The 57,671-nt window shown below is 42.8% G+C and carries 55 protein-coding genes; 16 read left to right on the top strand and 39 right to left on the bottom strand.

Features of this window, described 5'->3' with window-relative positions:
- Positions 1–59 precede the first annotated feature (59 nt).
- Entirely contained in the window at positions 60–998 is a 939-nt protein-coding gene (locus EXT47_RS22320) for a DMT family transporter (protein ID WP_095728425.1), read from the top strand.
- 371 nt (positions 999–1,369) lie between these two features.
- Here EXT47_RS22320 and EXT47_RS24260 read toward each other — a convergent pair whose 3' ends face one another.
- Entirely contained in the window at positions 1,370–1,600 is a 231-nt protein-coding gene (locus EXT47_RS24260; RefSeq protein WP_084204322.1) for a hypothetical protein, read from the bottom strand.
- 588 nt (positions 1,601–2,188) lie between these two features.
- On the bottom strand, positions 2,189–2,770 hold the full coding sequence (locus EXT47_RS22305; RefSeq protein ID WP_130127620.1) for a TetR/AcrR family transcriptional regulator: 582 nt from the start codon (positions 2,768–2,770) through the stop codon (positions 2,189–2,191).
- Positions 2,771–3,124: 354 nt separating this feature from the next.
- On the opposite strand from EXT47_RS22305, the gene EXT47_RS22300 reads away from it, so the two are divergent.
- The gene (locus EXT47_RS22300) at positions 3,125–3,541 is read left to right on the top strand and encodes a GFA family protein (protein WP_039496468.1); all 417 of its coding nucleotides are present in this window, start codon (positions 3,125–3,127) and stop codon (positions 3,539–3,541) included.
- 230 nt (positions 3,542–3,771) lie between these two features.
- On the opposite strand, the gene EXT47_RS22295 is transcribed toward EXT47_RS22300, so the two are convergent.
- From EXT47_RS22295 to EXT47_RS22250, 9 genes are all read right to left on the bottom strand, one after another.
- On the bottom strand, positions 3,772–4,938 hold the full coding sequence (locus EXT47_RS22295) for a DUF1624 domain-containing protein (RefSeq protein WP_130127619.1): 1,167 nt from the start codon (positions 4,936–4,938) through the stop codon (positions 3,772–3,774).
- Between the two features lie 117 nt (positions 4,939–5,055).
- Positions 5,056–7,167, bottom strand: coding sequence for a TonB-dependent siderophore receptor (locus EXT47_RS22290; RefSeq protein WP_039496466.1), 2,112 nt, complete (start codon positions 7,165–7,167; stop codon positions 5,056–5,058).
- Between the two features lie 325 nt (positions 7,168–7,492).
- Positions 7,493–7,918, bottom strand: a complete 426-nt coding sequence (locus tag EXT47_RS22285) for a HipA domain-containing protein (RefSeq protein ID WP_319016981.1) — start codon at positions 7,916–7,918, stop codon at positions 7,493–7,495.
- Between the two features lie 511 nt (positions 7,919–8,429).
- Complete coding sequence (locus EXT47_RS22275; protein WP_010370051.1) at positions 8,430–8,891, bottom strand: NUDIX hydrolase; 462 nt, start codon at positions 8,889–8,891, stop codon at positions 8,430–8,432.
- 78 nt (positions 8,892–8,969) lie between these two features.
- Positions 8,970–10,037 (bottom strand): hemin-degrading factor, encoded by a 1,068-nt coding sequence (locus EXT47_RS22270; RefSeq protein WP_039496465.1) that lies wholly within the window; start codon positions 10,035–10,037, stop codon positions 8,970–8,972.
- Between the two features lie 9 nt (positions 10,038–10,046).
- On the bottom strand, positions 10,047–12,164 hold the full coding sequence (locus EXT47_RS22265; protein WP_130127618.1) for a TonB-dependent receptor: 2,118 nt from the start codon (positions 12,162–12,164) through the stop codon (positions 10,047–10,049).
- Between the two features lie 154 nt (positions 12,165–12,318).
- Positions 12,319–12,723 carry a biopolymer transporter ExbD gene (locus tag EXT47_RS22260; RefSeq protein ID WP_130127617.1) on the bottom strand — a complete coding sequence of 135 codons (405 nt, stop codon included), beginning with the start codon at positions 12,721–12,723 and terminating at the stop codon, positions 12,319–12,321.
- Positions 12,716–13,219 (bottom strand): MotA/TolQ/ExbB proton channel family protein, encoded by a 504-nt coding sequence (locus EXT47_RS22255; protein WP_045963679.1) that lies wholly within the window; start codon positions 13,217–13,219, stop codon positions 12,716–12,718. The genes EXT47_RS22260 and EXT47_RS22255 overlap by 8 nt, the downstream gene beginning before the upstream one ends.
- A 14-nt stretch (positions 13,220–13,233) precedes the next feature.
- Complete coding sequence (locus tag EXT47_RS22250; RefSeq protein WP_130127616.1) at positions 13,234–13,974, bottom strand: energy transducer TonB; 741 nt, start codon at positions 13,972–13,974, stop codon at positions 13,234–13,236.
- 63 nt (positions 13,975–14,037) lie between these two features.
- Here EXT47_RS22250 and EXT47_RS22245 point away from each other — a divergent pair, with 63 nt between their 5' ends.
- The 3 genes from EXT47_RS22245 to EXT47_RS22235 are packed head-to-tail and all read left to right on the top strand — an operon-like array spanning position 14,038 to position 16,818.
- Entirely contained in the window at positions 14,038–14,955 is a 918-nt protein-coding gene (locus tag EXT47_RS22245) for a hemin ABC transporter substrate-binding protein (RefSeq protein ID WP_130127615.1), read from the top strand.
- Positions 14,955–16,010 carry an iron ABC transporter permease gene (locus tag EXT47_RS22240; RefSeq protein WP_039496456.1) on the top strand — a complete coding sequence of 352 codons (1,056 nt, stop codon included), beginning with the start codon at positions 14,955–14,957 and terminating at the stop codon, positions 16,008–16,010. Before EXT47_RS22245 ends, EXT47_RS22240 begins: the two co-directional genes overlap by 1 nt.
- Before the next feature lies 1 nt (position 16,011).
- Positions 16,012–16,818: a heme ABC transporter ATP-binding protein gene (locus EXT47_RS22235; RefSeq protein WP_130127614.1), complete on the top strand. Its 807-nt coding sequence runs from the start codon at positions 16,012–16,014 to the stop codon at positions 16,816–16,818.
- 94 nt (positions 16,819–16,912) lie between these two features.
- On the opposite strand, the gene EXT47_RS22230 is transcribed toward EXT47_RS22235, so the two are convergent.
- From EXT47_RS22230 to EXT47_RS22210, 5 genes are all read right to left on the bottom strand, one after another.
- The gene (locus EXT47_RS22230) at positions 16,913–18,055 is read right to left on the bottom strand and encodes an MFS transporter (RefSeq protein ID WP_039496453.1); all 1,143 of its coding nucleotides are present in this window, start codon (positions 18,053–18,055) and stop codon (positions 16,913–16,915) included.
- Positions 18,056–18,574: 519 nt separating this feature from the next.
- On the bottom strand, positions 18,575–19,234 hold the full coding sequence (locus EXT47_RS22225) for a YoaK family protein (RefSeq protein ID WP_039496450.1): 660 nt from the start codon (positions 19,232–19,234) through the stop codon (positions 18,575–18,577).
- Positions 19,231–19,647, bottom strand: coding sequence for a VOC family protein (locus EXT47_RS22220; RefSeq protein WP_039496449.1), 417 nt, complete (start codon positions 19,645–19,647; stop codon positions 19,231–19,233). The genes EXT47_RS22225 and EXT47_RS22220 overlap by 4 nt, the downstream gene beginning before the upstream one ends.
- Entirely contained in the window at positions 19,644–20,084 is a 441-nt protein-coding gene (locus EXT47_RS22215; RefSeq protein ID WP_039496447.1) for a DUF2214 family protein, read from the bottom strand. Before EXT47_RS22215 ends, EXT47_RS22220 begins: the two co-directional genes overlap by 4 nt.
- Positions 20,085–20,104: 20 nt before the next feature.
- Positions 20,105–20,515 carry an NUDIX hydrolase gene (locus tag EXT47_RS22210; protein ID WP_039496445.1) on the bottom strand — a complete coding sequence of 137 codons (411 nt, stop codon included), beginning with the start codon at positions 20,513–20,515 and terminating at the stop codon, positions 20,105–20,107.
- Positions 20,516–20,744: 229 nt separating this feature from the next.
- Between EXT47_RS22210 and EXT47_RS22205 the strand changes: the two genes are divergently transcribed.
- Complete coding sequence (locus tag EXT47_RS22205; RefSeq protein WP_039496443.1) at positions 20,745–20,927, top strand: hypothetical protein; 183 nt, start codon at positions 20,745–20,747, stop codon at positions 20,925–20,927.
- Between the two features lie 116 nt (positions 20,928–21,043).
- On the opposite strand, the gene EXT47_RS22200 is transcribed toward EXT47_RS22205, so the two are convergent.
- Positions 21,044–22,036 (bottom strand): LLM class flavin-dependent oxidoreductase, encoded by a 993-nt coding sequence (locus tag EXT47_RS22200; protein WP_039496441.1) that lies wholly within the window; start codon positions 22,034–22,036, stop codon positions 21,044–21,046.
- 286 nt (positions 22,037–22,322) lie between these two features.
- On the opposite strand from EXT47_RS22200, the gene EXT47_RS22195 reads away from it, so the two are divergent.
- Complete coding sequence (locus tag EXT47_RS22195; protein ID WP_039496440.1) at positions 22,323–22,787, top strand: hypothetical protein; 465 nt, start codon at positions 22,323–22,325, stop codon at positions 22,785–22,787.
- Positions 22,788–22,814: 27 nt separating this feature from the next.
- A complete protein-coding gene (locus EXT47_RS22190) occupies positions 22,815–23,678 on the top strand; it encodes a LysR family transcriptional regulator (RefSeq protein WP_039496439.1) in 864 nt (287 codons plus the stop codon).
- A gap of 32 nt (positions 23,679–23,710) precedes the next feature.
- Here EXT47_RS22190 and EXT47_RS22185 read toward each other — a convergent pair whose 3' ends face one another.
- Entirely contained in the window at positions 23,711–24,196 is a 486-nt protein-coding gene (locus EXT47_RS22185; RefSeq protein ID WP_039496437.1) for a GNAT family N-acetyltransferase, read from the bottom strand.
- A 275-nt stretch (positions 24,197–24,471) separates the two neighbouring features.
- On the opposite strand from EXT47_RS22185, the gene EXT47_RS22180 reads away from it, so the two are divergent.
- Positions 24,472–25,536, top strand: a complete 1,065-nt coding sequence (locus tag EXT47_RS22180) for a linear amide C-N hydrolase (protein WP_130127613.1) — start codon at positions 24,472–24,474, stop codon at positions 25,534–25,536.
- A gap of 55 nt (positions 25,537–25,591) precedes the next feature.
- Here EXT47_RS22180 and EXT47_RS22175 read toward each other — a convergent pair whose 3' ends face one another.
- Positions 25,592–26,401: a sulfite exporter TauE/SafE family protein gene (locus tag EXT47_RS22175; protein ID WP_130127612.1), complete on the bottom strand. Its 810-nt coding sequence runs from the start codon at positions 26,399–26,401 to the stop codon at positions 25,592–25,594.
- 465 nt (positions 26,402–26,866) lie between these two features.
- On the opposite strand from EXT47_RS22175, the gene EXT47_RS22170 reads away from it, so the two are divergent.
- The 5 genes from EXT47_RS22170 to EXT47_RS22150 all read left to right on the top strand — a co-directional run bounded on the left by EXT47_RS22170 (position 26,867) and on the right by EXT47_RS22150 (position 33,722).
- On the top strand, positions 26,867–27,844 hold the full coding sequence (locus EXT47_RS22170; RefSeq protein ID WP_039496432.1) for a DUF1852 domain-containing protein: 978 nt from the start codon (positions 26,867–26,869) through the stop codon (positions 27,842–27,844).
- A 28-nt stretch (positions 27,845–27,872) separates the two neighbouring features.
- A complete protein-coding gene (locus tag EXT47_RS22165; RefSeq protein ID WP_010370114.1) occupies positions 27,873–28,913 on the top strand; it encodes a methionine synthase in 1,041 nt (346 codons plus the stop codon).
- 323 nt (positions 28,914–29,236) lie between these two features.
- Positions 29,237–31,270: a S9 family peptidase gene (locus EXT47_RS22160; RefSeq protein WP_130127611.1), complete on the top strand. Its 2,034-nt coding sequence runs from the start codon at positions 29,237–29,239 to the stop codon at positions 31,268–31,270.
- 348 nt (positions 31,271–31,618) lie between these two features.
- The gene (locus EXT47_RS22155; RefSeq protein WP_039496428.1) at positions 31,619–32,713 is read left to right on the top strand and encodes a 5-methyltetrahydropteroyltriglutamate--homocysteine methyltransferase; all 1,095 of its coding nucleotides are present in this window, start codon (positions 31,619–31,621) and stop codon (positions 32,711–32,713) included.
- Positions 32,714–32,732: 19 nt separating this feature from the next.
- Entirely contained in the window at positions 32,733–33,722 is a 990-nt protein-coding gene (locus EXT47_RS22150; RefSeq protein ID WP_052258326.1) for a GGDEF domain-containing protein, read from the top strand.
- Positions 33,723–33,760: 38 nt separating this feature from the next.
- Here the strand turns inward: EXT47_RS22150 and EXT47_RS22145 are convergent, their stop codons facing one another.
- The 3 genes from EXT47_RS22145 to EXT47_RS22135 all read right to left on the bottom strand — a co-directional run bounded on the left by EXT47_RS22145 (position 33,761) and on the right by EXT47_RS22135 (position 37,193).
- A complete protein-coding gene (locus EXT47_RS22145) occupies positions 33,761–34,183 on the bottom strand; it encodes a hypothetical protein (protein WP_039496426.1) in 423 nt (140 codons plus the stop codon).
- A 314-nt stretch (positions 34,184–34,497) separates the two neighbouring features.
- Positions 34,498–36,534, bottom strand: a complete 2,037-nt coding sequence (locus EXT47_RS22140; protein ID WP_130127610.1) for a serine hydrolase — start codon at positions 36,532–36,534, stop codon at positions 34,498–34,500.
- 113 nt (positions 36,535–36,647) lie between these two features.
- Complete coding sequence (locus EXT47_RS22135; protein WP_130127609.1) at positions 36,648–37,193, bottom strand: DUF4410 domain-containing protein; 546 nt, start codon at positions 37,191–37,193, stop codon at positions 36,648–36,650.
- A 461-nt stretch (positions 37,194–37,654) separates the two neighbouring features.
- Here EXT47_RS22135 and EXT47_RS22130 point away from each other — a divergent pair, with 461 nt between their 5' ends.
- The gene (locus EXT47_RS22130; protein WP_240701660.1) at positions 37,655–38,854 is read left to right on the top strand and encodes an MFS transporter; all 1,200 of its coding nucleotides are present in this window, start codon (positions 37,655–37,657) and stop codon (positions 38,852–38,854) included.
- Positions 38,855–38,977: 123 nt separating this feature from the next.
- Here EXT47_RS22130 and EXT47_RS22125 read toward each other — a convergent pair whose 3' ends face one another.
- The 17 genes from EXT47_RS22125 to EXT47_RS22045 form a co-directional block, all read right to left on the bottom strand.
- Positions 38,978–39,640, bottom strand: coding sequence for a S41 family peptidase (locus EXT47_RS22125; protein ID WP_130127607.1), 663 nt, complete (start codon positions 39,638–39,640; stop codon positions 38,978–38,980).
- Positions 39,641–39,799: 159 nt separating this feature from the next.
- Positions 39,800–40,027: a hypothetical protein gene (locus EXT47_RS22120; RefSeq protein ID WP_130127606.1), complete on the bottom strand. Its 228-nt coding sequence runs from the start codon at positions 40,025–40,027 to the stop codon at positions 39,800–39,802.
- A gap of 115 nt (positions 40,028–40,142) precedes the next feature.
- Complete coding sequence (locus EXT47_RS22115; protein WP_130127605.1) at positions 40,143–41,669, bottom strand: cell surface receptor IPT/TIG domain-containing protein; 1,527 nt, start codon at positions 41,667–41,669, stop codon at positions 40,143–40,145.
- Between the two features lie 155 nt (positions 41,670–41,824).
- Positions 41,825–43,081, bottom strand: a complete 1,257-nt coding sequence (locus EXT47_RS22110; RefSeq protein ID WP_130127604.1) for a PAS domain-containing sensor histidine kinase — start codon at positions 43,079–43,081, stop codon at positions 41,825–41,827.
- A 13-nt stretch (positions 43,082–43,094) separates the two neighbouring features.
- Positions 43,095–44,477, bottom strand: a complete 1,383-nt coding sequence (locus tag EXT47_RS22105) for a sigma-54 dependent transcriptional regulator (RefSeq protein ID WP_039496412.1) — start codon at positions 44,475–44,477, stop codon at positions 43,095–43,097.
- 4 nt (positions 44,478–44,481) lie between these two features.
- The gene (locus EXT47_RS22100; RefSeq protein ID WP_039496411.1) at positions 44,482–46,878 is read right to left on the bottom strand and encodes an ABC transporter permease; all 2,397 of its coding nucleotides are present in this window, start codon (positions 46,876–46,878) and stop codon (positions 44,482–44,484) included.
- Position 46,879: 1 nt separating this feature from the next.
- Positions 46,880–47,596, bottom strand: coding sequence for an ABC transporter ATP-binding protein (locus EXT47_RS22095; protein ID WP_039496409.1), 717 nt, complete (start codon positions 47,594–47,596; stop codon positions 46,880–46,882).
- 12 nt (positions 47,597–47,608) lie between these two features.
- Positions 47,609–48,859, bottom strand: coding sequence for an efflux RND transporter periplasmic adaptor subunit (locus tag EXT47_RS22090; protein ID WP_130127603.1), 1,251 nt, complete (start codon positions 48,857–48,859; stop codon positions 47,609–47,611).
- Between the two features lie 137 nt (positions 48,860–48,996).
- The gene (locus EXT47_RS22085; protein ID WP_039496405.1) at positions 48,997–49,449 is read right to left on the bottom strand and encodes a hypothetical protein; all 453 of its coding nucleotides are present in this window, start codon (positions 49,447–49,449) and stop codon (positions 48,997–48,999) included.
- 26 nt (positions 49,450–49,475) lie between these two features.
- Positions 49,476–50,060, bottom strand: a complete 585-nt coding sequence (locus EXT47_RS22080) for a glutathione S-transferase N-terminal domain-containing protein (RefSeq protein WP_130127602.1) — start codon at positions 50,058–50,060, stop codon at positions 49,476–49,478.
- Positions 50,061–50,264 carry a DUF1289 domain-containing protein gene (locus tag EXT47_RS22075; RefSeq protein ID WP_130127601.1) on the bottom strand — a complete coding sequence of 68 codons (204 nt, stop codon included), beginning with the start codon at positions 50,262–50,264 and terminating at the stop codon, positions 50,061–50,063.
- Positions 50,265–50,284: 20 nt separating this feature from the next.
- Positions 50,285–50,569 carry a hypothetical protein gene (locus EXT47_RS22070; RefSeq protein WP_130127600.1) on the bottom strand — a complete coding sequence of 95 codons (285 nt, stop codon included), beginning with the start codon at positions 50,567–50,569 and terminating at the stop codon, positions 50,285–50,287.
- A gap of 71 nt (positions 50,570–50,640) precedes the next feature.
- A complete protein-coding gene (locus EXT47_RS22065) occupies positions 50,641–50,799 on the bottom strand; it encodes an I78 family peptidase inhibitor (RefSeq protein WP_239359693.1) in 159 nt (52 codons plus the stop codon).
- 27 nt (positions 50,800–50,826) lie between these two features.
- Positions 50,827–51,273, bottom strand: coding sequence for an isoprenylcysteine carboxylmethyltransferase family protein (locus EXT47_RS22060; protein ID WP_130127598.1), 447 nt, complete (start codon positions 51,271–51,273; stop codon positions 50,827–50,829).
- A gap of 70 nt (positions 51,274–51,343) precedes the next feature.
- Positions 51,344–51,943: a Crp/Fnr family transcriptional regulator gene (locus EXT47_RS22055; RefSeq protein ID WP_039496397.1), complete on the bottom strand. Its 600-nt coding sequence runs from the start codon at positions 51,941–51,943 to the stop codon at positions 51,344–51,346.
- Positions 51,943–52,386 (bottom strand): N-acetyltransferase, encoded by a 444-nt coding sequence (locus tag EXT47_RS22050; RefSeq protein ID WP_039496395.1) that lies wholly within the window; start codon positions 52,384–52,386, stop codon positions 51,943–51,945. Before EXT47_RS22050 ends, EXT47_RS22055 begins: the two co-directional genes overlap by 1 nt.
- A gap of 1 nt (position 52,387) precedes the next feature.
- Entirely contained in the window at positions 52,388–53,677 is a 1,290-nt protein-coding gene (locus tag EXT47_RS22045; RefSeq protein WP_039496393.1) for a hypothetical protein, read from the bottom strand.
- 358 nt (positions 53,678–54,035) lie between these two features.
- On the opposite strand from EXT47_RS22045, the gene EXT47_RS22040 reads away from it, so the two are divergent.
- Positions 54,036–57,539, top strand: coding sequence for a S8 family serine peptidase (locus tag EXT47_RS22040; RefSeq protein WP_130127597.1), 3,504 nt, complete (start codon positions 54,036–54,038; stop codon positions 57,537–57,539).
- Positions 57,540–57,671 lie beyond the last annotated feature (132 nt).

Below are 57,671 nucleotides of genomic sequence, written 5' to 3'. Positions count from 1 at the left end.
AAACAGACCCATTTAATAACATATTATCTAACTCTCAAATGATGATCTGTAAGGTAATTATGTTACTTAGTTCTGAAACTATTAAAGGCATTTTAGCTGTTGTTATTGCCAGTTTACTTTGGGGAACAACAGGTACTGCTGCAAGCTTATCAAGCGATGTAAGTCCACTAGCAATAGGCGCATTTTCGATGGGCGTTGGTGGCTTAATGATGGCACTGACCAACATTCGCAGTCTATTCGTAAACTATCGGCTGCTTATCAAACGAAAGAGTCTATTTGCTATTGGCACTTTATCAGTTGCAATATACCCTCTGGCATTTTATTCCTCCATGTATTTGTCTGGCGTTGCAATCGGTACTATTGTATCAATAGCTACTGCGCCTATATTTGCAGCCGTTCTAGAGCGTCTCTTTAATCAAAAACCATTCTCAAAAAAATGGAGCATAAGTTGTACATTTGGTGTGATTGGTGTCATTTTGCTAACGACCGCTAAAGAGCCTACATCTGACGAAACATCTAATTTATTTCTAAATACTTTAGGAATTATATTAGGATGTATCGCTGGATTAACTTACGCGTGCTATTCGTGGGTCGCAAGATCCTTTATAGAAAAAGGCATTGACTCCAAAACCGCCATATCGGGGCTGTTCGGAGGAGCAGCAATTCTGCTGTTACCTTCTCTATTATTTACAGGTGAAAATTTGTTTTTAAACGTCACCAATAGCGCAATTTCACTCTATATGGCAATTGTTCCTATGTTTCTGGGATATTTATTATTTGCATATGGCTTAACATTTATTGAAGCAAGCAATGCAACACTGATAACTTTGCTAGAACCTTTAATGGCAACAGTATTGGCAGTTTTGCTGCTGGGAGAAAGTTTTAAATTAATAGCTTGGGTGGGCGCACTATTAGTTTTACTTTGCTTGATTGTTCAATCCATTAATCTGACAAAAATTAACATTAGCTTCAGCCTTCAAAGCCGCACTGAGCGATAAAATGGTCTTGAAGCTGCTATTTTTATAAATTCGAATGATTACAATCAGCATACCTCATAATATTCTGATAGGCGGCTTCGAGTTTCAAATAGTAAAAGGCACACAAAATGAGAATATTGGTAACAGGCTCTGCTGGGCGAGTCGGGCGTGCTATTTACATCAAATTGAAGAATAACACTGACACCCACTATAATTTCCACCTATGTTATGGTGGGTGTCCGCGATTTAATTTATGCGGTTAATTGGCATATTCAATTTGGATGCAGCAGTGACTATAGCAGAGCAAACGAGTTAGCAGCCAAGACAGCAGCTTAAAATCTGTTAGTTAACCTGCTTAATTTCTCAGGGTAGTAGCTCAGTTCAACAATCGATCATGCTACACAAACTACGTGTCGCATAAATACTAAAATGTTATTTGTAAAATCAGTGAGGGAGCATGGAGCAAATACTAGGGCCTGTTGACCTTTGCTGTTTGATTTTTGTTCTTCTGAGTGTGTTTTGGTCGCGACGCTCGACTTGCCGCCTAGTAATCTAGGCAAAAGTTGAGCAACAATGAACAAAGCGCACTCAGATGAACCCAAAGGGCAGCGCTTGATTAGCATTTCTACTGTGTTATCGCCAGACTTACATAGAATGACTATGCTACGCTGGCTCTGCCTTGTATAAATACCAATCAAACTGCTGCAAAAACAAACTTGAAAGACCAACAGGCCCTAATAATAACCGGTGTATCAATATTCGGTGTGCTGGGCACTATTCACTTGGTGTATACGTTTTCCACTGAAAAATTTAATCCTTATGATATTTCCGCAGCCGAAGCTATGAAGCGTACATCGCCACAGCTTACGAAAGAAACAACAATTTGGCGAGCTTGGATAGGCTTTAATGCTAGTCACAGCCTGGGGCTATGTTGTTGGCAGCTATTTATATTCCTTTGGCAATCAATAATTTTGAAGTTATCGAAAACTCTCTTTGGTTTTCATTGCTACCCGTAGTTGTAAGTGCATCATATTTAATATTGGCAAAAAAATACTGGTTCAAAATTCCGTTTGTTGGCTTTCTTATCTCTTTAGTCTGTTTCTTGTTCTCTGCATGGTTAATCCACACATAACAAACCGCTCAAATACGCTCAGGCAACAAAAATGTGGCCTACACAGACCCGATCCCGCCTGACGTTTACCTAGATGACATTATATTCCGCCCAACTTTAAACCCGCTTCTCGTCGGCATGCGGCCAATAAACTTTCTATCGAATCTTGGCTCTGAAGTGTTCTAGCTATAGCGACTGCGCCAATCATCATTGCGGTTACCGAAAAAATATCTTGTTCGTCACAGTCGCAATAACTACTCGCATAATTCATAATTGCGGTATTCATCCCGTAATAAACATCGGCATAAGCTGCTTTTGTTGCCTTATCCTGCATATTGATATCTGTAGCCAGGAACGCTAACGGACAAGACAAAGTGCGATCTCCCTTTACATGCTCCAAGCTTAAATATGTATTTAGCAACAGAGACAACCACTGTTTGTTGGATATCCCCTCCGGCTTAAGGTTGGCTAGTTTAGTACTGCTCGCTCTAAATTTTAATGCTTCACTGTAAAGCTCAGCTTTACTTTTGAAATGCGCATAAAAAGCACCTCGGGTGAGCCCGCAATTGTTCATCAAACCGTCAATCGTAACACCTTCAAAGCCTTTCATTGCAAATAGCCTGAAAGAACTTTCAAGGATTCTTTCGCGGGTAGAATTTTTGTGTTTCTCTGTATAGGGCATTGGTATTAGTTTTTATACGTTTATATATGTTCTTTATCATATATAAAAAACACCCTAGGATGAAACCTCATCTTTGGCAGAAACTAAATAACCTGAGGTTTAGATAAGAAATGAGCTAACTCTATTTTTAAAGTCACATTAAATTGTTTCTTCATCTAGTCAGAGCGTTTTGGGGATAACTCCGCGCTCGCGTCCTGCTATCGCGCTGGTACCTACACCCTTGTAGGCAAGGCGAATTTACGCAGTTAGCGCTAAAACTGGCTGCTAGAAAGGCTTTAATTATCCGAAGCTCAGGTTAAATATGAATATTTAACTTCTCATACTACGTTAGGCATCAATCAGTTCGGAGGTAACATGGAAAAGCATATTGGAAATTGTAGTTGCGGTGACATTGAGTTTAGCTTTGTTAACAAACCAATAAATTCACTTTTTTGCTATTGCAAAGCGTGCCAAGCCCTTACAGGCTCAGACAAATGGTTTGGTCTTTGGGTGTCTAAAGATAATTTTAAATTTACAAAGGGGGCACCATTAGCCTACACACGTGTTGGTAATTCTGGTAAAGACGTAAATTATCAATTTTGTGGTACTTGCAGCACTGTTTTATGTGCAGAAATAACTGTAGGTAATTTTTATTCGGTATCTGCAACATCACTAAAAGACAACAAGTACACCCCCAAAATGTCAATCTACGTATCTTCAGCTCCAGCATGGGCAATATTCCCGAACGATGTACCAAAATTTGACATTCTTCCACCAGGAATGAGGGTCTAACAGCCTCATAAGGCTATCAAGCTCATGCAACTGCAGCACTGGACGGCCAACAAGTTGGCCGCCGTTTATAGCAGCATTAGTTCCATCAACGGAAAAATAGCTCTATTGAACACAGGCACCCACCACAATTCGCATCTATATTATGATGGGTGTCTGCTATTCGCTTATTGGCTCTGTCTGCCACCCACTTCGTTTATATAAAAACAACAACTTAAACAGTATTTAAATATTTAAAAATACTTTACCCATCGCGCTGATGTTTTTCGTTTATAACCTGCAAACCATTTACATAATGGGTATAAAAGCACGCTTAAAAACATTGCGAATAGCCATATCTGCCAAACATGATAAAAGCCAAAATATGCAGTTTGACTGCTACCATAGTGCTGATTCGTACCAAATAGCCATTGTGCCAATATACTAAGGACAAGTAGCGCGTATAGGTGCGTAATGTAGAAAAACATTGGCGCTGACCCTAACACTCGAACCGGCTCCAATACTCTGAGCGCATTAGTCTCTAAAAACGCTAACACGAATGCACCAACTCCCAAGGTAAGTAAAATAAAATCGAGAGACGGCGGATATTTAGTAAAGTTAAAAAAGTCCATCGTGGTAAGAAGTGTTGTTGCCTGTTGAGACCAATCAAGTGTTTCTCCGTATAGATTTAACCCTCTTAAAATCACTAAACCCGCTAACAGAGCTGTCCCACTTTGCAATAAAATGGTTTTACGTGCTTGCGATGACACTGAGCCTGAAAATAAAGGCCCTACCGCATAGCCACACAAGATAACGCCAATCCAAGGTAAAACCGGATAAGACGCTTTTACGTTAACAACAGCATCTGCGACTAAATAACCTCGGTCATGCAGAATCGTCCAAACGGTATAACCTATTTCATTCGGTGCAAACTCGATGGGCGACAATAAATTATGACCAGCGACAATACTTACACCCAATATTGCTATCACGCTGCGGGGTAAAGCGACCATCAGTGCCAATACCACCATACTCACACCAATCGCCCAAATAACTTGTAAGTACAGTGTTTGATACGCGCCAAACCAAGAAAAATTAACCAGTGTCATTTCAAGTAAAATTAAAAATAGGCCACGCTTTAAAAGAAATGATTGGGCCGACCGCTTCGCACCGTTTGCGGGGTTTTCATACAACCAAGCCGATAAACCTGTCAAAAAGACAAAAATAGGCGCACAAAAATGGGCGCTTAAACGAGTAAAATACAGATCTGGACTCGTGGTATGAATGTCCATTGGATCAAGAACTGGTACATGCAAGAAAAACCGCTCTCTCACATGGTCAACCAACATAAATAACATCACGATGCCACGCAGTATATCGATAGAAGACAACCGTGTTTTACTGTTTTGAAGATTATTCATTACATTCTTTCTCGTGTTAAAAACGAAAAAACAGCCCAAGTAAAATGACTCAGACTGTTACTCTTTCGACAAGCTGATGACTTAGAATATGCTAAGACTTTACGCTCGTATTAGGGATCAAAACTGATACTTCACACTTGCGCTGTATGTTGTAGGTGATCCCGGCATGGTCCATAGTTTGTGATAGGAGTTTTCAAAATAAGTCTTATCAAACAGGTTGTTGATGTCCAGTTTCACACTTACCTTGTCATTTAATTCGACCGAGGCCGATAAATTAACTAGCGTATAGGATGGCAAAATGAAGTTTGCGTCTGTTGTTTCGCCCAGACGATCACCCACATAATTCACGGTTGCCCCAAGATAGGATTCTTTTCCTAAAAAAGTGGTGTAATGCTTTAGTGAAACATGACCAATTTGATCTGCAATATTGATCAAACGTGAGCCCTTGGAAATAGGCACGCCCCAGTCTGCATTAATCACATCATTTGCGGTTTTTGCGTCGGTATAAGTATAAGCAAGCGCGAGTACAGTCTCGTCGGTTAACTCAGTCGTTAATTGAAATTCAATACCTTGGCTTTCTACTTCGCCCAAGGTTGCCGATAGGCCTGTGTCAGGTTCAGCGGTAAGCATATTGGTTTTTTGCGCATCAAAAAGTGCAATGCTACCCGAGAAACGATCCGCAACACCTTGCCATTTAGCGCCAATCTCAAAAGATTTAGTTTCTTCTGGTTCAAACGCATTACGATTAGAATCTAAACCTGGGTTTGGCCTAAACCCTTCTGCGTAACTTGTGTACAGATTAACTTTGTCATTCGCGTTATAAATAAAACCCAAGCGTGGCGTAAACTCGGTTTGCTCTTGGCTTTGCGCTTCATCACTACGAAGGTTAAGAATGTCTTGCTCAAATTTATCAACACGGACACCCACTAATACTTTCGAGTTTTCGGTCAATTCGATCAAGTTTTGGGCATAAATACCTAGACCTTTTTGGCTTTCTTCGGTCAACGTTTTTAATACAGGCTCTGGTTGTGTTTGCGTGTAGTCTGGGTTCTTTGGGTTAATGCTATAGGTGGTATCACCCGACCCCCATGCCGTACGCCATACTTTATAGTCAGTATCAATGTCAAAATTATAGTGATCAACGCCCACTAGAATGTTGTGCTTTACACTGCCAAATTCAATTTCACCACTGAGTTCAATACGCGCAGAAACATCCAAAGCTTCGTAGTCTCGAGCACGTCTTTGACGAGAAAGTAGGCTCGCGTCTGTGTATATCAGCTGTCGACCATCCGATAATTCGGTATCTGAAGATACACCTTTAAATGAAGAATCTCGATAAGCAAACCCAGTGAGTATGTGCCAATCATCGCTTAACCTATGGTTTAACACTAACTGATGACCTAGGGCTTCAACTTGGTGCGCACCATCACGAATATCACCGTAAAAAGCGTCCGTGTTAACGTCATCAAAGTCATTATTTAGAATATACACACCTCTATCCAACGGCTTTTTCTGATCGAGTACTTCCATTTCATAGCTCAGACTCGTGTCATCAGAAATATTCCACAGTATCGACGGCGATAAGTGCACGCTCTTGATTGAAACATGGCTTCTATGTGTGTCTGAATCTTCATATGCGCCATTTAGTCGATAAGCAGTTTCTTTGGTAGCTGAGTTTGTGTAATCAAATTCAAACTGTTTTTTACTGTAATTACCAAACGTTGCTTGAATATAACCTTGCTCTTCGAACTGAGGCTTTTTGGTAATGATATTGATAGTGCCACCGGGCTCCCCTTGCCCATATAACGCAGAGCCTGGACCTTTCATGACTTCAATGCTTTCGATATTGGCTGTACTTCTATTGCCGTTGTAGCCTCGAGAATTAAAGCCATTGACAAGATAGCCTGATGGATTATTTTCATCGCCCGAGAAACCACGGATAGCAAAGCTATCAAACATGCCTCCAGAGTTATTTTGCCTAACAACACTCGGTGTGAGTTCTAACGCTTCCATAAAGCGAGTAATACTTTCGCTTTCAAGCAGTTCTGAACTAATGGTATCGACTGCTTGAGGCGTTTGAACTAAAGGTACATTACCACGATAGGGCTGCCGAACCTGTTTAATCTCTATACGTTCGATTTCCCCACTTGGGCTATGATTTGAAGCTGATTCTTGCGCAGTGGTGCCATTAGCCACCAAAATGAGGGAGAGTAGTAATTTTTTGTTCACTGGTATCTCTATTTTCTGGAATGCAAAATTTGATACAATATAACATACTATGCCGTATTGTTGTTATTTGATAAATTGTCAATCGGCGCTTTTTTTGTGTATTTGGTCGAAAGCTCTCTTGTTTGAGATTGTTTGCTTCTGAAGCTGAGCTGTACTTATCTGAATTAGCTCTGAGCGGTGTGATTAACGAGGGATATTAACGCTATAAGTGCCTAGTAGTTTTGCATATTCATACTCGTACTGAGTATTTATTCTCCAGTACACATGAACTTTATACGTTAATTTAGTCGGATAGGTTAAAAAATTACAGTTTTCTCGGGCCACATTACCCTGTCAAAATAGTAAACTTTTCGACTATATCCTTATCAATCTCCTTGATCAGGGTATGTGACAAACCTAAATTTTTGGCTTGATTGCGAAACGAGCGAGTTATTTCGAAGATTTCTTCAACCATCACCATAATCGCTTTCTTTGAAGATAACCCAGACTGAGCTGCTAACTGGTCTAGCGCGCGCTTTGGCGTTCGGCCATTCCCGCCAAATGCCGTCATATGCTCTTTGTAAGGGCTGGGGCTATAAACAATGTCGTAGAAAGGCGATAGTGTCCAGTTATCGGTGTCACTGGCAAGAAAGCTAAAATTCTTACTGTGATCATCTTGGTTAACCGTTAGGTAATTAAAAATGTAGCGCTTAATAAGCTTTTGAAACTCAGTAACACTGCACATGATACGCGTAACTTTAACTAGGCTGATTTAAGCATGTCGAAGCACATCCTCTATAGTTTTATATTCAGGCTCAGATAACTTTGTCAGCTCTTTCACTTTTTTCAAGTCACCGACAGTCTCATAAAGCATAAGAAACTGCCGCAATGAGATGTTACCAGATGACTCAAACTTTCGGATCGTAGCATAAGGCACACCAGAGAGATCGGCCATCTTCTGAACACTGAGTTTATCTTTTTTTCCGAGCGGATTTGATAAACTCTTTGAGTTCCATCTGCATATCATAAGATGATTTTTTTGCCATTATGATAGCAGAAACTAAAGCAAGACTGACATCCTTCGGATATAGAAAAAGAGGTAGTGAGGCATGTTTCCCAATGTGCCAACTATTGAGAAAAAGACAATAGAACTCTAGAGCATTAACAAAAGTTAACAGTGACCTCCACCGTTATTTGTTCGCGTTAAAACCTATTCACGTAATGACTTAAGCAATACAAATACTTTAACCCACCTCTTGGTTAAAACATTTTAAAAAAGCGAATTAAGATAGTTTTTCAGGTTTTTTATCGGTTAGCTCTCGAAGCAGTTGTGGCAACCACTCAGGCTTAAATTGCGCTGGATTTACCTGCGTCATTGCGTTAAGGCTCCACCACTGCCATTGTTGAATTGTATCTTTTTCTTCTTCAGTCCAACGTGCCGCAAAGACCTCGTCGTTACTTGAGCATCGAATAAGATAGTACTTTTCTTGCCAAACCGCAGGGATGGAGCGAGCAACTGCATAAATAGCTTCACGCTCTTTCACTACGGGGCCTATTTCTTGCTCCAACCCTGTTTCTTCATAGAGCTCTCTAGCAGCGGCATCTAGGTAAGTCTCGTTGCCTTGTAATTCGCCACCAGGCGTTGCCCAGAAAGCTTCATGGTGATGTTCATCCTGATACTGAAATAGCAGTAACTCTTGCTTTTCATTGACGATAATTAGTCTTGCACATTGTCTTTCTTTCATTATGTCTTCCTAGTACCTAGCGAGTAAAAATGAAAAAAGCCCTATGAACAGGGCTTTGCTACTAACAGGGTAAACTTATCACGCCGCAACCTGTCCTTTGTGGATCAATCGCTCACAGAGGGCTTGCCACTCGCTAGTTTGCTTTTTGCCTTCAATGCGGCGGCCAAATAGCGTTAATACCGTTTCGCGATTGGCATCAAAAAACTCAATAGAGGTAACCACCGTATTGCCGTTATCCGTGGGTTTTCTGACCACGAATGCGCGGGTCAAATCGTCTGCTTTTATATGCAGGTTAAACTCAGGATCTAAGACGTTAAACCAAGGGCCAACTTGCTTGAGGTTTTCAACCTTCCCAGAGAAGATCTGTACCGCACCTGGGTTGCCAACGAATACCATAATCTCTTGCTTAAACGTTTTTGCTTGTTGAAATATATCAGCAAGTTCAAAGCTCTGTAGCTCAAAGCTCCATGGTGAGCCGACGAGCTCAAGGGCCTGCAAGCGTTCAAGGTTGTATGTCTCTAAAAGCTTTGGAAAATGGTGCACATCCTCAAGCTCACTCCACTGACTCCTAAAGTTATCTAATTGCTCAGCGCTAGGCGAGGTAATTACAGGCTCCACAAGTTCAAATGGCTTCACGCTAAAAGAGCGCTGTGATGTTAGTTGATAGCGCGCTTTAATATTCACCAGTTCATTAAAGTCCGACTCAGCCGTGGTATAAACCTTATGTACCGCACGGCCATTTTCATCAAAAAACTGCAAGCTCGTATGACTTTCAGTTTCAACTAAAAATACGCTTTGCCAACGATACAAAAATAGCCGTAAGTCGATACCACTAGGATTAATCGCTATACCACTTAGTTTGCCATTATTGTCTGAAACATAGAGCTTTTCGTATAACCCTTTAATTTCATTGACCACGCTGCCGTTACGCGTCAACGCCATCACTTTACCGAGCTTTTTCAGGCTCTTGAGGATATCGGCAAGCTGCGTTTCATCTAAGCGCGTTACTGTGGCAGTCACCGCTTCTTCAAGTTGGGCATTCAATAATTCGGCCTCACTCACGCCCAGTTGCATTGCAGCATCAACGGGCCGTGTCCTTGGTTCACCCGCTAACAAGGTTTTATAGTCTTGAATTAATTGCTTCATGATCTCTCCTTAAAAACGCCAGCTGATCTGGGTTTTAATGTTGCGGCCAAAACCGTAATCGCCTATTCCACCACCGGTACCAGCCATCAGTTTGTATTCTTTGTTAAAAACATTATCGACAGCAACTCTTAGATTAAAGGCAGCATTAATATCCCAACTCGCATATAAATCAGTCAGGGTGTAGCTTTTTTGTGTTTGCGTTGAGTATTGCCTTGTTGCACTGTCCATCACCTGCACATCACGATCGCCACGCCTGACTATTTGCGTACCAACTTGAACGGCTTGATCAAATAACGAGGCACCTAAATCTAAAGCCATTTTGTCTGCAGGCAAATACCATAAAGGCTTGTTATCTTGATCTTTGCCGTCTATGTCACTGTAAGAAAAGTTGCTGTAAAAGCGTGGTGTTGCAAAGTTTACTTCCAGCTCAATGCCATCTCTATCATTGCTAGCGCGATTAGCATAACGTGGTGCAGGTACGGGGTTGGTCACATTACTGGTGACCGACGTGATTTCATCGTCTACCGAGATATCAAAGTAGATAAAACGCGCAGTTAATGTGTCATTGTCAGTGAGTATGTTATTTGCCTGATAGGTCACGCCAACTTCGGTGTTATTGCTATATTCTACGTCTAACGCTAATCCTGGCTGTCTGCCACCGTATTGATCGTACAGCTCGTCAATGAGTGGCGCACGGAAACCTTCTTGGCGGTTTGCAAACACAGCCCACTGTGGTGTCAGTTGGTAATTTACACTCAAAGCACCCGCCCAATCACTGTGTGTCACTTTACTATCTAATGCTGCAAACGCCTGTTGAAATTTAGCTGTTGGTGAGGTGCTATAGCGTTCATAGCGAAGCCCTGCGATCACAGTAAGTTGCTGCCAAGTAAATTCATCTTGGATATACACACCGGAGCGCTTTTGCGTACCACCCGGTTGGGATGTCATCTCAGCGGTGGTTGGAGTCGGACCGTATTGCTCACAAGCATAGGTCTCGTAGTTAAGTTTTAAGCATGGTAATGCTGTCTTTTCACCAATACGCTCTTTGTCGGTATATTGCACACCATAGGTCAAAGTATGTGAGTCCAATACGCTGGTATTCATTACATCCAGAGTGGTGATGTTGTATTCATAGTTTGATTCAATACCGATGTAGTCCTCAAGCATGCCGACACCATCAGATTCAGCCACTTGACTGCTGGTATAACCGGCCTTAGCGCTGAGGTTCAGGTAGGGATTATTTGCAGGGTTTAGTTCATAACTCAGATTAGTAACGGACTGCTCTACCTCACGGTACACCGTCCCCCATGCGCCCGGATCTGTTGTATTAAACTCGGTTCGCTGATTATCTGTGGTCTCGGTGTAACTTGCCCCCACAATGGCATCATCACTTAAGAAATATTCGCCTTTTAACAGAACAGAACTGTTTTCGATTGCCGAGTTATCTAAAGTTTCATCGTTAGAAAGTTCCCAATCATCACTGTCGCGCTTTACCACACCAGCAAGCAAGTCGAGTGAATCATTCGGTCTTGCAAAAGCGATCACTGAGGCATTCTTCTGAGCGTTGTTGCTATCATAACCAAGTTTAATTTTAGCGCCAGCGACTTCACCATCCTGTAAAAAATCAGCGGCGTCTTTTAGCTCAAACTGAACAACACCACCGAGTGCACCACCGCCATGAAGTACGGTACTCGTGCCTCGTTTAATGCTTATCGAGCGATATAATTCAGGATCAGTGAACAGGCTACCCATGCGATATTTTTCAAAAGTTTGCAGCATGCCATCAATCGTCACCATCACGTCTTCCGCGTCACTAAAGCCACGAATATTGAATTTATGTCCTGTCGATCTTGGTCCACCACTGGCAGAAACATTAGGAATGGTATCTAAGGTCTCAAATACACTGCTATCTAATTTGCGCTCTATTTGCTCCGACGAAATAACATTCACTGCTTGTGCCGATTGCAATGCAGTTTTTGCGGTACGTGTTGCCGTTACAGTCACTGCATCTAAGTCTGTTTTTACCACTGTCGACTGATCTACATCCTCATTGGTAGAAGAGGCGGCTTGTACCCAGGTGGCAGAAGTGGCAAGCACGATGAAAAGGGTTAATTTAGATAAACGCATAAGAATACTCCGAGTGTCGTTATTTTTTACACGCACTTCAACTTTGCCCCTGATCTTCCCTAGTCCTGTCTTATCTAAACAGGCTCATCCAAGATGAAATGCGATTGTCGCGGCGCAATATAACACACACCAATCTAAATGGTAATTATTTTTATTAGCCTTTAACAATTAAGTTCGCTACTTGAATCTCGAGTGTACTAAGCTGTGCAAAAAGTGATATCAGTGCTTCACTGGGTACTTGTTTATCCACGGCAATATAAATCACCTCTGACTTGTCTAAATGACCAAGCGCTTGTATCAGCGTGTTTTCCGCGCTAAACGGCTGCTCGTCTAAGGCATAGGCTATTTGATCATGATTGAACATGACACTCACAATCTTAGGTGTTTTCTCCAGCACAACCTCGCCATTTTTTCCCGCTGTTGGTAAGTTGACCTCTAAGACGTTGAGTTTCACGGCCACACTAAGCAGCAGAAATACAAGGACGATAAAAAGTACATCGAGTAACGCGGTTAAATCAGCGCCTAGGTGCTGAGGTTTGGGTGTTGGCAGCTCAAGCATTATCTGCCTCCACCAAGGTAAATTGAGTATTCATATAAAGCACAAGCTCGCTTTGAAACCGCTCAACCATCGCTTGCAAAACGCCATAAATAAGTAGACATGGCATGGCTATCGCCAGTCCCGCCATGGTTGAGTACATGGCTTCCCATAATCCATCCGCTAATAACGCGGGTGTCACCGCTTGCTGAGTTTCGGCAATGGTTTTAAACATTAATACCAGCCCCCAGACAGTGCCAAAGAGTCCCATTAATGGGCTTAGCGTGCCGATAATGCTTAAGATCACTAACCGCTTACGCCACTCAAAAACATACCCTTGTAACCGCAAAGCGCCGACTGCTTTGCTACGAAAAAAATGGGGTTTACGCTTGATTTCAAGAACGGTAAACCAAGCGCGGCTGAGCACCCAAAGCCGCTCTATGATCACCGCAAGCGCAATAACCGACAAACATAAAAATGGCCATTGCATTGGGCCAAGTTGGGAAAACCAAGACTGCATCGTAGTAATACTCTCTAAGAAAGGGAAAATTTAATGGGTACGGTAAACAAGGCTTTTACCGCATTACCGTCACGAAAAACTGGATGAAACTGCCATTGCTCAACGTTCTTGCGAGCCGCAATGTCCAAAGATTGATGACCGCTACTTTTAACCAAAGTTAAATTCACAATCTCACCTTTTTGATCCAGCTCAATTTCAAAAATTGTCACGCCTTCAAGCCCTCTTCGCTTGGCACGCAGTGGGTAGCTAAGCGCAGGTCTTGGTGCTTTGAATAAAGGTAAAGCATCTAATTTAACAGGAGAGTCATCAGTACTATTTGCTTCACTGAGATGCCTCGCTGAGGCCATTTGCGTCACTTCTTGCTGCGACGTATTTTCTCGTGTTGAGGTAGGCTCCGTTGCTTCAATAGTTTTTTTATTCTCAGGCACTATGGCTTTATTAAGCTTTTTAGGTTGTGGCCGTTCATTGGCCTGTTGCTTAGGTTTAGGTACAGGATTGGCTTTCTGTTCTTGCTTCTGTGGTTTTTTAAGTAAGTGCGTGGTGCCATTAAAATCAGATGGCGCTTGCTCTGCTACCACTTTTTGAGGCGGCTCTTGGGAAGGTTGTGCCGCAAACGAAATCATGAGTGGCTTGGTGACTTTACTCACTTCATTTGCAGCAACGCCTGAGTGCCACACCAGCGCAGAGCTTGTAGGAAATAACCACCACAAACCATGCAGCAAAGCGGAGACAGTGATGCAGATAATTAATTTCATATTGATAAAAGCAAATGATAACTGTTACTATTCGCAATAAATACTAACAAGTTTGGATTTGTAATGAAAGCTCAAATTACGACACTGCTAACTTCTAGTTTGCTATTACTCACTTCTGTTCTACAACCTACCTATGCGGATCAAGGTGCCAAAAACATTGTGGTTTCTGGTGGCTCTATCACAGAGATTATTTATGCACTTGGCGAGGAAAATCGTATCGTTGGCGTGGACAGTACTAGCGTATTTCCTGTTGCTGCAACCGATAAACCACAAATCGGTTACGTAAGAAAAATCAACGTTGAAGGGATCCTTTCCCTTAATCCTGATTTATTACTCGGTGAAGCAGATACAGGCCCAGATAAGGTATTAAAACAGCTTCAAGACACCGGATTACCCACTTATATTTTCAGCGATAACGATAATCTTGCTGGCGTCGAAAAAAAAATAACAACAATCGCCGAGTTACTGGCAGTTAAAGATAAAGGCCAAGCACTAGTCGAGTATATTCAAGCCGACAGAAAAGCCTTAACGCATGTCCTAAAACAAGTGAACAACAAACCTAAGGTATTATTTGTTTTGAGCCTGCGTAGTGGCCAACCAATTGTTGCGGGTGCTGGAAATTCTGCAGATGAGGTTATCAACGCAGCTGGCGGCGTTAATGTTGCAGCACAGCATTTTGACGGTTGGAAGCCGCTCGCAACCGAAGCGGCCATCGCCATGGATCCAGATGTCATCATTAGTATGGGCCGCCATGGCGAGCAAAAAGCGATGGATTTAAGCCAAGTTCCCCACTTTAAGTTCTCAAACGCCGTTAAAAACAACAGGGTTTTACTAATTGATGGGACATATTTGCTTGGCATGGGCCCACGCACGCCACAAGCCGTGGTTGAGCTCTCGACCTTACTCCACCCAGACGCCACGCTGCCCAGGGGTTATCGATTTAGAGCAGCCCAGTCTGCATCAAAAAATGAGTCTCTGTAATGCTAGCACTTGAGCAATCTTTAATTCCCGCTGAAGTTGCCAGAAAATGGATGTTGTTGGGACTGATTATTGGCTGTATCGTGGTGAGCTTTATTGGCCTTACCAGCGGCGGAGTGAGCATTAGCTACAGTCGTCTGATGGATATTCTCTTTGCAGGTCAATCAAGCAACTTAGAACACGCGGTGATCTGGCAAATTAGATTTCCAAGATTAGTGCTCGCAATTGTGGTTGGTGCTGGACTTGGTGCATGCGGCGCCGCAATGCAAGCAATCTTTAGAAACCCGCTGGCAGATCCAGGGTTAATTGGGATCTCTAGTGGTGCCGCACTTGGCGCAATTAGTACTATCGTCTTAGGCTCTACGTTACTCAGTGGATTTGCTGATTATTATGGAATTTACGCCGTGCCAATCGGTGCTTTTCTCGGCTGTCTTGGTGTGTGTAGTTTAATCTACCGTTTATCCAGCCAAGGTAATCGTTTCACAATTGTCAGTTTGTTGTTAGCGGGTATTGCAGTAAACGCTATTGTTGGTGCGGTCATTGGAATACTAACGTTGATCAGCTCAGATCAACAGTTACGCGACCTAACCTTTTGGAGCATGGGATCACTTGCAGGCAATAGTTTCACAACTATCATCCCATCGCTGTGTTTAATGTTGGCTTGCTGCTTTGGTTTTAGCCGCTTAGCTCAACCGCTCAACCTCTATTTACTTGGCGAGCAACAAGCTAGACACCTCGGGGTCGATGTCGTGCGCCTAAAAAAGAAAGTGTTTGCCTATACCGCATTGTGCACCGGTGCAGCGGTTGCGCTAACTGGTATTATTGGATTCGTTGGCTTTATTGTTCCTCATATAGTGCGCTTATTAATCGGCCCAGATCACCGCTATTTGTTACCTGCTTCGATGTTGGGTGGGGCAATTTTACTGTGTTTGGCAGACTTACTCGCTCGCACACTCATTCTCCCATCTGAATTACCGATAGGCCTTATCACCAGCGCTTTAGGAGGCCCTTTTTTCCTGATCATGCTGGTAAAAACGTATCGTATAAAGGAGCTTTAGTATGTTAGAAGCGCATAACGTCAGTATCCAAGTGGGGCAAAAATTGTTGCTCAAAGACATTGATTTTTCAATCAACCCGGGGGAGTTTGCCGTTGTTCTTGGCCCCAACGGGGCAGGCAAGTCTACCCTACTCAAGGCGCTGTGCGGCGATATTTCTCTATCACAGGGCGATGTCACCTATCATCAACAACGGGTGCAAGACTTAAATGCCCTAGACCTTTCCCATATCCGCGCCGTACTCACACAGCAATATGATTGTGAGTTCCCATTTTGCGTGCAAGAGATAGTGGATATGTCGCACTATGTACATCAGCACAATTGTACACCAGACTCGCTTCGTGAATATTCACAGCAAGCAATGCAAACTTTATCAGTCGAGCATTTAGCAAAGCGGTGCTTTACTCAGCTATCAGGGGGAGAAAAGCAAAGGGTTCAGTTTGCGCGGGTGCTTTGCCAGTTGCTCCCCACTTTACATGCGCACAAACCCTGCTACCTGATGATTGACGAGCCTACCGCTAGCCTAGATTTATATCATCAGTATCAAGTCATGAAGCTAGCTCAGCAAATAGCTAAGCTGGGAGCGGGCGTAGTCGCAGTGGTACATGACTTAGCCCTCGCTGCAAGCTTTGCCGATAAGGTATATCTGCTGCAACAGGGCGAATTAGTTGCCACCGGATCCCCAGAGGAAGTACTCAGTAACGCTCAATTAATGAGTACCTATGGGATTGATGCAGAGATCACGCTTTCTGATATGTTTTTACCAACCCTGGGTGTTGCAAAGGTATTTGGACTTTCGGCAGAAAAATAACCTGCACTTAAACAGGCTGGCATACACCAGCCTGTTTAATCAGCTCGCTTAACTCAGCTCCCAACTATGAAGCTAAAATTAAGCAAGTTGCTAGTTACCTCCTAAAGTGATGCCCTTTTACGGGGCGCAAACACCAAATGGCAAGACTAAACAAAATAATAGCAAGCAGCGCCATCGCAGCCACACCTAGGCTGTAAGCAAAACCCGCGACGGCAGACCAAATCGCTACACCAATGTGCATCATGCTCATGGCCAGTGAGATAAGTACACCACGATGTGCAGGCGAAAGCTCTGAAATATATGCCTGTAATGCCGGAGCACCAATGCCGCCAGCCAATGCCCAAAGTGTCATCAAAAAGTATAACGGTATAAGAGAGATACCTTGATACCAATAAAGACCGCTACTAGCGATGAGGCAAACAACCAATGACGCACGCATGACCTGCCGTCCACTTTCAAAATGGGTTGCGAGTTTTGGCATCATCAAGTTTCCAGCAACACTCACTAAGCCTAATAAGGCATACAGTACACCAATAAACCACACTGACAGTGCTTGTGTATCTCGTAAATGCTGCCCAACCAAATTGAACAAACCAATACCACCACCTAAACCAATACACATGGTAAGTAACGCGCCAACAACACCGGGGATTTGCCATAGCTTGACTGATATCTTGGTGCCTTCTCCAGCTTTGTCATTTGGGAGCGCACGGCGGTTTACAGTAAGTAATAACGCCACAACCCAAGTAGCGATCCCGAGTGCAACAAAAGCCGCTCGCCACGACATTAAATGCGTTAAAAATGCGCCAAACGCAGGACTTGAGATCATGCCAAGGGTTAAGCCTGCTTGCACCCAACCGATCCGCTTTAGCGCATCTTCACCAGAGCTTGCCGCGATGGCAAATGCAACCGGTAGCATGCCAGCACTGGCAATCCCCGTGATCACACGAGCAACCAACCCCCACTCAAATGAAGTGACAAGCCCTGTCACTATGGAGGCACCACCAAAAACCACGATTGCAGGCAAGATGATAGCGCGGCGCCCTACTTTATCTGAGAGTGCCCCAAATAGCGGAGCCACAATCGCTAGGGCAACGCTGTAAGTGGTAATAAACAGTGTAACCCGCTCAGGCTTTACACCTAATTCGAGTCCAATAGGCTCAAGAATAGGCCCAAGCATCAGCTCATCGGCCCCAACTAAAAATGCAATAAAGGCGAGTAATAAAGTCAATAACATCTCATTACCCCTTTTTTGCGCAGCAAACGTTTACCTTGCAAGTGTTCAGCAAAGCATGAGAAATAAAGCCAATATTAAGTTGGTCTTTGTTTAGGTTACTGCCTGGCATTATCAGGCCTTTTAAAATCAAGTTCATTAAATTACATCCATAAAAACGGGAGATCGGCTGTGATACCGACCTCCCGTTTCAAAAAAATTCGAAAACGTGTGCCACTGAATTTCGGGCACAAAAAAGCCGGCGATGAAGTATCATCGCCGGCTTCGTCTTTCCAATCATCAGATACACTGACGCCGTCCACCTTTATTCAGGTAGTCGCCAATGCCTCTGATGAAGATTTAGAAAGTAAGCTCCGAGCAACACTTCATCGTGTTAATGCGCGGAGCAAAGCCTTCTAACAAAATTCTTAAATAGGATGTAAAACATCGCGGAAAGATCCAAATTAAAATCGCGCGCCAATTTATACGATGTCGATTAAGTAGTCAATAATCCAAACTAAGATACATCAACACAACGGTGTACTATCCCTTATCCCTAAGCGCAAAGCGGTAAACACCTGCGATCAACAAACAAATGGTTATAGGCAACCACAGCGCCTGAAAGTAAAACTTGTTATAAAGCCAAGCGCCTAACACGCCACCTGCCACAAACCCTGAGATTATCAACACAAACAGTTTTGCTTTTCTGGTATCCAGTGGCTCGCCTCTACATAGCGCTCCAATCATTAGCCCTAAGTCAGTGAATATTCCTGTTACATGGGTTGTCCTCACCACGGCTCCACTGTACGTGGTGGCTAATGCGTTTTGTAGTCCACAAGCCGCGGAGGCAAAAAAGTGACCATAAAATGAGCCTTGCATCAGTAACACGAGAGACACGGTAAGCAAAATAGCTTCAAGTATCAGCGCGGTATCGTAATGTTTGCCAAGCCTTAACGTGGTGTCATGCAGCAAAAACCCCGCAAGTGCAGAGCCAAGCAAGAACGCGAGTAACACTCCAAATAAGTGCATGGTTTCTTTAAGATTGTCACCTAAAAAACTGGTTCCGAGCATAGTCGCAGTGCCGGATAAGTGAGAAACGGATTGATGCTCGAAGCTAAGTAGGCCGATTGCATTCACAAATCCTGCGACGAGCGCCAATATAAAGGCGCCGACCTCAACCCATTTTGGTAACTTTGAGATCATCTCTTTGCCATGGGATGATCAGGGTTTAGCTGCAATAAGTCCCAGCGGTTGCCATAGAGATCTTCAAATACAGCAACCGTGCCATAATCTTGCTCTTGTGGCTCGCGAATAAACTGGATACCAATAGACTTCATGCGCTCATAATCACGCCAGAAATCATCGGTATTTAAAAATAAAAATACCCGCCCACCAGCTTGATCACCAATAAACTTCTGCTGCTCTGGCGTAGAAGCTCTGGCAAGTAGTAACGTCGTACCATGAGAATTAGGCGGTGCCACCACCACCCAGCGTTTGTCTTGCTCGGGTTGATAGGTGTCTTCTATTAATTCAAAACTTAGTTTATTGACGTAGAAGTCGATGGCTTCATCGTAGTCTTTAACGACGAGCGCAATATTGACAATATTTTGTTTCATGATGAGGGCAACCCATAGCCTCTTGCCATAAGTGCAGCAAGTAGCGGTAAAACTAAAAGTAACAGCATTTCTAGTCTTTTAATGACGATGATACGCTGGGGCACAGACAAATTAGCTGCTGTTGTCTTACGGTGCTTCAATAAAAACACAGTCGGAATGATAGATAGTAAAGCGATTAACAAAAATAGTCCGACTTTGGCATGGAAAATCGGATTTTTAGTGTAGAACTCACTGGGCTTGCCAACTGCAAACCATAGCGTTAACCCTGCGCCAAGGGTTACAAGCGCACTGACACCATACAAACCATCAACTACCGCTAACCGCTTAATGCTCTGACTACTCATTGATTTGGAGAGTAGCACGTTTTCAATCGCGAGCGTCGATGCCAAAAATAAAATACCGATAAAGTGAATATACCTAACGACTATCTCGTCCATGCTGTGCCCCAGTTGCTATGTTAGTGTTGATAAAGTGTGTTGTTTTCTTCTAAAAAGTTCACCAAAGGCAAAAACAGAGGCTGCGGCAATTCATCAAGCGAAAACCACTGCCATTGTTTGCATTTATTTGGCTCTTTAACTTCTGCATCATGAGTATCGCACCTTGCCATGACAAACAGAGTGACATAATGTTTCTGCTCATCGGCAAAATAATCATTTGTAAAACCAAGCTTTTCAACGTTCACAACATCTAGCCCCGTTTCCTCATACACCTCTCTTATTGCGCATGCTTCAACCTCTTCTCCATACTCTAAATGGCCACCTGGTGTTGCCCAAGTATGTGCGCCATGAGCGCCAATGCGTTCGCCAAGTAGAATTTTATTTTGGTGCATTATGACCACGCCAACCCCGACGCGTACGACTTGCTCCATCACTTTTCCTTACCATTACTTATTGACTACTAGGTAATCATAACTTAAAGAATCAATGTAGTTCAGCTTACAAAGTTACAACACCCGGCTAAAACAATTTAGTTACATAAAAACCACAAAACTCAAAAGTTTGACATCATTACAAAAACATGAAAATTTGGTTCGACCCAATTGGATAAGGTGGGTAAATAAATTTTATAATAACATACTGATAACTAAGGAATAAGTAATGAAATTAAAAATAAAAAAGTCAAGTTTGAAATCGCTTTCATCTCAGTCGCTTCAGCTTAACCTTGCTCAAACACCAAATATCGCGGGAGGGAAGCAAGAGTACCAAGATCGTCCTCAAGCTGTCGGAACACGTGTAGATTGCGTATCTGTTGCGGTTCACCTTCCTTGTGTGATTATGTAAAGTACGATTTTTGTACTTTTTGTATAGAGACTGACAAGGCCACTTCCGTGGCCTATCTATAATCATTTTTGAAATCTGCGGTGTAACCCGAGTAGCTTGCTTAGGGACGACTAAAGCTATGCTAAGCTCGCTAATATCTCAAGCGCATGTTTTCTATCGTTTAACTCGTATAAGTCATTGGTAAAAATAAACTCATCGACCGCTAACTCACGTTTAATCATACTGAGTTTATGGTGGACAGTCGCAGGGCTTCCAACCACAGATAGGCCTAAAAAGCTGTCGACTTGCATTTGCTCTTGGGCATTCCATAGACCCTCCATCGAGTCAACGGGGGGTTTCAGCCATAACGCCTGACCTCGCATCAACGCTAGGATACGCTGTTTTGACGTGGTAGCTAAATACTGCGCTTGCTCGTCGGTATCGGCTGCAACTACCGGTAAGCCAAGCATTACATAAGGTTTATCTAACACCTTTGATGGTTGGAAATCGCGGCGATAAAGTGCGATAGCATCATGCACGAATCGTGGCGCAAAGTGACCCGCAAATGCATAAGGTAAACCTCGCTTTGCGGCGAGCTGGGCACTATAAAGACTCGAACCAAGCAACCAGATTGGTACCTTGGTGTTTTCACCCGGAATAGCACGCACCGAGGATTTACCATCATAAGGACCGAGTAAGGCTTGTAACTCAGCGACTTCATCGTCAAATTGCTCCGCACGTCTGTCATCGCGACGCAGTGCTCTGCTGGTAATAGGATCGCTGCCAGGCGCGCGCCCTAATCCCAAGTCAATACGCCCCGGATAGAGGCTTTCTAAAGTGCCAAACTGCTCAGCGACGACTAACGGTGGATGGTTTGGCAACATCACGCCACCCGCCCCTACCCGAATATTGTGAGTGAGTCCGGCAATATGCCCTATCAATACGGAGGTTGCTGCGCAGACAATGCCACGCATATTATGATGCTCAGCCATCCAAAAGCGTTTAAAGCCAAGTTCATCCGCTTTTTGCGCATAAGCCACGCTGTTAGCGAGGGTTCGTGAAACGGTATCTTGCTCTTTCATCGGGCTTAATTCGAGCAAAGAAAATGGCATGTCAGCAAGTGAAGTCATAACAATCCTTAACGGTTTGAGTTACACCATAGAGTAAGGGTTGCAGCATCCATTTCAATCCGAAATCCCGCACTACATTGTTGCTGATTTTCGACTATCGCTATGTTGCAGATAACAAGCCTGCTTCATCTGTGATTTGCTGACTCGACAATTAGGCTAATCCTGTATTTGAAAAAATTCTTTAGTTTCGTGGTGCGTAAGCGCAACATAGCAATCACATAATAATCCACATAAAACCAGCTTTTGCCTGCTAGACTCATAAAAAACTGACTTGGAGCAACATCTTATGAGAGCCGCTATCCTATTTATTTTATTTACTTTTAGTAGCCAGCTATTGGCAGAAACGGACACAACTAAAATCAATAAGCTGTTCGACAGCTACATGAGTAAATACAACCATTATCTGCAAACTGGTGATTTACCAACCAGCCCTCAACTGTACACAGATACGCTTATGTTAATGTCATCAAGCTCAAAGCCGAGCGTGATCACACAAACGCAAATGAATAAACAGGTGCAAGTATTCTTAACACGCCTAAAAGAACAAGGTGTCAATTACGTAAAATGGAGCAAGGTCAATATTCATTTTCTTGATAAAAATATTGCGTTAGTGAGCAACATCGCTGAGCGATACACCCAATCAGGCGCACTTTTTAACAAAGTAGGCGCAAGTTATTACGTCTATTTAGTTGATGGTGAATGGAAAATATCTGCGTTCGCTGTACATGATGCGAAAAACACTTTACTTTAATTGCATCTAAACTTTGGTGTTGTAGGCATGGAAAACTGGGACGACTTTCAATTACTGCTTGCATTAAAGCGTGCCAATACACTCAGAGGTGCGGCCAAAGTTCTAGGCGTAAACCACACGACGGTATCTCGTAGGCTACATGCTTTAAATCAACGCTTTAGTCTTGATATATGCATGCTTTCGCAAGGCAAAGTCTCGTTTTCCGAATTGGGACTACAGCTGCTCAGTGCCGCTGAAAACATGGAAGCTAGCCTTGCCCCTCACTTAAGCCAAATTAACACTTCGGTTAAGCAGTTAAAACAACAAATAAACTTATCTATCCCCCCAGCGATTTTGCAGTTTGTCTTGTTCGACGAATTACATGAATTTCAGCAAAACAATCCTTATCTCACGCTGTCGATTAATACTACCTATGCACTTTCCGATCTAGAGAAATCAGAAGCCGATGTCGTGATCCGAGCTTCTCACGTTCCGGATGAGCACTTAGTTGGTCACCGGTTATTTCCGATTTCACTTGGCTACTTCATGCATAAAGACTATCTCGATAAACGCACGAGTGAAAGCGTTTCTTGGATAACCGCCGGCGTAGCAGAAAGACCGACTTGGCTACTTGATACGCCCTATCCAACCGCCCCAGTTTCTCTATCAATTGAAGATTTGGTGCTGCGTCATCAGGCTGCATCCAAAGGGCTTGGTATGATCAGAGGGGCGCACTATATTGCAAGGCATTTCCCTAATTTAATTGAATTTGCACCAGCGAGTGAGCACTATGCAGATTTATGGATCTTGACCCATCCAACAAAAAAATCCATACCCAACGTCAAGCGGCTTATCAGCTTTTTACTTCAGACTATGCGCAGTAAACACATACTGATCGACTGCGCAAAATAACATTCGCCACGTTAGTTTAGAGCCTGTCCATTTTAATCAGCTAACCATTTATACATAACATAGCTATCAACCAAGCCCAATTTCCTGTGTTTATATGCCTTGGGAATGGTGCCCACAATGGTAAAACCAAGTTTTTGCCAAAGTTTAATCGCCAGTTCATTGGTCGATACCACACTATTAAATTGCATGGCTTCGAATCCCAGCGCTAATGCTTGCTGCTGGGAGTGTTCGCACATCAACCGTGCAATTCCTCTACCACGAGCCAAACTCGACACCATGTAACCACAGTTACATATGTGGCTACTCGGACCCATCGCATTTTGTCGCAAATAATAACTGCCAAGTACTTGCCCATTTTCAACATATGCAAAAGCTTTGAGCGGCGTTTCACACCAAAGTAAAAATGCCTGCTCCATACTCATATTTGAGTCAAATGCATACGTTTCTTGCGCTTGGATCACTTCTGAAAATGTTGGCCAAAATGACTCAAAATCATTCCGAGTTATCTCTCTTATCATCCCATTTCCTCTAAACGTCATACCTGATAGCAATTAACCCAATTCTTGAAAATATACTCATTCTACTAACCTCACACCACTTTTGTTTTAGGGAGCCTGAGACGAATACTTGTCGAATCGTTAGTTTTTCACGCTAATAGCTACTGACTTACCACTCCTGTAATGCACTGTAACTTTCTGTAATATATTTAGCCTTTTTCAAAGCCTAGTATGAAACAGTATATTGATGAGAAACCACTCATCAAAAGGATATTTATCTTTCTTGTGAGGTTGTTATGTGTACGAGAGTTTTTAATAACTGGAACAGAGCATATTTGGCTACTGCCAGAAATATGGACTGGATGTTTATATTACCTACCAGCTTGTTTGTACTTGAAAAAGGACTAAAAAAATCGGGGCTTGAGCCTGTTTCTGAGCTAGAGGCAATAGCAAGCGAGAAAACTCGCAACCCACTTACGTGGACATCTTCTTATAGTAGTGTGGTCGCTATGGTTGGAGATGATTGCAGTGGCTGGGCAGCCTCCGATGGTATGAACTCTATGGGGCTTGTCGCAAATGTATTGTACGACTCAGGCGCGACGTACGGTAAATCAGCATGCAAAAGTAAAAAGCAGCTGAGCGTCCTGAGATGGTTGCAATATGTGTTAGACAAATTTGTACTCGTCAAGGAAGTCGTTGACGTATTCAGCAAACAAGAAATTCAGATCGTTGGTGCAGAAGTACCTAACAGCGAAGGTAAAACCGCAGCATTGCATTTAATAGTGTCGGATATCAGTGGCGATTCAGCCATTATCGAAGTTGAGAATGGAGCTTTTAAGATCCATCACAGCGCTGACTATCGCGTTGTTACCAATGAACCAAGTTATGAAGATCAGCTAAGGATTAATGATTATTGGCTGTGGCAATGGAGTGATAAAAACAGTCAGCCGAGCCATACGATCCCTGGCGGTCCATACTCAACCGATAGATTCGAGCGCGCTGCGTTTTATCTTAATCACTTAAATTTACCAAACGATGAGCATGATGCCCTTGCACAGGCTCGCTCGGTTGCTGCAAGTGCATCAGTACCCCTTGGCTATAATTTTACAAGCAGTGCCAGCCCAAATATATCTAATACCTTGTGGACAACCGTTGCAGCGCATAGGAGCCAAACCTATTACTTTTGCAATGCCCGCACGCCTCATGTTGCTTGGGTGGAATTGGCAAACTTTAACTTTGAATCGCCAGTCAGTGCCTTCACACTGATAAGCGAAGATCCATCTGGGGAATACATCAATAGCACCAGAAATGGCAAGTTAAACAAACATTTTGAACCAACCGAAGATCCGTTCAAAAAGTAAGATTAGCAGAGCTTCTGAGCCAAACACGCTATAGTTCGTTTTGGCTCAAAAGCACTTAATTCACCGCCATATTCACAGCCATCACTAACAGCAGCAGCGCAAATACCTTTTTAATCGTGACAACAGGCAAGTGATGGGTGGCTTTAGCCCCCATTGGAGCGGTGAACCAAGACGTGCACACAATTCCTAACAAGGCTGGCAAATAAACAAATCCGGCGAAACCATCCGAAAGTGCAAAGTGCGCACTGCCCGAGCTAATGTAGCCAACGGAACCAAAGAGCGCGATAACAATGCCACATGCAGAAGCACATCCTATGGCCTTTTTCATATCAACAGAGAAAAACGTCAACAGCGGTACCAAAAGCGCCCCACCGCCAATGCCTATCATGGCAGATAAACCACCGGTGATCGTCGTTAATACCGTAAGTATGCCTTTATTTGGCAGCTGCCTTTGGGTTGTGCTCTCATTTTTGCTGCTATAAAACATTTTTATTGCTATCAATACCACACTTACTGCAAATACAATGCGCACTGCGTTTTCGGGTAATAGCGCAGCCAAAAAACCACTGATAAGCGCGCCTAGTGCAACGCCCGTCATTATCCACGGCGCTACATCCCACGGTACATTGCCATTTTTATGATGCGCGATTGCCGATGAGGTAGAAGTAAATAAAATGGATGCCAGCGATGTCGCTACGGCGGCTATCACCACTTGCTCCGGTGGTAACACCTTAAAATACAGTAAAATACTGCTAAGCACCGGAACAATAACCAGCCCACCGCCAATACCTAACAACCCGGCTAAAAAGCCGACAACACTACCGAGTAGTGCACAATACACAAACAACAATATCAACTCACTCATTCCACTTATCTCTTCTTTTAATTGAGGCGCAATCACCTAAGTGAGCAATATCGGCGTTGCTTTTAGCCTTTGTGCCACCTAAGCGCTGGCGAGTATAACAACATAACGCTTTGCCATTGGTGCTTTTAACTTAGATAAGCCTTGAATATTCCTCACGTTTTACTTGAAATAAATGCAACCTAGACACTTAGCAGTCTAGACTTTCGGATCTCCAAAGGGTTTCACTCTACAATTGCTCATATTTCCTGCACATGTGACTCAATAAGCAGCATCTATTTTTGTAACTCATGAATCAGACTCATGTTTTATGTGAAATAAAACCGTTTTTCTTCATCTTGTGATCCACGTATAAATCTCACATCACTTAATGTTCGGTACTCTCACTGCTTCCCCGTGGATATCTGTTTATCGCAGTGAAACGTAATTGCCGAGCGCGTCAGCATTAGAATTGGATACCTGAAGAACATGAATAACGAGTTTACTTTCACTATTAAGAGCATTCGTCTTGACGAGAATTACCATCCGTCAAACAGCACGCGGATCACCACTAACTTTGCTAACTTGGCAAGAGGCGAAAGCCGCCAGCAAAACTTACGCAATGCCTTAAAGATGATTGATAATCGCTTTAACGCATTGGCTAACTGGGATAACCCAAAAGGCGACCGTTATTCTGTTGAGCTTGAGATAGTCTCAGTTGATATGGATATTGCAGGCAGTGGACAAACTTTCCCGTCAATTGAGGTGTTAAAAACCAATATTGTTGACCACAAAACCAATGAACGCATTGAGGGAATTGTTGGTAACAACTTCTCATCTTACGTACGTGACTATGATTTTAGCGTGCTATTGCTTGATCATAATAAAGATCAACCTAAATTCAGCATCCCAGCTAACTTTGGCGACTTACACGGTAAGCTATTTAAATACTTTGTCGATTCAGAAGCTTACAAGAGTCACTTTAGTAAGCCACCGGTGATTTGCCTAAGTGTATCGGATAACAAAATCTATCACCGCACTGAAAATCAGCACCCTGTGCTTGGCTTTGAATATCAGCCAAATGAGTCATCATTAACTGAGCAATATTTCAAAAAGATGGGCTTACAGGTGCGCTACTTTATGCCACCAAATAGCGTTGCACCTTTGGCTTTTTACTTCTTTGGTGACTTACTGAATGACTACACCAATCTGGAGTTGATCAGCACCATCAGCACTATGGAAACATTCCAAAAGATCTACCGCCCTGAGATTTACAACGCCAATGCGGTTGCAGGCAAGTGCTATCAGCCAAACTTGAAAAACCTAGATCACTCATTAACGCAGATTGTTTATGACCGCGAAGAGCGCAGTCAGTTGGCGATTGCACAAGGTCGATTTGCCGAAGAGCATTTTATCAAGCCTTACCAAACCGTGCTTGAACAGTGGTCTGCAAATTACGCTTTATAATCAACGGGAATATGGAACAGCATTTATTATGAAAACACTATTACCAACGTCTACTGCTGGCAGTCTACCTAAGCCCGCTTGGCTTGCTCAGCCAGAAACCCTCTGGTCACCTTGGAAACTAGAGGGCGACGAGCTTATTGATGGCAAAAACGATGCGCTACGTATTGCTTTGCAAGAGCAACAACTTGCAGGGATTGATATCGTGAGTGACGGCGAGCAAACCCGTCAGCACTTTGTAACCACCTTTATTGAACACCTAAGCGGTGTGGACTTTGAGAAGCGTCAAACGGTAAAAATTCGCGACCGCTATGATGCCAGTGTTCCGACCGTGGTTGGCCCAGTATCTCGCCAAAAGCCAGTTTTTGTTGAAGATGCCAAATTTTTACGCAGCCAAACAGACAAACCTATCAAATGGGCATTGCCAGGTCCTATGACGATGATAGATACGCTGTATGATGACCACTACAAAAGCCGTGAAAAGCTAGCGTGGGAATTTGCTAAGATCCTTAACCAAGAAGCCAAAGAGCTAGAGGCAGCTGGAGTCGATATCATTCAATTCGACGAACCGGCGTTTAATGTCTTTTTTGATGAGGTCAACGATTGGGGCATTGCGGCGCTTGAACGTGCTATTGAAGGACTCAAATGCGAAACCGCTGTGCATATCTGCTACGGCTACGGCATTAAAGCCAACACCGATTGGAAAAAGACCTTAGGATCAGAATGGCGTCAATATGAAGAGGCGTTTCCTAAGCTACAAAAATCCAATATCGATATCATCTCTTTAGAGTGCCATAACTCTCACGTGCCAATCGACTTGTTAGCGTTGATCCGTGGTAAAAAAGTGATGGTTGGTGCGATTGATGTTGCAACCAACACCATAGAAACGCCAGAAGAAGTTGCCAACACACTACGCAAAGCGCTTGAGTTTGTTGACGCCGACAAACTCTACCCATGCACTAACTGCGGTATGGCACCACTTTCTCGTGAAGTGGCAAGAGGTAAGCTCGCTGCATTGAGCGCAGGGGCTGAACTCGTGCGCCAAGAGCTATTAGCCAAAAAATCAGCTTAATCAAGCTTGGTTAATCATAACGCTAGCAGCTAAATAAAACTTAAATTATGTGCCGCCTTCAAGGAATGATAGCGGCGCAGCTTTAGCGGCTTGCCATTATTGATGAACACTCATTTTTTCAGATAACTTACGCGCAGATAACTTACGGACACTCACTTCAAACATCCGCAACTTTCATCCGATTTCACACAAAAAACAGCCACTCATTCCCATTCTATTTGACACATCGAGTTTTTATTTCGTTCTATCGCGTATTAGGTGACATTGAATTGCACCTGAATAACTATGTAGCCCTAAATAAAAATTATATAGAGGGTGGCATTATGCCTTATGGATTGAAACGGACGCTCATTTGCACTTTACTGGCTTGCGCTGCATTGCCAACAGTCGCACAGACTGAGGTGGGATTACAGGCTAAAGACATTTTTGAGCTGGAATATGCAAACGACCCGCAAATATCACCAGATGGTACTCAAGTGGTATATGTGCGTAACAGCAATGATGTAATGAAGGATGCTAAGCGACAAAACCTGTGGCTGGTCGATACTAAGTCAGGTGCACAATCACCACTCTTCTCTGATGAAAACAATTACAGTCAACCTCGTTGGTCGCCAGATGGTAGCAAAATCGCCTTTATGAGCAATGTATCCGGTAGCACACAAATTCATGTGCATTATCTTGCTCAAAACCGTACGGCACTACTTACACAGTTACAATCTGGGATCAGTGGCTTAACTTGGTCACCAGATGGCAAATGGCTGGCTTTTAGCCAAAAGGTTGCCGAAAAGCCAGCGGTCATTGCCAAAATGCCAGAAAAACCAAAAGGCGCGAAGTGGTCCGATTCTGCCATTGTTATCGACAAAGCCTACTATCAAGCTGATGGCAGTGGCCTTATCAAACCCGGCTATCGCCAGATCTTCGTGTTACCGAGTGAAGGCGGCACGCCACGCCAATTAACCTCTGGTAATTATCACCATAGTGGGAAACTCGCGTGGCGAGCAGACGCAAAGGCGATTGTGTTTTCAGCAAACCGCATTGCAGACTGGGAATACAAGCGCCTAGAAGGCGACTTATTCGAAGTTGATTTTAACCGTAATATCACCCAGCTTACGTCGACTCCTGGTCGTGAGTACGCACCTAGCTTTTCCGAAAATGGTAAACAGCTGGCTTACCTTAGTGCATCGAACGCGCTAAACCCTTACCGTAATAGCAAACTGAATATTATGGATTGGCAGGACAAAACCTCCCACATGATTGCCAAAGACTTTGACCGCTCAATCCAAGACCCAACTTGGATTGGCAGTGATAGACTGGCGATGACTTACGATGACCACGGCAAGCGAAAGCTCGCGAGCATCACCACAAAAGGCAAAATTACCGACATCACAGATACACTCTCAGGCACAACCCTTGGTCGCCCTTATCTAAGCGGTGAATTTAGTGCTAACTTTGATGGGGAAATTGCCTTTACTCAAGGTTCGAGCGAGCGCCCTGCAGACATCGCTATCACAACAAGAAAAGGCAAAGTAACGCAATTAACCCGCCTTAACGAAGACCTACTTGCACATAAAACCCTTGGTAAAGTGCATGAGATCACGTATAACTCGTCGTTCGACGGGGAGAAAATTCAGGGCTGGTATATTACCCCACCAAATTTTAACCCGAAAAAACAATATCCATTACTACTAGAAATTCACGGTGGCCCACACTTAGCCTACGGCCCCCATTTCTCAGCAGAATTACAGCGTTATGCCGCTGAAGGTTATGTGGTATTTTACGACAATCACAGAGGCAGTAGCTCTTACGGCGAGCGCTTTGCGATGTTGCTCAAGTACAAATACAGCTCGAAAGAAGACTTTGCCGATCATAACTCAGGGGTAGACGCTATGCTTGAGAAAGGCTTTATCGACAAAGATAATCTGTTTATTGCTGGCGGCTCTGCAGGTGGTATCGCAACAGCCTACGCGATTGGCTTAACTAACCGTTTTAACGCTGCGGTTGTCGTAAAGCCTGTGATCAACTGGCTGAGTAAAGTGCTTACCGCTGACAGTGGCCTTGGTCAAATTCCAACGCAATTCCCGGGTATGCCATGGGAGCATATGGAACACTATTGGCAGCGCTCACCGCTTTCGCTCGTTGGCAACGTAACCACACCAACCATGCTAATGACGGGTGAAGAAGACTTGCGCACGCCAATGGCCGAAACCGAACAGTTCTACCAAGCACTTAAGCTACGTAAAATTGACTCTGTACTGGTCAAAATTCCAGGTGCGCCACATGGAATTGCAGGCCGTCCTTCTCGGATGATCAGCAAAATCGAGCACTCGCTCGCTTGGTTTGAAAAGTACAAGAAGTAAGGAAAAAGCCGCGTAAAGCGGCTTTTTTCATAAATCGACTCGTTTTTAATCTAAAATATAGAAAAGTAGGGGCTCACTACTTTTAAAGTTCGCATTTTAAATTAGCATTTAAAGCTAGCTTTAAAACACCACCTCGCCTCGCTAGAAGCTTCCGCTAACGGTTATCTCACCGACTAAAATCCCATGCAATCAAGGCGATTATATCTATTTGATCCTATACTCACAGTGGCGCTTGTGCGGTTGTAAAACAGACAAAGCAACTGGGTTGGTATAAGCGCACATTTGTTTGATTATTTATGGCTTTTTATCGTTTTACTTAGAATAAGCAACTCGAGAAGGTAGACTACGATGGCGCGGTTCCAGATCCCTAGCGAACAAATCGGATCAATTCCTCGAAATCCCTGTTTAATAAGCGCTTACAGGGACTATAAGCAAGGAAAGATAAGTTACGCGGTTTTAAACGAAATTGCAGAGCGTGAAACACAACAAGTGATAAAAGAGCTCGAAGCGATTGGCTGTCAGGTCGTCAGTGATGGCGAGCAAAGAAAGTTTGATGGTTTTGCTCACTATTGCTTACACGATTCACCTTGCTACTCAGATCAGGGCTTGCTCGTTGATTTTAACGATGGTCACTCTCGGGTCTTTGCGCCACACCTTAAAGTTCCGCCATTTCGCTATCAACATACGGCGGATGAATTTCTCGCTTTCGCACTCAAACACGCAACTGTGCCCGTCAAACAAGCCGTTATTTCTCCTTCAATGTTGAGCTTAGTTTATCCATCTCACGGGATTGAAAATTACGATCACGAAAGTTTTATCAGTGATTTGATAACTGAGCATGTTGGCGAAGTAAAACGCTGCTTAGCACTGGGTGCACACAAAGTACAAATTGACTTTACGGAAGCGAGGCTGTCTTTAAAACTAGACCCGTCAGGTCAGACCCTCAAGTCCTTTGTTGAGCTAATCAATAAATGTCTCGCCCAATTTAGTGATAGCGAAAGGCAACGAATTGGTATTCATACCTGTCCGGGAGCTGATATTGATGCAACCCATAGCGCCGACATTGACTATAAATATCTGCTGCCTACGCTTTTCGACATAAATGCAGGAAGCTTCTACGTTGCACTTAGAGGTGAAGAGAACCCCAAGAAAACCCTGAAGCTGATAGGCAGCATCCTCAAGCCCTTTCAACGTGTATTTATTGGCGTGATTAACCCGAACAGCAGTGAAATTGAGAGCCCAAGATCCGTACGAGATCTCGTGTTACTGGCGAGTGAATTTATTCCTATTCCACAGCTAGGCACTTGTGATGATTGTGGTTTTTCGCCATTCGCCGATGATAGTTCAACAACCAGAGAAATAGTATATGAAAAAATAAAATCGCGACTAGTCGGCACACAAATGGCCGAAGAAGCACTCAATACACGTGCGCAGAAAAATTGAATTAGCCAATGGGTTATGCATGAGCGAAGTATTTCCACCTAAATCAGATGACGCAGATCTAATTGCTAAACTTGAAGATGAAGTTCTGGCATTAGAAATAGAAAACCACAAGCTGCAACAAAGGTTACGTGAGAACGAATACGATAGAAAAGCTCTGCTGGATATTCAAAAGCTTGCTAATGTCGGTACGTGGCGGCTTAACCACCTAACCTACAGCGTTAAAATGAGCGATAAACTTGCTGCCATGCTCGGTATTGATGGCGAAGCCATTACACAGTGGGACGACTTTATCAATGCACTAGATCCAAGCGCCGAGCTAGCAATAAAACAGCAGCTCCACAATGTTTTTGTTGACGGTGGAAGCACCACATTTGAGCATGTTGTAACTAGAGCTGACGGCTCCACACTTTATGTAAGACACCACTGTGAAACGCTACTAAACGGCATTGGCCAACCACTTAATTCAATTGGCCTGATGCTGGATGTCACACAAGATAAAGTCAAGGCCGCGCAATTGGAAGTGCTATCGAATAAGGATGAACTCACCAATTTATACAATCGTCGGAAAATGAATCAGGCACTACACAAGGAAACGACCGAGTGTTTAACTAACGGGCTCCCCCTCAGCACGATTATTCTAGACTTAGATCTGTTTAAGCAAGTGAATGATAGGTTTGGCCACCATATCGGCGATGAAGTGCTGGTGCGTGTGTCGCAGGAAATTCAAAATAGTCTAAGGTCAACGGACATCGCATCTCGTTGGGGCGGTGAAGAGTTTCTTATCTTATGCCCCAACACTAGTCTTAATGATGCACAGAAAGTAGCTGAGCGGATCCGTAAAGCGATTGAAGCCATTCAATTGTCCTGCCCACACAAGATCACAGCCAGTTTTGGCGTAGGTAGTTTACAAGATGGGCAAGACCTATCAGAGATGCTAAAGCGAGTTGACTCTGCCCTATACCAAGCAAAAAAAGCAGGTAGAAACTGCATACGAGTGGAGCCTGAATAACGCAAATACAGACTTAACATGCTATATCTAGCATCATGTTATCGTTTTCTGTTAAAAACTTCCTTTGAACCCTTAACAGATGGAAGCAAGAGCTTATCGTTGATTACGCACACTTCATGCGTTTGGATATCTAAAGGTATTCTTGGATCCTCAAGTTGAAGTTTGTAGCATTGGCCACTGTCAGAAACAGAAATAATTGAATATGGAGTATGAGTTGGCGCTCTGCCGCGAATAAACCCTGAATATATATTTTCGGTTATGATTATTTCTGCTGGTTGTAATATTGATGAGAACTTGTTGACTTCGGCTTCTGTCATTGCTGAATTTTTAAAACTCTCAATCGTTTCATGTTTACTAAATATCCAATGCCCAATAAAGGCGTAATTCATATTTTGCTCTTGAGCGATGCATCCTAACGATGAAAAAGTGTAAGCTATGATCCCTAGAAAGAATCTTTTCATTAACTTTTACCTTAAATTATGATGAGCTGTAGAATTGCTCTTTTTTATATATTTTTCATTACATTACCGACCTTAGCCGAGTTAATGATTTGATTCAATTCTTGACTCTAAACATTACGGTCATTATTTTGCAGTGTTTTGTAAAACTATAAACTTGGTTTCTCTGGTTTTTTGTGTTTTGCAGCTTGCTCTACACAACTAAATCAGGCTATGGCACTAACTTCACTATCGCTTTTTATTCACAGATAATTGGTAATGCATTGTCTCCTAATTTGGCATTCGTTCGAGAAGAACATAAACACAAAAGCTGAAATCTAGCCAAAATAGTTAAATCCAACCGCATTCCAAATCCAAAATGCATAAATAAAACTCAAGCAACTCAGTGTAAAAATCAAATAGTGTATTTTATAAAACCAATGCAAATCACTCATGCGCAACATGATAGGAAGACTTAGCACTTTCAAAAAGGTCGTGAGAACGATTGCTATCACCAAAGACAGTAGCAGCTTTACCTCTATGGTGGGAAAGCTTGCGTGAAATTGATATTCATCGAACACAATACCGGCATTCATTAAAACAAAGCCCAGCACTGCTGCAAGTATCATACTTGAACTAAAAAATGCCAGCTTTTCAACTACGCCAAGTCTTTTGCTTTTACGAGCTCGAACAAAACTGAACAGCAAAGTGGATAGCGATAACAACGAAGGTATCGCCAACGCCAAGTTGAAGAAAAGTGGGCTTTGTAAGAAGCTTACTCGTTCATAATCGCCAGACCACATACTCGCCGAAAAACGATTTACCGTCCTTGTCCCATCGCGATAAAAGTAAAAAATAGGCGCGTCTCGAGCTCCGGCTTGAAAGACGTCCGCTTCAAGGTGCTTCAGTTTTATTTTATTCCCTGCAACCATCATAACTAACCTATTTTGATCATCAATGGCTATCTCAGCCGCCGCATCTAATGCGGCCAGTTTTTCCAGTTGAGTATACGAACGACGAGTACTCAGAAATGTTCCAGTATAATCTTCAAGGTTTGCTTGGCTAACTTGCTGTTTTAAAACTTGCGTGTAGACATTTGCTTGGGAAGATGTGCTGAGCTGCGACTGCTTTACAAGACTTGTCGGCTTGTTTCGATAAAATTTATTAAATATCGCAGTAGGTAAAGCCTCAACAAAGTGTGCCCCGCTTCCCAACACGTTAGTTGAAACAAAAATGCCTAATTTAACTTCAGGAAAGATCACCATGTTGGCGGCAAACGTATGTGTGGCACCAGAGTGATGACGTTGCTCATAACCCTTAAGCTTGCCATCAAACATGCCATGAGCAATCCCCGTCGCCAGTGGTCTATCGTCGTATAGTCGATGTATCATTGTTTTTTGGGTGGTTGGCTGCACGAACAGGTTGTTATCCCCCATCAGAGCTGACATATAAAGCGCCATGTCATGTGCAGTTGCAGAAATGGCCCCCGCACCACCTACATGCCCAATAAATTCAAAAGGTTTGGCGATATTATTGCCTTGTCTATCCCTAAAATACCCCGTTGCAAGCTGTTGCTGTAGCTCAGGCTTCATCGCTGTTAAGGCAGCACTGGTTTTTACTGGCTCTCGTAATGTCGTGTTTTGCATACCCAGTACAGAAAAAATATGTTGCTCCATATAAGTCGCTAAATCCATACCCGACTGCAACTCGACGAGATAACCAAGCAAAGCAAAACCATAGTTAGAATAGGATACATTAACACCCGGTGGCCAAATTCTCTTGGGCATATGTGTTACGAGATATCGCTCTGTACTGAGCATTTCTGAGGCATTTTCAACGAACAAGTTACCGGCATCCGCTTCTTCAAAACCCGCCCGATGACTTAATAGGGCACGGATTGTAAGAGGCGCTTCAAAGGTGTCAGGTATTTTAAATTCGCTCAGATATTCATTTATATCAGTATCTATAGATAGCTTACCTTGCTCCACCAGCTGCATCACTGCAAGTGCAGTCATTGTTTTGGTGATAGAACCGATGCGAAATAGTGTTTTATTCGGTTTAACCATAGCTTGGCTGTATACATCAGCAAATCCATAGCCTTTGAGTAATACAATTTCACCGTCTTTGACGATGGTAACCGCAGCTCCTGGCAGATTATATTGCACCCTTGCTTTTTTGACCCAGTCATCAACATAAGTCCGTAGTCCTTTTAAATCTGGATTTTCCAAGGGCGCTTGTACATCGCTACCTGCGCTATCACGCAACAGCTGTGGGCTGTTATCACCCCACGCTTTCGCGTTAAAAAATATGCCGATCGCGATAGTTAACATCAAGACTTTTAGAACAAGTGTAATATCAACAAACTTCGTTTTCATATTAGCTTCACGTCCCTTTGTTTGTAATGCGCATCAGTGGGGCTCAAAAGGGTATACAGGAGCCCCATCGTCAAAAACTAGGTTTCTTTGAGTATTTGGAACTTCAATATCGACTAAGAGTTAGCGGTATTATCAGTTTTACCTTCGCGCTCCACCGTGCCAATCATACTCACCACTTTCTTAGATACTGCTTCAAGCTGCCTAGAAGTAGTTGCACCAAAAATGCCTTCGATAAACTCAGATCGAGTATCTAGTATCGACTCACCAACCACCTCGTTAGTGTCGGTGTTTATTAGCTTTACATTGAGCTTCAGCTCGGCATCACCCGCCATTACACCTACCATAAAGCGGCCAAATCCAGACACATAACGAAAGTGCTCGATGGTGATCTCGACTGATAAAGGTGCTTGAGCTGCACTTCCAGACTCAACAATACTGCCATTAAAGTCTTTGGCTATTAGCGCTTTTAGCTCATTAATGCTGTTAGAAAGTGACTTACTTTTAGAAACTGAGTGCGATGGAGTAATATCCAAAAATACACTTTGTGGCGTGTTCACTACAGCTCTATTCGCTGTTTTACTTGTCTCTTGAATGTGGGCGGCGCAGCCACTGAAAATGAGCACTGAGATTATTACGGCAAATATTTTAAAATGTTTCATTAGGGGTAAATTTCCGACCTTCAATATATATTCGGCTAACGGCATGCTAACCTTCGTTGGCAGCTATGGTATCAAATATTTTCCCGTAATAGGTAAGCAGTTGAATCACCTCTGCTCTTTGGCTTTGCATCGATTGTGATTTATTTGATAGGTTTAATGACCAAAGCCCGGGTTAACTAAGTTTCCTTGTGAAGAGTATTAAGCAAACTCCGAAGTGAATACATCAGCAATTTCGTTCAAGTTTTTTATTGATAGCTTGAATATATTGACTTGGTAGTTTTGCAAAAGTGCTCAAACAGAAGGAGGGAGGGGGGGAGTGGCGCACGAACTTTAAAATCATTTTAATTATAAAAAAGCATATTAAAATTTATAGCAATTCTAGCCCAAGCCTCACAACTGGTAGGGGTTTAATTTATATACAAATAAAAGATAAAAATTAAAAAGGATTAATATTGAAAGTCATGAAAAACGCTCCAATTAGTAAATCTGTTGAGTGGATACTATTAGCTAATTTTCTTGAACGGTTAGCTTATTATGGAGTGAGAGCCTTCATTGTTCTATTTTTAATGGACCAAAATGGTGGAGCTGGCTGGGACCAATCTAAAACGCTTGATTTTTACGGTAAGTTCACTATGTACGTTTATCTGGCAACATTTATTGGAGGTCTTTTCTCAGATTTTTTGTTAGGAGCATTTAAATCTACCTTGCTAGGCATTTTATTAATGTTTTTTGGGTATTTAAGTTTAGGATTCGTAGACAACCAACACCTTTTATATTCGGCTGGGTTAATTGCGTTAGGCTCTGGATTTTTCAACCCCAACATTCCAACATTAATAGCGCATCAGTTGAAAAAAATACCGAGCAAACTCGATAGCATTTTTACAGGACAATATCTAGTGATAAATCTGGGCGCATTTATAGGACCCATGACAATAGGTATTTTGGTTGAAAACGTGAGTTGGTCAGCAGCCTTCGTAATGGCTGCTGCAGTTAGCGCGCTTGTATTTATCATCATGTATAGTCAGCGTTCAGTGGTGCCACAGCAAAGCCATAAAGCCAATGTGGCCACCCAAAATCATGACTGTAACTTTTTTAGTGGAGTTGGCTTAGTAGTTGTCATTTTCTTATTGTCGACTTTATTTTGGTCTTATTTTGAAATCGGTGGTGGAAATCTATATCAAGCATTTCCTCAGATAATGAGCGAGTTAGATTTTTCGATAAATGCTAAGACTGTTATTGCTACTTGTGTTTTATGTTTTACTTTGTGGTGGTTTTTTACAGTCAGCTCTTGGTATAAGGTCGCGCTTGGTTTCCTTATATTTTCATTAAGTTGGTATCTACTTAATTACAGCATTAAAAAAAATTCAAATGTAAAAGACTTCATCATTTTTGTGATGATACTTCAAGCTATTGCGGAGGTATTTTGCTCGGCAATATTTATGTCAATTATTGCTAAACATGGATTCAAGCCATTACTAAGTACAAGCTATGCCATGTTTTTCTTTGCTACTTCGCTAGCTAGTTACTTTGCAGGTCAATATAGTGATTCATACTCTACTTTTGCACCGTTTGGTTGGGTATGTTTGATTGTTGGAGGTATTTTGGTAACACTTCAATTATCATATAACAAATATGTGACTACACAGTCCCAAGTAGAATAATGAGCAGATAAAGGCTGACACCCACGACGAACTTCAACCGTTTTTGGCTGTATCTTTGAGGTGGGTGTCTTAATCTTCCTTTAATCTTCCCTCTATTCGTAATGATTATAACGGTCGCTATTATTACATGGTGCTTTGTGGCGTCTCTTTGAATGGTGTGTCATTCGATAACTCTTCAAGCTTGTCGTTAATTTCCTTGATTTGATGTTCATTGCTTACTGACTTTTTAACTTCATTAAGCGCTATTTTATACGCCACATCTAAGGCGTCAGTCTGCGATGTTTCAATATGAGGTTTAACGCCAATCGATTCCCAATTTGTTTTCGTTTTCGGATTAATAGCCTTCGCTATTGGAATACCAGCTCTAAAACCACTTCCTAGCTCATAAAACTGCCAAGGATTTGCTCCACCTTTCGTTGTTTCCCCCACTAAAGTAGCCCGTTCAAGGTACTTTAAGTTATAAGCAAACTCCTCTGCCGCAGAGAACGTATCATTGCCAGTGAGTATGTACATGGGAGTGTCCAGATGAATTGAACTACTAACATTATCAAAAGTTCGGAATTCACGAGTAGAGTCAGTCGCTCGCCAATAAATGCTGTTTAAATGGGTGTTTGGCTTTAAAAAATAACTACTAATAAACTGCACCATTTCAGCACTGCCGCCCCCGTTATTACGAAGGTCAAATATAAGAGCATCTACATTAGATACAAATCCCATTACACTTTCTGCTATGTTTTTTGAGTTTTTCGATAATTCATCAAACCCCCAAAAGTCAACATAACCTATATTGCCATCGAGTACTTCAACACGATTAAAGCCTGAATTTTTCCGACTTAATTTGGTAAACCAAGATTCACGCTTTGTTTTATTATTCTGGCTTTCATTTGGATTTCACCATTGCACAGTAAAGTGCTTGTCAAACTTTTGCAATTCTGCGGTTAGTAGCTAGGCAAACTGTTCTTGTGACTGACTATGAGTAAATGCAGGACTTGCTTTGAGCTCTGTAAGAGCGTCTGAAATTTTATCTATCTTTTTTACTTCAACATATTGTTGCTCAATGTTATTTGTAAGCGTATTCAATATATGAGTTTTATCAATATAACTGATATCAGCATGTGCCAACGGGGACAAAATAACAAAGCCCCACGTTATAATGCCATTCCTAGATTTCATCTTTTTTCCTTTATTAGAGCAGATAATGGCTGACACCCACGACAAACTTGAACCGTTTTTTCTCTATCTTTGCGGTGGGTGTTTTAATCTTCTTTAGTCTGCTATTGTTTATTTTTTAGCGTGCTTGCAGCCGATACCGAACCTTATTGCTCGTTCCAACATTATTCGTTAATTGTAATATGCCTTTTGTTATCCCGGTTGGTATCGTAAATGTAAGGCTAGATGGTGTATGAGTTGAAGGAACAAGAGTTTTATTTCCCATTGTGATACGGGTTTTATCATCAAACCCCACTCCCTTAAGCTCATATTGCTCGCCTTCTTGAACTTTGATTGAGGCATATCCAAATATTAACGGTGAGCCCGCTTTGTATGGGCTTAATCGCACTTCATTAGAACGCTTATTTCGAGTGTAAATAAATGCCTTATATTTACGAAATGGTAGATTGAGTTCAAAGATTAGCGCTGAATTAGTGTGCGATGTTGGCGTGATATTATAAATTTCTTCACCGTTATAGATAACTACTTTTGGGTTCTCCAGCCCGGAAAAGTCATCTCCAGAAAACACAACACTATCGCCGATACGATAAATTCGAGGCAATGAATAGCCATTGTAATAGCCAGCTTGAGAGGATATTTGTACACTCGGTGAATCACTTAATTTAAAGCCTCGCACTCGCTCATATGGCTCGGCGTCATAAATATCTAAAACTTTGTCGCCATCATTATCCAGATCAATAAAATCCTCAACCCCGTCTTTGTCAGAGTCTTCAGGCCATCCTTTCGTATTGAGTTTTTCGTCGGCATCCGCTATACCGTCATTATCAGAATCAAGATCCAAAAAGTTTAATTTATCATCTTGATCTGCATTTCCTGAGCCTTCGTGCTTATCACTAATGCCGTCGCCATCACTGTCTAAGTCCAATAAATTAATTACCCCGTTGTTGTCCTCATCGAGTGTAGTACCTTGCTTTACATAATACTCATAGAAGTCATGAACAGAGTCCCTATCGGTATCAATACGAGTTGGTTCCACACCAATTGCATATTCGGCATGATCATCAATACCATCGGTGTCATTATCTTTAAATACGTAAATTTCATAGGAATAGTCCGGCGCACCACCCGACAAGTCATCAATGACGCTCAAATTGAATTTTCCATCATGGGGTATTTTAGTCAGGATATGCGCCATTTTGAGTGCGCTATGGGTATGGATCTGCGATGAGTTGATCACCAAACCACCTTGCTCAGAAAAATACACTTTGGGCTTAAAATTATCTGAGCTATAGATAATGCGAGCTGAGATATAGTCGCCCTTTTTTGCACTAAACTGGTACAAATCACCATTATCACCCGCGTTTGAAATCACCCCCTTTACTTTAAACGGAAGTTGATGCGCAACTTTTACCGCATTGCTAGGGTTATCATTAGGTTCAATCTCGACGATTTCGGGATAACGAGCGCGTTGACCGTCAAATGGAAACTCATCTTGCTCATCTAACACACCATCACCATCTTCATCTTTGTTTTGCCAAGTTCCCTTAGTTGGGTCAAGCGAGCCATTATGTGGAGTTGCAAACACAATTGTACTAGCAAGTGCCAGTGCCAGTGCCAGTGCCAATAAAATGCATCGTGATATCATAAACAATCCTTATTAATGTTGTTTTTTAATTAATTTTTCACCCTGTAACCCGCTTCATAGTTGCGCTCTTTCACTAATTATTATGAATACATTACATTGGGTGTCTTCGTTACTTTTGCTCGGGGTCTCTTTGTTATTTTTGCTGCTTTCAGTACTCAACTCCCACCCCGCTCTACGCTAAAACTGACTTTTGCACCACTGTCTGGGTTATTGCCTAGTTTGAGTTGTCCACCGTGGTTTTCAATAATGATACGAGAGAGCATCAGGCCGATGCCGTTGCCATCAGCTTTGGTGGTGTAAAATGCTTCAGCAGCTTCGTTTAGGTTAGAGAAACCGGGGCCTGTGTCTGTGACCAAAAACACTAATTTGTCAGCATCTGCGGTGATGTTGAGTGTAACTTCTGGCGAAGGTGTGCACGCTTCTTGAGCATTATTAATGAGGTGGCAAAGCACCTGTTTGATTTGGCTCGTATCAAAAAAACCGAGCAGATCGGCTGTGCTTACTATCTTTAGTTGCGGGTAGATACTTTGTAGCTGAGCGCAAAACTCATTGAGCGCGACAATTTGCTTGTGCGCAGGAGGCAGTTTGGCAAGGGAGGCATAGTTGCCCATAAAAGATTTAAGGTAATTGGCGCGCTCGTTGATGAGTGACAGTCCACTGTTAAACCTTTCTATATCTAACTCACCGTTTAGGCGCTTGGTAAGGCTGCGCGCTACTGTGCCGATCGGGGCTAAAGTGTTATTGATCTCGTGACTTAAAATACGAACAAAACGCTGTAAGGCGTCTTTTTCTTGTTGATATAAAATGCTATCGAGCTGTTTTAAAACCAGTAAAGTGTGAGGTTTATTGGCAATGTAGCAGCTGTCGTGTTCAAGTAAAAAAGCGTGCTCAGTCCCCTCTAGCATCACCGAAACCTTTCCTTGTTTTTGCTGAGCTTGTAATGACTGAAACCAGCACCAAGCATCGTCTTTGTAACAGTCAAAAAAGGTGCGCTCAGCGTAACTGTTGGCAAATGCAACGCTTTGGCTGTCAAACACGATAAGTGCACAATCAAGCTTTTCAATGATTTGTTTTAACAGGTCACTTTGCTCGGCCAGCGCTCGCTGATCGGCTTGCATGGTTTGCGCAAGCGCATTTAAGTGCTCCACCGTTGAACGTAATTGTGCGTCTTTGCCGTGTACCGCTCTTAGGGCATAATCGCCTTGGCGAAGTGATATCAACAAGGTATCAATGAGATTAATGGTGTTTTGTCTAGTCGAACCATATTTATAAGCGAGCAAAGCAAAACATAGTGCAAATACTAAGTCTATCAACATAATAAGTGTTGCTGGATAGTCGTGCACAAGGAGTAAAACATTAGTAATTACAAGTAGTAATGCACTTAACAGCCAGTGTCCAAATCGATAAAACAAGTTTGCTTATCTCCTACTCATATTTGTCCATTTTGCGATACCACGCACTGCGCGATAGTCCCAAGCTCTTCGCCGCTTTTGATACGTTACCACCGTGAAATTCCAGTCTTTTAAAGAGTGCTTGCTCAATAATTTCATCCAGCGTTAAATCATGATTTTCTGATGCGCTCGCAGTAGCAGTATTCATCGATTGCAACGCTGAGTACGGTGTAGCGTTGAGCGCCAAATCACTAGCAAATACCTGAGCATTTGAACAAGTAAACACCGCGCGCTCCATCATATGCTTAAGCTCTCTCACATTACCTGGAAAATCGTATACACTCAGTGCTTTAGCAGCACAGGGCATAATGCTCGGTGGTGGTTTTTTATAATCATGACTAAAGCGCATTAAAAAACGCTCTGCTAAAGGCAAGATATCCTCTGGACACGCTCTTAATGGCGGTATTTCTACTTCTACCGTATTTAATCGATAATATAAGTCTTGGCGAAACTGATTATTAGCAATCGCTTCATTGAGTTGGCAGTTAGTGGCAGAAATAATCCTCGCAGTATTGTCCAAGACTTTGTGACTGCCAACCGCCACGTATTTTCGCTCTTCTAGCACTTGAAGCAATTTTGCTTGAGACTGCAAAGATAAATTGGCAATTTCATCTAAAAACAACGAGCCATTACTGGCGAGTGTAAATGCCCCCACTCTATCTGCTTTCGCATCAGTAAATGCCCCCTTTTTATGGCCAAATAACTCAGAGTTAAATAGCTCGTCACTCACCGCCCCCATGTTAATCGAGATAAAACTGCCACCAGCACGACTTGAATGCTCGTGTACATACTGCGCGTAATAGCTCTTTCCTGTGCCATTTTCACCGGTCAGCAAGATGTTCATATCGCTTTGTGCCAACTGGGTGAGCTGTGTCAGTACACGCTGCTTTTTCTCACTTTGCGTAACAAAATCTACTGTGTGTTGGGGCTTTTTAAGGCGCTCGTTTTCAGCAGATAGCCGCGCTAAATGTTGTCTGTCAGCTCGCTTTTCGATTTGTACTTTGATGCTATGAGCAAGGCGCTCATCATCCCATGGCTTTGCAATGAAATCGGCCGCACCTTGCTTTAGAGCAGCTACGGCAAGGTCTAGCGTCGCCCAGCCAGTCATTACCACAATAGGTAAGAGCGGATCGATTTGAATGAGCTTAGCAATCGCCATCAGCCCTTCTTTGCCACTGGTAGTGTCTTGGGTAAAGTTCATATCCAATAGCACCAAGTCCACTTCCTGTGTACTGACATAATCAAATGCTGCCTCTGGTGTCACCACACCGTGACAAGCGTAGCCTTCATCTTCAAGTAAAAACTTCAGACTCGCCTGAATATCAAGCGAGTCGTCTACTATTAGCACCTTTTTCAAATTATTATTCCATTCTTAAGCTAACCGCAGGTTGGACTTTTATGCTGCGTTTCACCGGGATATAAAGCGCAAGGCATACCGCAGCAAATACCAGTAATAGAGTGATACTACCAGCACCAAACATAACACTAAACGGCACAATACCGCGGAAAAAGTCTACAGCAAGATAACATAAGATATAGAAAATTAATGCAGAAATAGTCAGTCCTGTAACGGTATGGGTTAGATTTTTCTTGATAAATAACAACATGATCTGACGATCTTTGGAGCCAAGCGCACGGCGAATGCCTATTTCATAGCTAGATTTGTTAATATTACTCAGGCCCATGGCATAAATACCAATTAAAGAAAGCGTCAAGGCAAATCCACCCACAATCAAAAACACATAAATGATACTGGTGAACGCCCCCATCATAGAGCGATGGTTGTCGTAGTGATCAAAAATATAGCTGGTTTCGAGCTTACTTGAGAGCCGACCTAACACGCGATAAAAGGCTTCGTAACTTTGGCTTGGCGGCAACTCAGTAATGAACTTAACCGCCATTGCATTTTCCTTTGGCGCATATTGACGAAAACTAAAATAGACTTCATGACGACGATCGCTAGCAACAACGCTCATCTCATCCACTGCAATACCAACTATTTTAGCGCTTGGCCATTTTGCATCACGTAACATCAGTGAGCGCCCCAATACTTCCTCACTGCCAAACAGCGCGTGTGCGAGAGACTGGCTAATGATCACTACGGGCGCCGCTTCTGTGTTGTCTTGTGCCGTGAAGTTCCTACCACTTTGCAATTCGCGCTTAAAAAGATGGGATACCGCTTCAATATTTATGATTTTATCGGTATAAACTTCGCCCTCACTTGTTAGCACATCAAGCTCCATCTCCCGTTGATACACGCGCCCTTCTTTAAAGGCAGGATCCAATGTCATTCCCACGACCAATGCGCTTGCCATTTTGACCGCTTTATCACTCGAAAACTCGCTTTCAGTTTGAAATTGCAGCTCAGTTGAGTACACCCCTTTGAGGGTCTCGCCGTCAATATTTCCCGCCATAGAATACATCACATAGCCTATGGTGCTCGACGCCATCAGCATAAAGCTCACTAAGGTCACCTGCAAAGACAGGAGGCGTTTTGACATCAATCCCGCCTGTTTTCCGGTTGCACCACGCGTGCCGTCTCGCAGTACATCATTGATGTTAAAGTTAGCGGTTTTCACCGCAGGTAACAGCACTGCAATAGCAAATACCAAGCTTATCAGCAGTAGTGACACCAAGATGGTGACTGTATTTAGCTGCCAATACCACCAGTACGGCATTTTGCCACCAAACATCATATTCATAAAAAAGTTCAGCGCTCGCAAACCAAGATCCGTTAGCAATAGCGCCACCACCCAACTGCTAACGCAGTAGATCAAACCCTCGCAAGCATGCTGCTGAACCACCCTTAATTTTTTCGCGCCAATCGCGGCCCGAATAGCCGACTCTTTTTGTCTCTCGATGATTTTGGCAAAAAGTAAGTTACCAATGTTGATTGAGGAAATAAGCAAAATAAGTACGATACCAGCCATAAACAGGGTAAATATAAATACCGCTTCACCGTCGGTGTTGTATTCCACCAAGGTCATAGATTCAACACGAACGGTTTTATCTACCTCAAGTGCTGACTGGCTAACGCGTTGCTGTGCATAATCAGTGAAAAATAAGCTTAAACGCTGCTCAAGCTTCGCCTCTACCGTCTCATTTGGCATCTTATAAATAATATCGATGGCATCAGTAGGTGCTGTGTTATTGCCTTTAAGTGGCAGCCAAAGTTTAGAAAATATCGGGAAGTTATTGTGTTTGGGCATCACACCGATTATCTCGTAAGGCTTTTGGTCAACGACCATGGTGCGCCCTATGACGTCTTTGCTACCTTGAAATAGATGCAACCAGAGATAGTCTGAAATCACGACCACATTTTGAGCAGCTCCCACAAAGTCCTCAGCAGTATAAAATCGCCCAAGTGCAGGTTTAATGTCCAGAAACTGAAAAAAGCGTTCATCAACATAGGAGCCTCGATAATGATTGCCTCGCTCAGCGTCACTTACCCAAACACTCGCTGGCGCAATATAAAGCCACTCCTCAAGTTGTTTAACTTCATCAAGTTCTCGTAGTTGTGGCAGCATGCTGTATTCAAACCGATTTTGCATGCTGATAGGGTTACGAACCTTAAAGATCCTGATTTCTGGGCTGCCACTACCCACTTGGCTATGTGAAAATGCCACCGTATAAATATAGTTAAAACCAATCAAAGATATGGTCAAACTGCCAACCATGATAAACATCATCAATAACGTAAAGCGCATTGATTTGGCGATGTTTCTCAGTGCATAACGAAAGTCTAGAAGTAATCCCATACTAAGCTCCAACGACTTTGCTTGCGCGCTCAAGCTGCTTTTTGTCTCTTAAAATTGTGCCATCTAGCATAGAGATAACACGGCTAGCGTAAGTCGTAGATTCGATATCATGCGTTACCATGCAAATCGTTTTTCCAGCAGCATGAAGCTCGCTTAACAACCCTAGCACTTGCTGGGCATTATTTGAGTCCAAGTTACCGGTCGGCTCATCGGCAAGGATGAGATCTGGGGAGTTAATCAAGGCTCTTGCAACTGCAGCGCGTTGCTGCTGACCGCCTGAAAGCTGAGAAGGAAAATGATTGATGCGGTTTTCTAATCCCACCATCGCCAGCGCGTCTTTGGCTTTTTGCTCCATTTCTTTTTGGCTAATGCCGCCGATATAAGTCAGCGGTAACATGACATTTTCGAGCACGTTTAAATCACTGATAAGATTAAAGGCCTGAAAGATAAAACCGATATGATTAGCGCGAATATGAGCACGCTCGTCCGAGCTTAAATTAAATGCTTGGTTACCACTGATAAAGTACTCGCCGTTACTTGGTTCATCAATCAAGCCCAAAATTGACAGTAACGTTGACTTGCCGCACCCTGACGGTCCCGTGATAGCCACAAACTCGCCGGGCTCTACTACGAGATTAATGCCGTCTAGCGCTTGAGTTGCAATTTCGTCCGTCTGAAACCGCTTTTCGATATTATTAAGTTGAATGACTGAGTTCATAATGATGTCCTGTTAACGCACTAGCACTTGGCTATCTTGAGTATATTTTTCCATATCGGAAATAATGATAGTTTGATTTTTATTAAGTCCTTCAAGCACTTCGATGTAGTTTACCGAACGCTGACCAAATTTAACCGTTTTTTTCGTGGCGAGATGCTCATCAACAACAAACACGCTCGCTTGATTATTTGCAACAGCATTGGCTGGCATTGCGACGAATATCGCCTCGGCCTTATGGCTCGTTACAATAACCCCTTCAATGTTGAGTTTATCTCTGGCTTCTCTTGGCAAAGTGCCTTCAATGCTCAGCTCTACCTCAACTTGGCTATTGGTGACTTTTGGGGAAACGCGTTTTACGATGGCGTTAAAACGCGAAGTGTAAGTATCGATTGTAGCCGACTGCCCAACTTGTACATGCGGCGCATCTAGTTCTGCGATGTTTATCTTAGCAACCAGCAAACGCGGATCTGCCACCTCTGCAACCGAGCTGGTATTAGACAATTGCATGCCCACTTCAATCAGCACATCCTGAATTTGTCCAGTAATTGGCGAGCGCACATCAAGTGCAGCAATATTCTCTTCAAGTAGCTTTATTTCGGAACGTAGACTTGCTTGCTCAGCCAGCTGCGCTTTGGCTTTTGCCTGTTGCACTTCTTGCTGAGTGGCAACCCTAGCTTGCTGTAACTCCACTTGCTTTTGACTACGCTGCATTGCAAACTCGCTGCGTTGATGATCAAGCATAGAGATAGTGCTATTGCCCTTTTCTATTAAGGTTTTTTGCGCCTGCCACTGAATTTTGTCGGCTTTATAAGCCAGCAAAGCATCATGATGTGCGGTTTTGGCCTCTTGCACTTTGGCCTTTAATTCTGCAAGTTCGGCCTCATGTTGTGCTGAAATTTTGGTAAGTTGGCTATGTTTTTGAATGAGCGCTTCGCGCAGTGATGGGTTTTCAAGCCGAGCAAGTAGCGTACCTTGAGTGACCATTTCACCCGGTTTAACCAACACTTCAACTACTTTTCCACCACTACTACTGGTAACCAAATGGCGTTTTTCCAATGCAAGACTGCCAAGTCCCTTAACACTGAGTTCAAACTCGCCCTGTTGAACTTTAGCAACGATTAACTCTTCTTGGAAAACCACGTTTGATGCACTTTGGGTATATGCTTTGGCAAAAAACACCAAACCGACCACAAGTAGCACAATAACAAGCAATGCGAGCTTCTTAAGCGGCATGCGCTTTGTTTTCGCCAGTTTTATATCCATACTCTGTACTCCACTTTGAGAATACAGATGATGAATCAAATTTTAGGCCAAATATTTTTTATATAAAAATCAATACAATACAGTAGAGCTGAGTTCGTACTCGATAAAACATGTGTCGAAATCGAGACACTAACAACTTAATAACTGTGTCGAAAGCGAAACATTTGTATTTGCTGATAATCGTAGAGCGAAATTCCATATTTTTTTAATGGAAACATCACCGTAGTATTCAAGCCTGAACTCTGTACGTGCAACGCTGTTTGGTCGTCGCTCAATGTCAGCTCACGCACGCCGAGCCAGTTGCAAAAGGTTTCACCAGAGACAGGACCACCAAAGGTAATACCTTGGTTATCAAACCGGGCAAACTGTTGCTCCGCCACACCAATAATAATGCTATAAACCAATGCAATAGCTGGCCCCATCCCCACGGCAGCCATGAGTTTTCCAGCACCATTAATGTTTGCTTGGAGTAAGTCTGGCAGGTAGACAAAACCAAGTACTGTGGCTGGTAATAACACACTATTAAGCAGTATTACTTTGCGTAACTTGGCACTTCGACTTTTGCTTAGTTCTTTAAATTCAAGATTCATACGGTACTTTCGCACTCACTATAAAACTACGGATGCACTAAGTGCAATACGCTGCGAGCTTCAAGCCATGCAACCAATTCATTCTGATATTCCGTTGCGGGCTGCGCCAATTGAATACCGTAGCTAAATAAACGATAAGCAAGCACAGCATAAAATGCATCGACCATAGTTGGCTTTGCAAACATAAATGGGGAGTGAGCCGCAGCAAAAAGAGTCTCTACCCTTTTTAGTTCGCGCTTTGCCGCATCCGACAAATTTATTGACGTATTTGGCGTGAAAGAAAAAGGTAATTCACAGCGTAGCGCAGTGAAGCCAGCGTGCATCTCAGCGACAAGACTACGTGCCTGTGCACGCTCATAAGGGTCTTGTGGTAGCAAACCGCCTTCACTAAGGTCGTTGAAGAACTCTGCAATCGCGAGTGAATCAGTAATGACATGACCTTCCACGAGCAAAACTGGTACTTGTTTAGTCGGCGATACATTGGCCAACTTTGCTTTGTCATCACAAGAGGTCAAATCGATAAGTTCAATGTCTAACTTAATATCTAGGATAGACGCACATAACAGCGCTCTTAATGACCAAGTTGATTCGGTCCCAATTACCAATTTCATTTAATTTCCTTTATATTTTTGAGTATGTTGCTGTTTGCGCCTCGTGCAATGCGCTAAGACTTTGAGCTTTTCATCTTCGCTGTAACTTGTCCAGCCGGTGATTTCGTCCAACGTTCTAAAGCAGCCTAAGCACACATCTTTATCATCCAAACAACACTTTCTGATGCAAGGGGACTGGACTAAATTACAACTAGAGTGTGACATCGCAGCTCCCTCATACAGATTTACTCAAAATAGCTTGCCGGAAAACAAGACTCTCTCTTTTTGCCTTTAAAATGATGGCAGACCTCTCCAGTCTCAGTATTAATCAAAAAAGAGTGGTCAATATCCTTAAAGTAAAACCAAATAAATTCCATACCTTCCTCTGAAAAGTGCTGTTCAAAAGTCGGCTCATCAAAATGCGCCGCCAGCGCATCAATATCTGTTATTTCGTCGTAGCTAACGGCATAGACAGCTAAGCTCGTGAACGTGGCTAAAACAAAAAATAGCTTAACTAGGCCAATATGCATCTTAATACCTATAGTCATTTTATTGGACGAAACACACCATCTTCATCAATCAATATGCAAACTGGGCGGGGCTATCCCCACCACATACGCACTACCTGTTGCGCGTCGTTTAACTCAATATTGAGTCGCTGAGGTTGATGATCTTGGGTAAGCATATCTCCAGATTGGTACACTCTAACCACCTTACCAACGATTGTTTGTAGGGATTTTGAATAATCAATATCTTGCACCACTTTATCCTCATTTATGCTTGGAATTTAAAGCCAACGACGCACTCTCCTTTGATAGCGTAAATAGGCATCTCCAAAAGTTTGTTCCATCATCTTTTCTTCAAATTGAATGTACCATCTGTCGGCAATAAGTAAAAAAGCAATCACAAACAAAAATGACACAAGTGCACCACCGGTTAATACAGCATAGCCCAGTAATGCAATGACAAAACCTAGGTACATGGGGTTGCGGGTATATTGAAATACCCCAGCTTCCACTAATTTATCAGGCTTATTGAAAGTCATAATATTGGTTTCTTCCTTCGCGAATATCGTGCTGCCCGACTTGGCCAGTGCAAACCCCAAAGCAATCGGTACTAACCCTAATAGATTGAAAGGGTAATAAATAAAATGTGGTGCAGCAGTTAACCAACACACCACAGGCATCAATATGACAAATAAAAGCAGTAAATTAGGAGGCAGTAGCTTTTGCATGATGTTATTCCTTATCTGTAGGACAAAAATTAAAGATAAGGTAATGCGAATTTTGTTGCTGCGCCTTAACCTATGTTAAGCCAAGCTCTTTTCTAATTCTCGACAGTGATACATCCGTGATCCCAAGGTACATCGCGATATGGCGCAATGCAACCGAGCGGCTTAATGCTTGATTTTCTGTGATAAAGCGTAAATACCTTTCCTTTGCACTTAACTGGAGTAACGCCGCTTCGCGTTTCTCTTTTTTAAGCACTAACTGTTCATAAATTTTGCGCACAAACCGCCCCCAGTTGAGGTTTTTCTCAGATACAGTGACTAAGTCAGCATAGCGAATTTCGGCAATCACACTGTCCGTTAGCGCTTGCGTTGAAAATGGACTCGGCTGCTCTTCTAGATAACAAGATAAACAAGAGAATGCCCCGCCCTTCTGTAGCAGAGATTTGTTCCGTTCATTACCCTTTTCATCTAGGTAGAAATAACGTCCATATCCATCTAATAAGAAATAAACACTCGAGATTTTCTCACCCTGTTCGAATAGCATCGTATCGGCTGTGATATGACCGATTTTTATATACGGAGCCATAAGCAGCCAATCCTCGAGTGAAAACTCCACTAACCGCCCATATACAGCTAACCATTTTTGATAATTTTCGTTACTTGATTTAGACATTAATGTAAGTGCTTTTCGAATAGTAACAGGATTTTATTGTCGTAAGGCATCGTATCGAACTGCTGATATCCAAGCTTTTGGTATATGTGTTGTGCTCGTGTATTATCAGCAAATACATCTAGCCAAATGCGCGTTATACGCAACTCCTCTAACACATATTTTTCCATCTGATTTATCGCTTCTTGCCCTATTCCCAATCCCTTTTTAGCAACCACAATCCGGCGAAATTCAACACTTTTCAGTTCTAGTTCAACGGCTAAAATAATAAAGCCAACTATTTCACTGCCTGAGTGGATTGTTAAATAGTGTATGTTGGATTCAGAAAATAACTGCTGATGAGCAAGCAGCGAATTGCTCAAGATAAATTCCTTATTATCATCCGCATTCTCCATTTCGCTCAAAGCTGGAAGTTGTGTAAAAACACCTCGAACTAATGTGACCATCTCATTCGCTTTTATACTTAAGTAAAAGTTTCGAATTAAGTTCACTAATAAAAAGGCTATCCTGTAATCTCGATTCTTGTTCCATTAGCCACTCCTCAAAAGCCTCTAAAGTAACGGATTGATAGAGCTTCGCTAGCCAATCTTGAAGCGAAACATTAAAAACATCACACAAAGCTTGCTGACATAACCAAAGATTTTCAGGCATAGCCATATTCTTACCATACTTGATGAGCTGAGAATGCTGAAAAACACTTTTTATTCCAACAAGGCCAAGCTTTCCCTGTTCATCTATGGGCGCAAGGCAATTATCTTGCACGAAACTCGGCGGTGATGGGAATTCAAACACGAACTCGGGAGATTCATAATTGACGTATGCATATTTGACAATAGCGCCAGCTGATAAATTAGTTGCTTCACATGGGATGGTAAACGGAATATTGAGACTGCATTCATTTTCACCAAGTGCGTAGCTATCATAAACGACGATATCCGTTTGCAACTTAAAGCCATCTCCTGGCTGGTGGCTATCTGGGATAACCAGCTTCCCACTTAATAGCGTATCGTCACCACCACTGAGTTTCTGTACCGAAGATTTCTGTAAGTTAAAAAACTCTCCAATGTGTATTTGATCCCCTTTTCTATTTAATGTTGCCGATAATGCGATAGACTCAGGGATCAAAATACCGTCTTCTTTGAGGTAGGGAAATAGATGCTTGAAGATCCAAACTTGTGGCTCTCTTTTTAGTAGTGCCGTCATCGTCTCGGAAATCACGATATCAAAGCTACATTTTTCTTCACCCTGCCATTTTAATGCATCGTAACAAACCAGCTGTTCGATACAGTGCTCGACATCAAAAGTATCAATTAACTTTTTCACCGCTACGACATTTTCTGGGTGTATATCAAGTAGGGTAGCTTTTATAGGAAGACTGGGGCGTAGTGCTAACAATGGAAGCAATAGCGTGGCGTAGGGACCGGTGCCTGCGTATAAAATACGAACTTCGGATAAGCCTTCACTCAATTTATCTTCAATCGCTGCTTTTACGCCCTGCATAAAAACCAAACTACGCAGCTGTTCTTGAGAACATTTAGCGGCCTGAACAGGGGAAATGGCTACACCATACTCAGTGTGAACACTACTCCAATCATTCAAATCAAACTGAGTATCAACGCCACTCAATTTACCAAAACATTGCACGAACTCGTCAAACAATACAGTCAATTCAGGAGACTGCTTATTTGCGGAAAAAATTCCTGCTAAACATCCGAGATTAAAGCTATTAAGATCCATTTTCTTTCCTGTGATATATAAGATTTATTGGGCTAACGACTTCTTTTTAATGAATTATTATTTAAGAATAGTGTGAAAATATTAGCAATAAAAATATTCAATTAACTTGCTGTGTTGCTAATGCATTTTGGCTTCACCATCTCAGCAACGTTCGAAACAATGAGAAAAGGCATATTCCCCACTTAATGATCCTACGTCATGAAATTGTTAATGATAAAAGAATTAAAAAATTAAAAATCCCATTTTCCGTAACAAAAAGTTGAAATGACACCCAAAAAGGAACTATATTTGTTCAAATCCTGATCCAGGATGTAAACAAAACAAATAAAAATCATAACAAGTATGATGGGGAAATCCGATGTCAACTCTAAATAAGTCAGCACTCGCAATCGCCGTAGTGACAGCTTTATCTTCTTCTACCGTTACCGCTGCGACGTACAATCAATATAATTTTGAAAACAAACCTCCTTTACAAAGCCAATATCCCGATTTTAAAAACAAACAGGCGAGAAAATCAACTCACAACGTCGTTACGTGGTTAGTTAAATTACACACACCTTCTATTGCAGAACAAAGCCTTACTGGTATTAACGTCAAAAATGCAACATCAAGTATTCAGCAAGCTCAACAGAGCGTAGAAACCGCAATCGCTAGCACTAGTCCTACGCTGCAGGTTGTCGCTAAAACGTCTAAGCTATCTAATGCAATTATCGTCAATGGCGAAGAAGCTGAAGTTAACAAACTACTACACAATCCATTGGTACATTCTGTGTTACCTGTATTTGATTATAAATTGAATGTGGCAGACAGTGCCGACTACATAAAGGCAACGCCTTTAGTTTCCACTGGTGAAGTTACAGGTGAAGGAGTTCGTGTTGCGGTACTTGATACGGGTATTGATTACACCCACCAAGCGTTTGGTGGCCCTGGCACAGTTGAAGCTTATGAAGCGGCTGCAAGCAACCCTGCAGATACGCCGGCTTGGCCACAAGGCTTAGTATTAGGTGGATATGACTTTATCAACAACGATCCAGATCCAATTGATGCAGGTACTAACCACGGTACACACGTTTCTCATTCAGTAACAGGTATCGCACCAAACGTTGAATTATTTGTTTACTCCGTCTGTGCAGAAACTTGCCCTGGCTTGGCTCAACTTTTAGCGTTGGAATCTGCAATGGATCCCAATGGGGACGGTGATATTTCTGACAGAGTAGATGTTGTTAACATGTCACTAGGCGGAGATTTTGGCGATAATCGTGCAGGTGCAGTTCAAGAACTTATCGATAAAGCCGTGATGCTAGGTACTAACGTTGTTATCTCAGCAGGTAATGATGGCCCTACACCATTTATAGTTGGTGGTCCAAGTACAACAGATAATGCACTTTCTGTTGGTGCTATGGAGCACTCTGTCATAAAAGGTCAGCACATTTTAGCGTCCTTGATGGGCGAAACGACTGAAGCTGGTGCGGCAAGTTTTAACCCTGAGGGCTTTGAAGAGTTTGAATTTAGTAGCGACACAACCCCGCTAGCATTTGTTGAGACTGAAAAGAACGAGCGCGGAGATGCAACATCTATTGCTTGTGATCCTTTTGCAGATGAGGTCGACTTTACGGGCAAAGCTGTCCTCGTTGACCGCGGTGCATGTAACTTCACCCAAAAAGTGCTAAACGCCCAAGCGAAGGGCGCTAAATTGGTTATGATTGCCAATAATGTTGAAGGTGGTGGTCCAACAGAGCCTGGAGGCAGTGCTCCAGGTATTGAGATCCCAACTATTGGTTTGAGCTACAGCCAAGGTAAAGCACTTAAACAACAGTTATTGGCTGGAAACAATGTTGCCTATAATGTGAATGCCACAATCATTCTAAAAGAAGGCATGATCGCGTCATTTACCTCTCGTGGACCTTCTATCAGCGGAAGGTTAAAACCTGAAATCACAGCGCCAGGTGTTAGCATTATGACTGCACATCCAGGCCTTGGTGATGGACTCACTCCAGCAAGTGGAACTTCATTCTCTGGCCCTATTACAGCTGGAGCCATGAGTATGCTTAAAGAAGCACTACCAAATCGCAATGGTTTTGAACTAAAAGCAACATTAATGAACGCGGCTAACTTAGATGTTACCATGGAGCCTCGCTCGCAAAACCCAAATGCTGCGCTTGCGCCAATCAGCTTTATCGGCTCAGGTCTTGTAGATGTTGAAAAAGCGGCAAACCTTCCAGTTGCAGCATGGGCTGAAGATACGATGCAAGCAGCGCTATCATTTGGCTTGGTGTCACTATCTGAAACTTCATCTATCACCAAGAAGGTAGTCGTTAAAAACTTCTCGAATCAAGAACAGACCTATACATTGGCATATGAGCAGCGATTTACTGACGACGCAGAGCGTGGTGCACTCAGTATGGCCTTTCCTGAGTCGATCACCGTTCCTGCAGGACAAACCATCTCGTTTGACGTCACAGCAACTATAGATCCAACTAAACTGCCTGAGTGGACATTAACTTCTGCCAACATGGCATTCTTGGATGCAACACACGACCTTACAACGTTAGAGCTTGATGGTGCATTGAACTTTATGTCTGGCGACGCAAAAGCGCTGCACTTGGTTTATCATGTGCTACCAAAAGCCGCCGCGAATGCTAAAGTCATGCCTGTCGTTGATGACCAAGGTGCTAGACACGTATTAACCAATACTGGCGCTGCGACTTTAGAGCCATTTTTCGCTCCAACTGTTGCAAAAGATGAAACAGGTGATAGCGAACGTTTAGATATAATCGGTGCTTCTGTAGAAACAACTTCAGTTCCAACTAGCGTTTGTGATACCGGTTACATGCTATTCACGACCATGGTTACTAATCAACCTATTATCCACACTTATCAAGGTGGCTTTATGGCTGATTTCGATTTGCCAGCTGAAGGTGAGACATCGCCAGATGGCACTTATGATGTAACTGTTCAAAACGGCAAGCAAGAATGGTTTGGCAATTTCCTATCTGGTAGCGCTATCTCATTTACTCATGGTTATGGTTCAGGAAGCGGTTTTATTACTAATATTAACTTTGCATCAGGTAATAATTTCGTCACCATGAGCAGTTGTGCCGATGCATTTGGACTTACTGCCGAGCAGATCGCAACTGGAGTGGAAGCCAAAATTCGCTTCCGCACGGAAGAAGAGACTTGGATGCCTATCCCTTCTAACTCATTAGATGAAGCTTTCGCGAATAGCTTTATGATAAAAGCACCAGCAATGGAAGTAGCTACAACTGAAGCGGAAGGTTTAGCTATGCTCGTTGATGATGCTGGTAATGAAGTAACAGAGCTTGCACCTGGTGAGTCAGCAAACCTAACTTTCTCCGACAATGATTTCATGATTCTATCAAGTAACGGGGCGGTGCCAGTTATTGTTTCTCCGTCAGAAGAATCAGCGAAAGCGCCAATCATCACCGCTGATCAGTCATTCTCTGTCGAGGAAAATGCAGCAGTAGATACCGTTATTGGCCAGCTAGAGGTTGAATACGCATCTGACTTTGCGAACCCAGTTTCTGAGTTTATTGTTATTGCTTCAACTTCTTCAGCTATCACGGTTAATTCATCAGGACAGGTCATTGTCGCCAACAGCGAGCAACTAGACTTCGACTCAGGACTAGAAAGCGTTGAGCTTGAAGTCGTGGCGACTGATACCGGTGGCAATGTATCTGAGCCTGCGAAAATTATGGTCGAGGTAACAAACTTAATGGATGAAGAGTCAGAACAGCCGACTCCAGATCCAACGCCTACGCCGACACCATCAAAATCTTCAAGTGGTTCACTATTTTGGTTACTACTAGCTGCACCACTAGCGCTGCTACGTAGAAGAAAATAACACCCTACATTTTGTAATTAAGTAATGAAATGGCGAGCATTATGCTCGCCATTTTTATTTAACCTGAGGTTTGGATAAGGAATGTTCCAACTCATTGTTGCTAAAGCACAACTTAGTTTTTTCCTTGTCTAG

Origin of the sequence: Pseudoalteromonas sp. CO342X, from assembly GCF_004208915.1 — a bacterium.
In the GTDB taxonomy this organism is placed as follows: domain Bacteria; phylum Pseudomonadota; class Gammaproteobacteria; order Enterobacterales; family Alteromonadaceae; genus Pseudoalteromonas; species Pseudoalteromonas maricaloris.
This window is presented reverse-complemented; position numbering and strand designations above follow the sequence as displayed.

Bases quoted from the DNA above. Each gene is read 5' to 3' on its own strand.
- EXT47_RS22320 (WP_095728425.1), top strand. From the start codon at position 60: ATGTTACTTAGTTCTGAAACTATTAAAGGCATTTTAGCTGTTGTTATT.
- EXT47_RS24260 (WP_084204322.1), bottom strand. From the start codon at position 1,600: ATGCTAATCAAGCGCTGCCCTTTGGGTTCATCTGAGTGCGCTTTGTTC.
- EXT47_RS22305 (WP_130127620.1), bottom strand. From the start codon at position 2,770: ATGCCCTATACAGAGAAACACAAAAATTCTACCCGCGAAAGAATCCTT.
- EXT47_RS22300 (WP_039496468.1), top strand. From the start codon at position 3,125: ATGGAAAAGCATATTGGAAATTGTAGTTGCGGTGACATTGAGTTTAGC.
- EXT47_RS22295 (WP_130127619.1), bottom strand. From the start codon at position 4,938: ATGAATAATCTTCAAAACAGTAAAACACGGTTGTCTTCTATCGATATA.
- EXT47_RS22275 (WP_010370051.1), bottom strand. From the start codon at position 8,891: ATGAAAGAAAGACAATGTGCAAGACTAATTATCGTCAATGAAAAGCAA.
- EXT47_RS22270 (WP_039496465.1), bottom strand. From the start codon at position 10,037: ATGAAGCAATTAATTCAAGACTATAAAACCTTGTTAGCGGGTGAACCA.
- EXT47_RS22265 (WP_130127618.1), bottom strand. From the start codon at position 12,164: ATGCGTTTATCTAAATTAACCCTTTTCATCGTGCTTGCCACTTCTGCC.
- EXT47_RS22260 (WP_130127617.1), bottom strand. From the start codon at position 12,723: ATGCTTGAGCTGCCAACACCCAAACCTCAGCACCTAGGCGCTGATTTA.
- EXT47_RS22255 (WP_045963679.1), bottom strand. From the start codon at position 13,219: ATGCAGTCTTGGTTTTCCCAACTTGGCCCAATGCAATGGCCATTTTTA.
- EXT47_RS22250 (WP_130127616.1), bottom strand. From the start codon at position 13,974: ATGAAATTAATTATCTGCATCACTGTCTCCGCTTTGCTGCATGGTTTG.
- EXT47_RS22245 (WP_130127615.1), top strand. From the start codon at position 14,038: ATGAAAGCTCAAATTACGACACTGCTAACTTCTAGTTTGCTATTACTC.
- EXT47_RS22240 (WP_039496456.1), top strand. From the start codon at position 14,955: ATGCTAGCACTTGAGCAATCTTTAATTCCCGCTGAAGTTGCCAGAAAA.
- EXT47_RS22235 (WP_130127614.1), top strand. From the start codon at position 16,012: ATGTTAGAAGCGCATAACGTCAGTATCCAAGTGGGGCAAAAATTGTTG.
- EXT47_RS22230 (WP_039496453.1), bottom strand. From the start codon at position 18,055: ATGTTATTGACTTTATTACTCGCCTTTATTGCATTTTTAGTTGGGGCC.
- EXT47_RS22225 (WP_039496450.1), bottom strand. From the start codon at position 19,234: ATGATCTCAAAGTTACCAAAATGGGTTGAGGTCGGCGCCTTTATATTG.
- EXT47_RS22220 (WP_039496449.1), bottom strand. From the start codon at position 19,647: ATGAAACAAAATATTGTCAATATTGCGCTCGTCGTTAAAGACTACGAT.
- EXT47_RS22215 (WP_039496447.1), bottom strand. From the start codon at position 20,084: ATGGACGAGATAGTCGTTAGGTATATTCACTTTATCGGTATTTTATTT.
- EXT47_RS22210 (WP_039496445.1), bottom strand. From the start codon at position 20,515: ATGGAGCAAGTCGTACGCGTCGGGGTTGGCGTGGTCATAATGCACCAA.
- EXT47_RS22205 (WP_039496443.1), top strand. From the start codon at position 20,745: ATGAAATTAAAAATAAAAAAGTCAAGTTTGAAATCGCTTTCATCTCAG.
- EXT47_RS22200 (WP_039496441.1), bottom strand. From the start codon at position 22,036: ATGACTTCACTTGCTGACATGCCATTTTCTTTGCTCGAATTAAGCCCG.
- EXT47_RS22195 (WP_039496440.1), top strand. From the start codon at position 22,323: ATGAGAGCCGCTATCCTATTTATTTTATTTACTTTTAGTAGCCAGCTA.
- EXT47_RS22190 (WP_039496439.1), top strand. From the start codon at position 22,815: ATGGAAAACTGGGACGACTTTCAATTACTGCTTGCATTAAAGCGTGCC.
- EXT47_RS22185 (WP_039496437.1), bottom strand. From the start codon at position 24,196: ATGATAAGAGAGATAACTCGGAATGATTTTGAGTCATTTTGGCCAACA.
- EXT47_RS22180 (WP_130127613.1), top strand. From the start codon at position 24,472: ATGTGTACGAGAGTTTTTAATAACTGGAACAGAGCATATTTGGCTACT.
- EXT47_RS22175 (WP_130127612.1), bottom strand. From the start codon at position 26,401: ATGAGTGAGTTGATATTGTTGTTTGTGTATTGTGCACTACTCGGTAGT.
- EXT47_RS22170 (WP_039496432.1), top strand. From the start codon at position 26,867: ATGAATAACGAGTTTACTTTCACTATTAAGAGCATTCGTCTTGACGAG.
- EXT47_RS22165 (WP_010370114.1), top strand. From the start codon at position 27,873: ATGAAAACACTATTACCAACGTCTACTGCTGGCAGTCTACCTAAGCCC.
- EXT47_RS22160 (WP_130127611.1), top strand. From the start codon at position 29,237: ATGCCTTATGGATTGAAACGGACGCTCATTTGCACTTTACTGGCTTGC.
- EXT47_RS22155 (WP_039496428.1), top strand. From the start codon at position 31,619: ATGGCGCGGTTCCAGATCCCTAGCGAACAAATCGGATCAATTCCTCGA.
- EXT47_RS22150 (WP_052258326.1), top strand. From the start codon at position 32,733: ATGAGCGAAGTATTTCCACCTAAATCAGATGACGCAGATCTAATTGCT.
- EXT47_RS22145 (WP_039496426.1), bottom strand. From the start codon at position 34,183: ATGAAAAGATTCTTTCTAGGGATCATAGCTTACACTTTTTCATCGTTA.
- EXT47_RS22140 (WP_130127610.1), bottom strand. From the start codon at position 36,534: ATGAAAACGAAGTTTGTTGATATTACACTTGTTCTAAAAGTCTTGATG.
- EXT47_RS22135 (WP_130127609.1), bottom strand. From the start codon at position 37,193: ATGAAACATTTTAAAATATTTGCCGTAATAATCTCAGTGCTCATTTTC.
- EXT47_RS22130 (WP_240701660.1), top strand. From the start codon at position 37,655: ATGAAAAACGCTCCAATTAGTAAATCTGTTGAGTGGATACTATTAGCT.
- EXT47_RS22120 (WP_130127606.1), bottom strand. From the start codon at position 40,027: ATGAAATCTAGGAATGGCATTATAACGTGGGGCTTTGTTATTTTGTCC.
- EXT47_RS22115 (WP_130127605.1), bottom strand. From the start codon at position 41,669: ATGATATCACGATGCATTTTATTGGCACTGGCACTGGCACTGGCACTT.
- EXT47_RS22100 (WP_039496411.1), bottom strand. From the start codon at position 46,878: ATGGGATTACTTCTAGACTTTCGTTATGCACTGAGAAACATCGCCAAA.
- EXT47_RS22095 (WP_039496409.1), bottom strand. From the start codon at position 47,596: ATGAACTCAGTCATTCAACTTAATAATATCGAAAAGCGGTTTCAGACG.
- EXT47_RS22090 (WP_130127603.1), bottom strand. From the start codon at position 48,859: ATGGATATAAAACTGGCGAAAACAAAGCGCATGCCGCTTAAGAAGCTC.
- EXT47_RS22085 (WP_039496405.1), bottom strand. From the start codon at position 49,449: ATGAATCTTGAATTTAAAGAACTAAGCAAAAGTCGAAGTGCCAAGTTA.
- EXT47_RS22080 (WP_130127602.1), bottom strand. From the start codon at position 50,060: ATGAAATTGGTAATTGGGACCGAATCAACTTGGTCATTAAGAGCGCTG.
- EXT47_RS22075 (WP_130127601.1), bottom strand. From the start codon at position 50,264: ATGTCACACTCTAGTTGTAATTTAGTCCAGTCCCCTTGCATCAGAAAG.
- EXT47_RS22070 (WP_130127600.1), bottom strand. From the start codon at position 50,569: ATGCATATTGGCCTAGTTAAGCTATTTTTTGTTTTAGCCACGTTCACG.
- EXT47_RS22060 (WP_130127598.1), bottom strand. From the start codon at position 51,273: ATGCAAAAGCTACTGCCTCCTAATTTACTGCTTTTATTTGTCATATTG.
- EXT47_RS22055 (WP_039496397.1), bottom strand. From the start codon at position 51,943: ATGTCTAAATCAAGTAACGAAAATTATCAAAAATGGTTAGCTGTATAT.
- EXT47_RS22050 (WP_039496395.1), bottom strand. From the start codon at position 52,386: ATGGTCACATTAGTTCGAGGTGTTTTTACACAACTTCCAGCTTTGAGC.
- EXT47_RS22045 (WP_039496393.1), bottom strand. From the start codon at position 53,677: ATGGATCTTAATAGCTTTAATCTCGGATGTTTAGCAGGAATTTTTTCC.
- EXT47_RS22040 (WP_130127597.1), top strand. From the start codon at position 54,036: ATGTCAACTCTAAATAAGTCAGCACTCGCAATCGCCGTAGTGACAGCT.